53 protein-coding genes, 1 tRNA gene and 3 pseudogenes (1 of these 57 running past the window's edge) are annotated in these 57,671 nt (G+C 51.8%); 15 read left to right on the top strand and 42 right to left on the bottom strand.

Annotation, left to right across the window (positions count from 1 at the left end):
• Both frsA and gpt read right to left on the bottom strand, forming a co-directional pair.
• Positions 1-395: the beginning of an esterase FrsA gene (frsA, locus tag D9736_RS17615; RefSeq protein ID WP_130209677.1), read on the bottom strand. Its footprint begins 850 nt before the window's first position; only the first 395 of its 1,245 coding nucleotides appear in the window; the start codon lies at positions 393-395; its stop codon lies beyond the left edge, outside the window.
• Positions 396-487: 92 nt separating this feature from the next.
• On the bottom strand, positions 488-946 hold the full coding sequence (gene gpt / locus D9736_RS17610) for a xanthine phosphoribosyltransferase (RefSeq protein WP_001291990.1): 459 nt from the start codon (positions 944-946) through the stop codon (positions 488-490).
• Between the two features lie 260 nt (positions 947-1,206).
• On the opposite strand from gpt, the gene pepD reads away from it, so the two are divergent.
• Positions 1,207-2,664 carry a cytosol nonspecific dipeptidase gene (gene pepD, locus D9736_RS17605; protein ID WP_130224106.1) on the top strand — a complete coding sequence of 486 codons (1,458 nt, stop codon included), beginning with the start codon at positions 1,207-1,209 and terminating at the stop codon, positions 2,662-2,664.
• A 56-nt stretch (positions 2,665-2,720) separates the two neighbouring features.
• On the opposite strand, the gene prfH is transcribed toward pepD, so the two are convergent.
• The 5 genes from prfH to lafU form a co-directional block, all read right to left on the bottom strand.
• The gene (gene prfH / locus D9736_RS17600) at positions 2,721-3,335 is read right to left on the bottom strand and encodes a peptide chain release factor H (RefSeq protein ID WP_130258841.1); all 615 of its coding nucleotides are present in this window, start codon (positions 3,333-3,335) and stop codon (positions 2,721-2,723) included.
• Positions 3,332-4,471: an RNA ligase RtcB family protein gene (locus D9736_RS17595; RefSeq protein ID WP_205712930.1), complete on the bottom strand. Its 1,140-nt coding sequence runs from the start codon at positions 4,469-4,471 to the stop codon at positions 3,332-3,334. Before D9736_RS17595 ends, prfH begins: the two co-directional genes overlap by 4 nt.
• A gap of 189 nt (positions 4,472-4,660) precedes the next feature.
• Positions 4,661-5,113, bottom strand: coding sequence for a GNAT family N-acetyltransferase (locus D9736_RS17590; RefSeq protein ID WP_130258839.1), 453 nt, complete (start codon positions 5,111-5,113; stop codon positions 4,661-4,663).
• A complete protein-coding gene (gene dinB / locus D9736_RS17585; RefSeq protein WP_001226161.1) occupies positions 5,110-6,165 on the bottom strand; it encodes a DNA polymerase IV in 1,056 nt (351 codons plus the stop codon). The genes D9736_RS17590 and dinB overlap by 4 nt, the downstream gene beginning before the upstream one ends.
• Before the next feature lie 70 nt (positions 6,166-6,235).
• A complete protein-coding gene (gene lafU, locus D9736_RS17580; protein ID WP_000207556.1) occupies positions 6,236-7,021 on the bottom strand; it encodes a putative lateral flagellar export/assembly protein LafU in 786 nt (261 codons plus the stop codon).
• Here lafU and D9736_RS17575 point away from each other — a divergent pair.
• Positions 6,993-8,705: pseudogene (locus D9736_RS17575) on the top strand (flagellar biosynthesis protein FlhA); the annotation flags it as partial. The gene lafU and the pseudogene D9736_RS17575 overlap by 29 nt on opposite strands.
• A 115-nt stretch (positions 8,706-8,820) precedes the next feature.
• On the opposite strand, the gene rayT reads toward D9736_RS17575, so the two are convergent.
• Both rayT and D9736_RS17565 read right to left on the bottom strand, forming a co-directional pair.
• The gene (gene rayT / locus D9736_RS17570) at positions 8,821-9,318 is read right to left on the bottom strand and encodes an REP-associated tyrosine transposase RayT (protein WP_130258837.1); all 498 of its coding nucleotides are present in this window, start codon (positions 9,316-9,318) and stop codon (positions 8,821-8,823) included.
• 175 nt (positions 9,319-9,493) lie between these two features.
• A complete protein-coding gene (locus D9736_RS17565; protein ID WP_130258836.1) occupies positions 9,494-10,243 on the bottom strand; it encodes a C40 family peptidase in 750 nt (249 codons plus the stop codon).
• A 311-nt stretch (positions 10,244-10,554) separates the two neighbouring features.
• On the opposite strand from D9736_RS17565, the gene dpaA reads away from it, so the two are divergent.
• Positions 10,555-11,295, top strand: coding sequence for a peptidoglycan meso-diaminopimelic acid protein amidase (gene dpaA, locus D9736_RS17560; RefSeq protein ID WP_001225684.1), 741 nt, complete (start codon positions 10,555-10,557; stop codon positions 11,293-11,295).
• Here dpaA and D9736_RS17555 read toward each other — a convergent pair.
• Together D9736_RS17555 and lpcA are read right to left on the bottom strand one after the other, a co-directional pair.
• On the bottom strand, positions 11,266-12,033 hold the full coding sequence (locus tag D9736_RS17555; protein WP_000333380.1) for a class II glutamine amidotransferase: 768 nt from the start codon (positions 12,031-12,033) through the stop codon (positions 11,266-11,268). The genes dpaA and D9736_RS17555 overlap by 30 nt on opposite strands.
• 208 nt (positions 12,034-12,241) lie before the next feature.
• Positions 12,242-12,820, bottom strand: coding sequence for a D-sedoheptulose 7-phosphate isomerase (gene lpcA, locus D9736_RS17550; RefSeq protein WP_016159301.1), 579 nt, complete (start codon positions 12,818-12,820; stop codon positions 12,242-12,244).
• Positions 12,821-13,059: 239 nt separating this feature from the next.
• Here lpcA and fadE point away from each other — a divergent pair, with 239 nt between their 5' ends.
• Positions 13,060-15,504, top strand: coding sequence for an acyl-CoA dehydrogenase FadE (fadE, locus tag D9736_RS17545; protein ID WP_130258835.1), 2,445 nt, complete (start codon positions 13,060-13,062; stop codon positions 15,502-15,504).
• A 166-nt stretch (positions 15,505-15,670) separates the two neighbouring features.
• Here fadE and ivy read toward each other — a convergent pair whose 3' ends face one another.
• Positions 15,671-16,117 (bottom strand): Ivy family C-type lysozyme inhibitor, encoded by a 447-nt coding sequence (ivy, locus tag D9736_RS17540; protein WP_001308392.1) that lies wholly within the window; start codon positions 16,115-16,117, stop codon positions 15,671-15,673.
• A 180-nt stretch (positions 16,118-16,297) separates the two neighbouring features.
• Here ivy and yafV point away from each other — a divergent pair, with 180 nt between their 5' ends.
• Positions 16,298-17,068 carry a 2-oxoglutaramate amidase gene (gene yafV / locus D9736_RS17535; protein ID WP_130258834.1) on the top strand — a complete coding sequence of 257 codons (771 nt, stop codon included), beginning with the start codon at positions 16,298-16,300 and terminating at the stop codon, positions 17,066-17,068.
• A 367-nt stretch (positions 17,069-17,435) separates the two neighbouring features.
• Here yafV and D9736_RS17525 read toward each other — a convergent pair whose 3' ends face one another.
• From D9736_RS17525 to tssH, 24 genes and pseudogenes are all read right to left on the bottom strand, one after another.
• Entirely contained in the window at positions 17,436-17,813 is a 378-nt protein-coding gene (locus tag D9736_RS17525) for a hypothetical protein (protein ID WP_130258833.1), read from the bottom strand.
• Entirely contained in the window at positions 17,813-21,892 is a 4,080-nt protein-coding gene (locus tag D9736_RS17520) for an RHS repeat-associated core domain-containing protein (RefSeq protein ID WP_130258832.1), read from the bottom strand. The genes D9736_RS17525 and D9736_RS17520 overlap by 1 nt, the downstream gene beginning before the upstream one ends.
• Positions 21,893-21,912: 20 nt before the next feature.
• A complete protein-coding gene (locus D9736_RS17515) occupies positions 21,913-22,356 on the bottom strand; it encodes a DcrB-related protein (RefSeq protein WP_130218492.1) in 444 nt (147 codons plus the stop codon).
• A 23-nt stretch (positions 22,357-22,379) separates the two neighbouring features.
• The gene (gene tssI, locus D9736_RS17510; protein ID WP_130258831.1) at positions 22,380-24,593 is read right to left on the bottom strand and encodes a type VI secretion system tip protein TssI/VgrG; all 2,214 of its coding nucleotides are present in this window, start codon (positions 24,591-24,593) and stop codon (positions 22,380-22,382) included.
• A 24-nt stretch (positions 24,594-24,617) separates the two neighbouring features.
• Positions 24,618-24,980, bottom strand: coding sequence for a hypothetical protein (locus D9736_RS17505; protein ID WP_240779352.1), 363 nt, complete (start codon positions 24,978-24,980; stop codon positions 24,618-24,620).
• Positions 24,977-25,783: a hypothetical protein gene (locus D9736_RS17500; RefSeq protein WP_130258830.1), complete on the bottom strand. Its 807-nt coding sequence runs from the start codon at positions 25,781-25,783 to the stop codon at positions 24,977-24,979. The genes D9736_RS17505 and D9736_RS17500 overlap by 4 nt, the downstream gene beginning before the upstream one ends.
• 199 nt (positions 25,784-25,982) lie before the next feature.
• A pseudogene (locus D9736_RS23615) lies at positions 25,983-26,090 on the bottom strand (cytoplasmic protein); the annotation flags it as partial.
• An 18-nt stretch (positions 26,091-26,108) separates the two neighbouring features.
• Complete coding sequence (locus D9736_RS17490; RefSeq protein ID WP_130258828.1) at positions 26,109-26,582, bottom strand: hypothetical protein; 474 nt, start codon at positions 26,580-26,582, stop codon at positions 26,109-26,111.
• Positions 26,567-26,941 carry a glucosaminidase domain-containing protein gene (locus D9736_RS17485; protein ID WP_240725983.1) on the bottom strand — a complete coding sequence of 125 codons (375 nt, stop codon included), beginning with the start codon at positions 26,939-26,941 and terminating at the stop codon, positions 26,567-26,569. The genes D9736_RS17490 and D9736_RS17485 overlap by 16 nt, the downstream gene beginning before the upstream one ends.
• A 120-nt stretch (positions 26,942-27,061) precedes the next feature.
• Positions 27,062-27,832, bottom strand: coding sequence for a TagF domain-containing protein (locus tag D9736_RS17480; RefSeq protein WP_130258826.1), 771 nt, complete (start codon positions 27,830-27,832; stop codon positions 27,062-27,064).
• Positions 27,832-31,697: pseudogene (gene tssM, locus D9736_RS17475) on the bottom strand (type VI secretion system membrane subunit TssM). The gene D9736_RS17480 and the pseudogene tssM overlap by 1 nt, the downstream one beginning before the upstream one ends.
• Entirely contained in the window at positions 31,697-31,984 is a 288-nt protein-coding gene (locus D9736_RS17470) for a hypothetical protein (RefSeq protein ID WP_016233840.1), read from the bottom strand. The pseudogene tssM and the gene D9736_RS17470 overlap by 1 nt, the downstream one beginning before the upstream one ends.
• Positions 31,981-32,667 carry a hypothetical protein gene (locus tag D9736_RS17465; RefSeq protein WP_130258825.1) on the bottom strand — a complete coding sequence of 229 codons (687 nt, stop codon included), beginning with the start codon at positions 32,665-32,667 and terminating at the stop codon, positions 31,981-31,983. The genes D9736_RS17470 and D9736_RS17465 overlap by 4 nt, the downstream gene beginning before the upstream one ends.
• Before the next feature lie 7 nt (positions 32,668-32,674).
• On the bottom strand, positions 32,675-33,976 hold the full coding sequence (tssL, locus tag D9736_RS17460; RefSeq protein ID WP_130258824.1) for a type VI secretion system protein TssL, long form: 1,302 nt from the start codon (positions 33,974-33,976) through the stop codon (positions 32,675-32,677).
• Positions 33,973-35,316: a type VI secretion system baseplate subunit TssK gene (gene tssK / locus D9736_RS17455; RefSeq protein WP_130209727.1), complete on the bottom strand. Its 1,344-nt coding sequence runs from the start codon at positions 35,314-35,316 to the stop codon at positions 33,973-33,975. The genes tssL and tssK overlap by 4 nt, the downstream gene beginning before the upstream one ends.
• A gap of 3 nt (positions 35,317-35,319) precedes the next feature.
• Complete coding sequence (gene tssJ, locus D9736_RS17450; RefSeq protein ID WP_130218544.1) at positions 35,320-35,853, bottom strand: type VI secretion system lipoprotein TssJ; 534 nt, start codon at positions 35,851-35,853, stop codon at positions 35,320-35,322.
• A 67-nt stretch (positions 35,854-35,920) separates the two neighbouring features.
• Positions 35,921-36,406, bottom strand: a complete 486-nt coding sequence (locus D9736_RS17445; protein ID WP_000312804.1) for an Hcp family type VI secretion system effector — start codon at positions 36,404-36,406, stop codon at positions 35,921-35,923.
• 179 nt (positions 36,407-36,585) lie between these two features.
• Complete coding sequence (locus tag D9736_RS23855; protein ID WP_072018659.1) at positions 36,586-37,038, bottom strand: STY0301 family protein; 453 nt, start codon at positions 37,036-37,038, stop codon at positions 36,586-36,588.
• A 12-nt stretch (positions 37,039-37,050) separates the two neighbouring features.
• A complete protein-coding gene (locus D9736_RS17435; protein ID WP_130258823.1) occupies positions 37,051-37,458 on the bottom strand; it encodes a BPSL0067 family protein in 408 nt (135 codons plus the stop codon).
• 50 nt (positions 37,459-37,508) lie between these two features.
• On the bottom strand, positions 37,509-39,023 hold the full coding sequence (tssC, locus tag D9736_RS17430; RefSeq protein WP_165383170.1) for a type VI secretion system contractile sheath large subunit: 1,515 nt from the start codon (positions 39,021-39,023) through the stop codon (positions 37,509-37,511).
• A gap of 24 nt (positions 39,024-39,047) precedes the next feature.
• Positions 39,048-39,593 carry a type VI secretion system contractile sheath small subunit gene (tssB, locus tag D9736_RS17425; protein WP_130209733.1) on the bottom strand — a complete coding sequence of 182 codons (546 nt, stop codon included), beginning with the start codon at positions 39,591-39,593 and terminating at the stop codon, positions 39,048-39,050.
• Between the two features lie 60 nt (positions 39,594-39,653).
• On the bottom strand, positions 39,654-39,944 hold the full coding sequence (locus D9736_RS17420) for a hypothetical protein (protein ID WP_130218512.1): 291 nt from the start codon (positions 39,942-39,944) through the stop codon (positions 39,654-39,656).
• Positions 39,945-39,946: 2 nt separating this feature from the next.
• A complete protein-coding gene (locus D9736_RS17415; RefSeq protein WP_240725548.1) occupies positions 39,947-40,150 on the bottom strand; it encodes a hypothetical protein in 204 nt (67 codons plus the stop codon).
• Positions 40,151-40,162: 12 nt separating this feature from the next.
• The gene (tssH, locus tag D9736_RS17410) at positions 40,163-42,796 is read right to left on the bottom strand and encodes a type VI secretion system ATPase TssH (RefSeq protein ID WP_130258822.1); all 2,634 of its coding nucleotides are present in this window, start codon (positions 42,794-42,796) and stop codon (positions 40,163-40,165) included.
• A 331-nt stretch (positions 42,797-43,127) separates the two neighbouring features.
• Here tssH and tagK point away from each other — a divergent pair, with 331 nt between their 5' ends.
• From tagK to D9736_RS17380, 6 genes are read left to right on the top strand one after another with little or no spacing between them, the layout of a single operon-like run.
• Positions 43,128-44,042, top strand: coding sequence for a type VI secretion system-associated protein TagK (tagK, locus tag D9736_RS17405; RefSeq protein ID WP_130258821.1), 915 nt, complete (start codon positions 43,128-43,130; stop codon positions 44,040-44,042).
• Entirely contained in the window at positions 44,029-44,859 is an 831-nt protein-coding gene (locus D9736_RS17400) for a type VI secretion system accessory protein TagJ (protein ID WP_130218518.1), read from the top strand. The genes tagK and D9736_RS17400 overlap by 14 nt, the downstream gene beginning before the upstream one ends.
• A complete protein-coding gene (tssE, locus tag D9736_RS17395; RefSeq protein ID WP_130209743.1) occupies positions 44,856-45,350 on the top strand; it encodes a type VI secretion system baseplate subunit TssE in 495 nt (164 codons plus the stop codon). Before D9736_RS17400 ends, tssE begins: the two co-directional genes overlap by 4 nt.
• 15 nt (positions 45,351-45,365) lie before the next feature.
• Entirely contained in the window at positions 45,366-47,249 is a 1,884-nt protein-coding gene (tssF, locus tag D9736_RS17390) for a type VI secretion system baseplate subunit TssF (protein WP_130218520.1), read from the top strand.
• Positions 47,246-48,241, top strand: coding sequence for a type VI secretion system baseplate subunit TssG (tssG, locus tag D9736_RS17385; RefSeq protein ID WP_130258820.1), 996 nt, complete (start codon positions 47,246-47,248; stop codon positions 48,239-48,241). The genes tssF and tssG overlap by 4 nt, the downstream gene beginning before the upstream one ends.
• Positions 48,242-48,251: 10 nt before the next feature.
• Positions 48,252-49,301: a type VI secretion system ImpA family N-terminal domain-containing protein gene (locus D9736_RS17380; protein WP_130258819.1), complete on the top strand. Its 1,050-nt coding sequence runs from the start codon at positions 48,252-48,254 to the stop codon at positions 49,299-49,301.
• A gap of 148 nt (positions 49,302-49,449) precedes the next feature.
• Here the strand turns inward: D9736_RS17380 and D9736_RS17375 are convergent.
• Positions 49,450-49,526: transfer RNA gene (locus D9736_RS17375), tRNA-Asp, on the bottom strand.
• 132 nt (positions 49,527-49,658) lie between these two features.
• Entirely contained in the window at positions 49,659-50,390 is a 732-nt protein-coding gene (gene dnaQ, locus D9736_RS17370; protein WP_001366128.1) for a DNA polymerase III subunit epsilon, read from the bottom strand.
• A 64-nt stretch (positions 50,391-50,454) separates the two neighbouring features.
• Between dnaQ and rnhA the strand changes: the two genes are divergently transcribed.
• Positions 50,455-50,922: a ribonuclease HI gene (gene rnhA / locus D9736_RS17365; protein WP_000917883.1), complete on the top strand. Its 468-nt coding sequence runs from the start codon at positions 50,455-50,457 to the stop codon at positions 50,920-50,922.
• On the opposite strand, the gene D9736_RS17360 is transcribed toward rnhA, so the two are convergent.
• A complete protein-coding gene (locus D9736_RS17360; RefSeq protein ID WP_130218526.1) occupies positions 50,919-51,641 on the bottom strand; it encodes a class I SAM-dependent methyltransferase in 723 nt (240 codons plus the stop codon). The two genes, rnhA and D9736_RS17360, sit on opposite strands and share 4 nt — an antisense overlap.
• A 33-nt stretch (positions 51,642-51,674) precedes the next feature.
• Between D9736_RS17360 and gloB the strand changes: the two genes are divergently transcribed.
• Positions 51,675-52,430, top strand: a complete 756-nt coding sequence (gene gloB, locus D9736_RS17355) for a hydroxyacylglutathione hydrolase (protein ID WP_130258818.1) — start codon at positions 51,675-51,677, stop codon at positions 52,428-52,430.
• A gap of 71 nt (positions 52,431-52,501) precedes the next feature.
• Complete coding sequence (gene mltD, locus D9736_RS17350; protein WP_032320646.1) at positions 52,502-53,860, top strand: murein transglycosylase D; 1,359 nt, start codon at positions 52,502-52,504, stop codon at positions 53,858-53,860.
• A 47-nt stretch (positions 53,861-53,907) separates the two neighbouring features.
• On the opposite strand, the gene D9736_RS17345 is transcribed toward mltD, so the two are convergent.
• Complete coding sequence (locus D9736_RS17345; RefSeq protein ID WP_130258817.1) at positions 53,908-54,678, bottom strand: class I SAM-dependent methyltransferase; 771 nt, start codon at positions 54,676-54,678, stop codon at positions 53,908-53,910.
• A gap of 76 nt (positions 54,679-54,754) precedes the next feature.
• Entirely contained in the window at positions 54,755-55,555 is an 801-nt protein-coding gene (locus tag D9736_RS17340) for an endonuclease/exonuclease/phosphatase family protein (protein ID WP_089628352.1), read from the bottom strand.
• 240 nt (positions 55,556-55,795) lie between these two features.
• Here D9736_RS17340 and yafC point away from each other — a divergent pair, with 240 nt between their 5' ends.
• On the top strand, positions 55,796-56,710 hold the full coding sequence (yafC, locus tag D9736_RS17335; RefSeq protein ID WP_130258816.1) for a DNA-binding transcriptional regulator YafC: 915 nt from the start codon (positions 55,796-55,798) through the stop codon (positions 56,708-56,710).
• Here yafC and dkgB read toward each other — a convergent pair.
• Complete coding sequence (gene dkgB / locus D9736_RS17330) at positions 56,707-57,510, bottom strand: 2,5-didehydrogluconate reductase DkgB (protein ID WP_130224078.1); 804 nt, start codon at positions 57,508-57,510, stop codon at positions 56,707-56,709. The two genes, yafC and dkgB, sit on opposite strands and share 4 nt — an antisense overlap.
• Between the last annotated feature and the right edge of the window lie 161 nt (positions 57,511-57,671).

Below are 57,671 nucleotides of genomic sequence, written 5' to 3'. Positions count from 1 at the left end.
TACAACGTAGCTGCGTGCAGCCAGTGACGCCCGCTGAGTTGCGGATCTTCTTCCGCACAGGCTTTCTGTTGCCACACCATCGCCTGGGTGGCCCACTCGTAAATCCAGTTGCCGCCGCGGTAGCCAATCACCGTATCGTATAAATCATTGTCGGTGCGTTCAGCATCGCTCATCACAATGCGCGCCTGGACGTCGAGGATTTCACGCGGATCAACACCGCGCCAGATCCACATCAGGCGGTTAATCATGCGATACCAATGAGGAATATTTTTGCCATCGAGGGCCGACTGCACCGACGGTTGCGCACCGTGGTTAAAACGGCGGACTAGCGTCGAGGTTTCAGGATGTTTAAAGCGGGGTTTGAACAGGGTTTCGCTCAGGTTAGCCTGTGTCATGGATGCAACCTCCAGGAATACTTACTGGAAGCTATTGTAACCTGCCTGACGTTAAAAAGAACAACGCCCGGCAGTGCCAGGCGTTGAAAAGGTTAGCGACCAGAGATAGGAGGGACGAACACAACGCCCATATCCCACGGCTGCTCAATCCAGGTATCTTGTGGGATATCAACCACATAATCATCTACCAGAGGACGACCAGCCGGTTTCGCGAAGATAGTCACAAAGTGTGCTTTAGGATACATTTCACGAATTGCAACCGCAGTACCACCGGTATCTACCAGGTCATCAATGACGATAAAGCCTTCACCGTCACCTTCTGCGCGTTTCAGTACTTTCAGTTCGCGCTGGTTGTCGTGATCGTAGCTGGAAATACATACGGTATCGACATGACGAATACCCAGTTCACGCGCCAGTAACGCACCCGGTACCAGACCGCCACGGCTTACGGCAATAATGCCTTTCCATTGTTCAGAAGGCATCAGTCGGCTTGCGAGTTTACGTGCATGGATCTGCAACATGTCCCAGGTGACGATGTATTTTTCGCTCATGTGAAGTGTCCCAGCCTGTTTATCTACGGCTTAAAAAGTGTTCGAGGGGAAAATAGGTTGCGCGAGATTATAGAGATCTGGCGCACTAAAAACCAGTATTTCACATAAGTCCGCGTCTTTTTACGCACTGCTACTACCTGTCGCTAGATAAAGTGGTATTCTCAAACATATCTCGCAAGCCTGACTTGTGCTGACAACATTTTCTGCTAACCCTGTGACCTGCAATACTGTTTTGCGGGTGATCGACAAGGAGACTTAACGTGTCTGAACTGTCTCAATTATCTCCACAGCCGCTGTGGGATATTTTTGCAAAAATCTGTTCTATTCCTCACCCGTCCTATCATGAAGAGCAACTCGCTGAATACATTGTAGGTTGGGCAAAAGAAAAAGGTTTCCACGTCGAACGCGATCAAGTGGGGAATATCCTGATTCGTAAACCTGCCACCGCAGGTATGGAAAACCGTAAACCGGTTGTCCTGCAGGCTCACCTCGATATGGTGCCGCAAAAAAACAACGACACCGTGCACGACTTCACCAAAGATCCTATCCAGCCTTATATTGATGGCGAATGGGTTAAAGCGCGTGGCACCACGCTGGGTGCAGATAACGGCATTGGTATGGCGTCTGCGCTGGCGGTTCTGGCTGACGAAAACGTGGTTCACGGCCCGCTGGAAGTGCTGCTGACTATGACCGAAGAAGCCGGTATGGACGGCGCATTCGGTTTACAAAGCAACTGGTTGCAGGCTGACATTCTGATTAACACCGACTCCGAAGAAGAAGGTGAAATCTACATGGGTTGCGCGGGGGGTATCGACTTCACCTCCAACCTGCATTTAGATCGTGAAGCGGTTCCAGCTGGCTTTGAAACCTTCAAGTTAACCTTAAAAGGTCTGAAAGGCGGTCACTCTGGTGGCGAAATCCACGTTGGCCTGGGTAACGCGAACAAACTGCTGGTTCGCTTCCTGGCGGGTCATGCAGAAGAGCTGGATCTGCGTCTTATCGACTTCAACGGCGGCACACTGCGTAACGCCATCCCGCGTGAAGCCTTTGCGACCATTGCTGTCGCAGCTGATAAAGTCGACGCACTGAAATCTCTGGTGAATACCTATCAGGACATCCTGAAAAACGAGCTGGCAGAGAAAGAGAAAAATCTGGCCTTGTTGCTGGACTCTGTTGCGAACGATAAAGCTGCCCTGATTGCGCAATCTCGCGATACCTTTATTCGTCTGCTGAACGCCACCCCGAACGGTGTTATCCGCAACTCCGATGTAGCCAAAGGCGTGGTTGAAACCTCCCTGAACGTCGGTGTGGTGACCATGACCGACAACAACGTAGAAATTCACTGCCTGATCCGTTCTCTTATCGACAGCGGTAAAGACTACGTGGTGAGCATGCTGGATTCGCTGGGTAAACTGGCTGGCGCGAAAACCGAAGCGAAAGGCGCATATCCTGGCTGGCAGCCGGACGCTAATTCTCCGGTGATGCATCTGGTACGTGAAACCTATCAGCGTCTGTTCAACAAGACGCCGAACATCCAGATTATCCATGCGGGTCTGGAATGTGGTCTGTTTAAAAAACCGTATCCGGAAATGGACATGGTTTCTATCGGGCCAACAATCACCGGTCCACACTCTCCGGATGAGCAAGTTCACATCGAAAGCGTAGGTCACTACTGGACACTGCTGACTGAACTGCTGAAAGAAATTCCGGCGAAGTAATTATTTGATTTGCTGCCGGATGGCGTTTAATCGCCTTCCGGCAGTTTCATCCTTCATTATCCTTCGATAAATGCCATCCCTGTAAATGTCCGTCGCGGGTTGCCACGTTCAATCTGGTGATGGAACATTCGCCGCTGCGATTTCAGCGCCGCGCTATTTTCCTGTTGCTGCTGCTCCAGCTTCCAGGCAATCAGCAATCGTGCCAGCCGTTTGTTAGCATGCTGGCTGCGCTCTGACTGAACCTTCACGCTAATCCCGGTAGCCAGATGCGTGGCGCGCACCGCCGAGTCGGTTTTATTGACATGTTGATCACCCGGCCCCGACGAACGCAGCGTCTCATACCGGATCGCATCCGATTGTTCCTGCTCATCAGCGGTAAAACGCCCAATGCCCAGAAACCAGTTTTTACGCCCGTGATGTGGGCGATACGGGCTCGGACAAATCCACTGAATAGTGCCGCACCAGCTTTCGCTTAATGCCCATGCGTTGTCGCCATCCAGAGAAATCAGCGCCGCACGCACCGTGTCAGGATAACGCCCGGCTTCGGTTTCCAGCACCGTTACCGCGACGTCTTGTCGGGTAGCTTCTTTAATTAGCCTGTCCAGCGCCTTTTTCACTGCGAGACAACATTCTTCCGGCCCCTGAGCTGAGGAGAGTTGTAGCAAGATCATCCTTTTTTCCCTCCACTGTTTTTGAGCGTTAACACCGGACGCAGCCGCGCGACAGGATTAATCAAACCGGCCTGCACCAGACATTGCACCACGCTTTCAGCCGATTTATAGGCTTGTGGCGCTTCTTCGAAGATGAGTTGCTTATCGCGACAAATTACCCGACTGCCAAGTTCAGTCCGCGAGAGCTGCGTCGCCGTGTATTTCGCTGCCAGACGCCCTTTACACTCGGTGCGCCCCCATTTACGCCCTGCCCCATGCGCCAGCGAGTGGAGCGTTTTTTCGTTCGCAACAGGCTGTACAAGCCAGGAGTAATCACCGCGTGAACCGGGAATAATCACCAGCCCATTGTCATCTGGCGTTGCCCCTTTACGATGCAACCAACCTTGTTGATCGCCGATTTGACACGCGCTAACAAAGTTATGCGCCACATCCAGAACCGAATTTCCGGTGGCCTTAACTTGTTGCATTATGCGCAAAGCGATCAGCTGGCGATTAATACGCGCAAACGCCAGCGCATCGTCATGTTCCGCAATATACCGTAGCGCGTCGTCACAGCCTTCTGGCAAACCATGATGCGAAAACGAGGCAATATGCCGCTGTAAAATAGACTGCCCCAACCCCCGCGAGCCGCTATGAACTAGCAGTTGCAGATGCTGCGCATCCAGACCTGCCAGTGCAAACAGTTCAGCGTCGATGATTTGATCAACTTGTTGCAGTTCTGCGAAGTGGTTACCGCCACCGATAGAGCCAAGCGAGCTGCGCCACACATGCTGTGCAAATGCTAACGGCAGGTTTTCCTCCAGCCAGCTTTCTTCAGCAACGTCATCCAAAGCTGATAATCGCTTTTCAAACTTACCGGCGTTGTATTTGCGAGCGAGAATATCTGTTTGCCATAGCGCCATGCCGCAGCCGATATCATTGCCGACCAGTGCCGGGTAAAAACGGCCTGCGGAGAAGAACGCTGCGCCAATCGGGTAGCCGCGTCCGGGGTGTAAATCTGGCATCCCCACAACGCGCTGCATGTTGGGTAAATTTGCCGTGGTGTGTAATTGTTGGATCGCTAAACTCTCGATCCACAGGTCATCAGATGCGATGGTAAATACCGCATCGGATAAGGGACGAATATATTTGCCCATGTACCATTCCATTTATGAATAAAAATCAGGAAATGGCAGACGAATCCAGGGCAAGAAAAAAGAATTAATCCTGGAAAGGTCTGCAAAGAGTCATTGATAAAGGATTTGTCATGATTTACCTCCTTGCAGTTTGTGGAATAAGAAAACGCGCACATACTAGGCGGGCGTTATTTTCATTGCAAGCTGGATTTAATATTGCTGTTGATATCGCATATAAAAATTAGTAAACCACTCTCCCCGGCATTCAATGCGCTGCTGCTTAACTGTCTGAAAACCATAACGTTCAAAAAAGGGTTTTGCGGTTATGCTGGCGTCCACTGTAAGTTCGAATTCAGACTTAATCAAAGGTTTTAACAAAGCGCTGGCAACCCCACGGCGGGTGTATTCAGGGTCAACAAATAACATATCGATATAATGTTCAATGCGGGAAATAAAACCAACCGGTTGTGCATTAATGACAGCAACCCGCACTTGTGATTTCGCGAGTTTCTCCTTCCAGCGAGATTCGTCAATCTGCGCCCAGGCGGCAATTTGTTGTGGAGAATAGTGCTGACTGGCGGTCATCGTAACCGCTCTAATGAAAATAGCGCATAGTTGCTGAAAATCGCCAGGCTGATAGTTTCTTATTTGTATGTTATTCATAATCCCAACACCAGTTGTCTTTCCATTTGCGGGTCAAGCAACGTCACATGCAGCCCCACCAGTCGCACACCGCGCCCGCCGCGACGTTCATCCCAGGTTTTACGCGCGGTGGCGATTAAGTCAGCTTTATTCAGCCGCGGCCAGACGTGCTCCTGAGTGGTTTGCTGAAAATCATCAAACTTTAATTTCACCCCCTGGCGAGCAATCAGTAAATCAGGTTTCACCTTTGCCAGACGGCGTTCAAGTTCCGGATACAGCCGCTCGATAATCGCTTCACATTCAGACCAGTGATGAATATCTTCCGCCATCGTGCGTTCCACGCCGACGGATTTTCGCAACCGTTCGCTGTTAACGTCGCGCTCGTCAATCCCCTGACTACGCTCCCACAAAATGCGGCCAAATTTGCCAAAGCGTTTAAGCAGAATCACCAGATCACACTTTTGCACATCACCGCAGGTTCGTAGCCCCATCGCTTCCAGTTTTGCCGCCGAGACTTTGCCGACGCCGGGAATTTTTGCCAGCGGTAAGGTTTGCAGAAATGCCGGAACTTCTGCCGGCGTAATCACAAACTGGCCGTTGGGTTTATTCATGTCGGAGGCGATTTTGGCGAGAAACTTTACTGGTGCCACGCCCGCAGATGCCGTCAGTTGCAGCTCGTTGAAAATCGTCTGGCGGATTTCCTGGGCGATGAGGGTCGCAGAACCGTGGCAATGGACGCTATCGGTGACATCGAGATAAGCCTCATCCAGTGACAACGGTTCAATGCGCGAGGTGTAGCGCGAGAAAATTTCGCGAATATGATTTGAGGCTTCTTTGTAGGCGTCAAAGCGCCCCGGAAGCAAGGTGAGATGTGGGCATAATTTGAGCGCCATCCCTGTCGGCATAGCGCTACGTACGCCAAATTTACGCGCGGGATAATTGGCGGTGCTGATCACCCCCCGACGTTCGCGGCTGCCGCCAATAGCAATAGGGATATCGCGCAGGGCGGGATTGTCGCGCATCTCCACCGCGGCGAAAAAGCAGTCCATATCCACATGAATGATTTTACGCATTGCTCACCTCTCAACACTGGTAAAGTATACAGTGATTTCAGGGTTTGAGAAATGCGTAAAGATTCAGCATTTAACGCGTTCGCTGCGAAAGCACCTGCTGCTTATCCAGCTTTTGCACCAGTGGCTGCACCACTTTATCTCCATGCTGACCAAAGTATTGATACAGCGTATCGGACGCACTTTTGGTCAGCACCATAATCTCAATGCGCCGGTTGCCCGCGCTTTGCGGATTTTTGGCATCCAGCAGCATCTGGTCCGCCATTGCGCTCACCTGCATCACTTTATCTTCCGGCATTCCGGCCTCTTCCAGCACCCGACGAGCCGAAAGCGCGCGATCACCCGAAAGGTTCCAGTTGTTGTAGATATTGTTTTTGTAGGCCATCGCATCGGTATGCCCGGTAATAATAATTTTGTTATCGAGCGAGTCGAACACTGGCGCGAGCTCCACCAGCAGCGTTTTAAAGAACGGCATAATCTGCGCGCTGCCGCGCTCAAACATATTGCGGTTCTGGTCGTCTTTAATCAGCACGCGTAATCCCTGCGGGACAATCTCCATCTCCAGATTCGCTTCCATATGCGCATCACGGGCAATAGTGTTGATACTGGTTGCCAGCTCGCCAAGCTCGGTGGCGGATTTCTTCTTCAGCAGCGCCGTTTTCTCATTCACATCACGCGCTTTTTTCTCCGTCTCTTCCGGCACCGCCACGGTGGCAGGTTTTGGCGGATGAGACGGGCTGATTTTATTTAACGGCGACAGCCCGCCACCGTTAAAAATCGACTGCCCGTGCAGCGCGGCGATAATGCTTTCACGCTCGGATTTACTGACGCTGTTGACAATCAACTTTATCGTCGTCACCAAAGGGGCCGAGCGTATTTCCGAGGTTTCTGCCCGCTTTACCCTGGACGCGATGCCCGGCAAACAGATGGCGATTGACGCCGATCTTAACGCCGGATTGATCAACCAGGCGCAGGCGCAAACCCGGCGTAAAGATGTTGCCAGCGAGGCTGATTTCTACGGCGCAATGGACGGGGCATCGAAGTTTGTGCGCGGGGACGCCATCGCCGGGATGATGATTCTGGCGATCAACCTGATCGGCGGTGTCTGCATCGGGATCTTTAAATACAACCTGAGCGCCGATGCCGCCTTCCAGCAGTATGTGCTGATGACCATTGGTGACGGTCTGGTGGCGCAGATCCCTTCCCTGCTGCTCTCCACCGCGGCGGCGATAATCGTCACCCGCGTCAGCGACAACGGCGATATTGCCCATGACGTGCGCCACCAGCTGCTGGCAAGCCCGTCTGTGCTCTTCACCGCTACCGGAATTATGTTTGTGCTGGCGGTGGTGCCGGGGATGCCGCACCTGCCGTTTTTGCTGTTCAGCGCCCTGCTGGGTTTTACCGGCTGGCGAATGAGCAAGCGCCCGCAGGCGGCGGAAGCGGAGGAGAAAAGCCTCGAAACGCTGACCCGCACCATCACCGAAACCAGCGAGCAACAGGTCAGTTGGGAAACCATTCCGCTGATCGAGCCCATCAGTTTAAGCCTCGGTTACAAACTGGTGGCGCTGGTGGACAAAACACAGGGTAACCCGCTCACCCAGCGGATTCGCGGCGTGCGGCAGGTGATTTCTGACGGCAACGGCGTGCTGCTGCCGGAGATCCGCATTCGGGAAAACTTCCGCCTCAAGCCCAGCCAGTACGCCATTTTCATCAACGGTATTAAGGCCGATGAAGCGGATATTCCGGCGGATAAACTGATGGCGCTGCCCTCCAGCGAAACCTACGGCGAGATTGACGGCGTGCTGGGGAACGACCCGGCGTACGGGATGCCGGTGACCTGGATCCAGCCCGCGCAGAAGGCGAAGGCGCTGAATATGGGGTATCAGGTGATCGACAGCGCCAGCGTGATTGCTACCCATGTGAATAAGATTGTGCGCAGCTATATTCCTGATTTGTTTAACTATGACGACATCACGCAGTTGCATAACCGTTTGTCGTCGATGGCACCGCGCCTGGCGGAAGATTTGAGCGCGGCGCTGAATTACAGCCAGTTGCTGAAAGTGTACCGGGCGCTGCTGACCGAAGGCGTTTCCCTGCGCGATATTGTCACCATCGCCACCGTGCTGGTCGCCAGTAGCACCGTCACCAAAGATCATATTCTGCTGGCGGCCGATGTGCGCCTGGCACTGCGGCGCAGTATCACCCATCCGTTCGTTCGCAAGCAGGAGCTGGCGGTGTATACGCTGAATAATGAGCTGGAAAATCTGCTGACCAACGTGGTGAATCAGGCGCAGCAGGCCGGGAAAGTGATGCTCGACAGCGTGCCGGTGGACCCGAATATGCTCAACCAGTTCCAGAGCACGATGCCGCAGGTAAAAGAGCAGATGAAAGCGGCGGGGAAAGATCCGGTGCTGCTGGTGCCGCCGCAGCTGCGCCCTTTGCTGGCGCGCTATGCAAGGTTGTTTGCGCCGGGGCTGCATGTGCTGTCGTATAACGAAGTGCCGGATGAGCTGGAGTTGAAGATTATGGGGGCGTTGATGTAGGCATCCGGCATCGGTGCACAACCGCCGGATGCGGCGTAAACGCCTTATCCGTCCTACTGTTAAGGCACGATTCGTAGGCCGGATAAGCGTAAGCGCATCCGGCACCAGCGCACAATTATAAAATGATACGCTCCCCGGCACTAAAATCCGTTATGTCTCCCGCCCAATCAATGGGATATAACCCTCGCGCCACATCGCGATGGAACGTTGAGAATGGCCAATCACTCACTTGCTTTACCCAGCCATGTTTTACTGGATTTATATAAATATAATCAACATGATGGCGATAGTCTTTGGTATTGCGGATGGCGTGCTCCCAAAAACGTGGTTGCCAGATATTTTTCAATCCACAAGCATGGGTGAATTGCTTTTTAATCTCCCGCCAGCGAGAGGAAAAATCATCATCGCTTTCAGGTAATGTCCAGATACAGTGCATATGCTCCGGCAAAACGACCCAGGCATTAATTTCAAAAGGTCTGGCTCGCTTAACTTTAATAATGGCGTTACGGAGCGTCTGGTACTGGGTAGTCAAAAGTTGGCTTCGACGATTCCGTAAATTCACCGTGAAAAACCAGCTTCCCCCCTTGAGGTAATAACGACGATATTCAGACATAGCGACTCCTTTTTCTCAACGGTAAGAAGAAAAGGAAAGGTCGGCAATGAGGTTGTTTTATATCGGGAAAGCGGCTCGCAAATATTCGCGGACTCGTAGGCATGATAAGACTCGCCAGCGTCGCATCAGGCATCCGCGTACAACCGCCGGAGGCGGCGTGAACGCCTTATCCGTCCTACAAAATCGTCTCTTCCGTCAAAATCCGTCGCGCGCCTAAAAAATGGTCCTGCCAGAAAGGTTCGGCTAACCGGCTTATCCGAATGGTTTCGCCGGTACGTGGCGACTCGATAAATTGCCCATCGCCCAAATACACGCCCATATGATCGGCTATCTCGCGGCTGTGGATATGGAAAAACAGCAAATCTCCCCGGCGCAGGTCGTTGTTCGCCACAATCGTTGCCCGATGGTAGTGATACATCTCATTGGCCGTGCGCGGGAGCTTCGCCTCAAGGATCTTGTTGTAGGCATAAAAAACCAACCCGCTACAGTCGAAGCCTTGATCGGGCCGCGTGCCGCCCCAGACGTAAGGCTTGCCAAGCTGCTGCTCCAGGCGGTGAATCGCCACTTCGGTGATGTTATGCAGGTGATTGCTGCTTAAAAAGTGGTTGTTTTCCGCCAGCGCCTGCCAGCGTCGGTCACTCGCCTTGAGCGGCGCAGGAAACCATTCTGGATGCTGTTTTATCTGCTCCCGGTTGTGCTGGCGTAGCGCCCTTCTGCTTTCGGTATTGCCTTCCACAATATAGCTGGCCTGCTTTTTCAGATGGGTTTGGTAGTGTTTTAATAAACGCGCACGGTTTTGCATCCGCAGGCGGGCGGCGTAGCTGAAAGAGATATGTGATGTGGTGGCGCTGGCAAGTAAAGGAAGCAAAAGGGACAAAGAAAACACGCCCAGGCGCAGCAATCTGTCGTGAGAGAACAAATACATGGAGGATATAAACCGGCTGAATGAAGATGAGAATATTAGAGGAAAGGAAGGAGAGGCGGGATTATTAATTGCTTATTTGCATATTACTATCGAGGTTTCATAACCTTAGGAAATAAGAAATAAACCGCTTTACATGCGCTTTTCGGACTTTTGAAAATCGCCACTTATGCTAAATTTGTAAACCCAGCGCCGACAGGCTTGCGTAAAACTCTTTTGGTGATAATGTGAGCCTTCCAAATCCAGACTATTCCGATTTGGGATCTATTTTGCCGTCCTGGCGTGTATAACCGTTTTATCAAGGAATAAGCAGTATGCGTAAAATCGCATTAATTCTTGCGATGTTGTTGATCCCGTGCGTTTCATTTGCCGGTTTGCTGGGCAGCAGTAGCTCTACCACGCCAGTGAGCAAAGAGTATAAGCAGCAGTTGATGGGATCCCCTGTCTACATCCAGATCTTCAAGGAAGAACGTACGCTCGATCTCTACGTCAAAATGGGCGAGCAATATCAACTGCTCGACAGTTATAAAATCTGTAAATATTCCGGCGGGTTAGGACCAAAACAGCGTCAGGGCGATTTTAAAAGTCCGGAAGGGTTTTATAGCGTTCAGCGTAATCAGTTAAAACCAGACAGCCGTTACTACAAAGCGATTAATATTGGTTTCCCCAATGCCTATGACCGTGCGCATGGTTATGAAGGGAAATACCTGATGATCCACGGCGATTGTGTTTCCATCGGCTGCTACGCAATGACCAATCAGGGTATTGATGAGATCTTCCAGTTCGTTACTGGTGCACTGGTGTTTGGTCAGTCAAGTGTGCAGGTGAGCATTTACCCATTTCGCATGACCGACGCCAACATGCAGCGTCATAAGTATTCCAATTTTAAGGACTTCTGGGAGCAACTGAAGCCGGGCTATGACTACTTTGAACAGACCCGTAAGCCGCCGACCGTTTCAGTGGTCAATGGTCGTTACGTGGTCAGCAAGCCGTTAAGCCACGAAGTTGTGCAGCCACAACTGGCATCAAACTACACGCTCCCCGAGGCAAAATAAGCGCCATTCGCCTGGCATAATCTTTTGCCAGGTTTCATTGCCCGTCAGCGGCTGTGTCGCAATCACCGTGACCACATCATTCGGTGTGGTCTGCGAGCTGAAGTCGATTTCCACATCCTGATCCAGCAGCGTTGCCACGCCAAACGGCGCGCGGCGGGTGATCCAGTGCAGATTGGTCGAGCAATACGCCATTACATAGCGCCCATCCGAAAGCAGCATGTTGAAAACGCCCTTCTGCCGCAGTTCGTCCGCCAGTGAGGCGATATATTTAAACACTGCTGCCATGTTGCCCGGCGTGCGCGGGTAACGCTGCGTTAATTTATGCAGCAGCCAGCAAAAGGCTTTTTCGCTATCGGTTTCACCGACCGGACGGAAGTTGCCGGTTTCCAGTGATTTGTAGCCCGTCAATTGCCCGTTATGGGCGTACGTCCAGTTGCGTCCCCATAACTCGCGGGTAAATGGGTGAGTATTTTCCAGCGCCACCTCGCCCCGATTAGCCTGGCGAATATGAGCCACAACCGAACAGGATTTTATCGGGTAGTCCTGAACAAGTTTGGCGATGGGGGAATTAAAGCTGGGTTGTGGATCTTTAAATGTGCGACAGCCTTTACCTTCGTAAAAGGTGATGCCCCAGCCATCTTTATGTGGCCCGGTTCCACCACCACGCTGCACAAGCCCGGTGAAACTAAAGCAGATATCGGTAGGGACGTTGGCGCTCATCCCGAGCAATTCGCACATCGGTAACCTCCACAACAGCGGGAGCGCATGGCCCCCGGCGAAGATTGATTTAAGAATTTTCAGGTCGGATGCGGCGTAAACGCATTATTCGGCCTACGGTTCGTGTACAGATTTGTAGGCATGATAAGACGCGCCAGCGTCGCATCAGGCATCAGAGCACAAATGCCGGATGCGGCGTAATGAACGCCTTATCCGGCCTGCGCCAGACTTACTTAACCATCTCTTTTTCAATCAACTGGATCAGGATATGGATCACTTTAATGTGGATCTCCTGAATGCGGTCGGCATAACCAAAGTGCGGAACGCGAATTTCGATATCCGCCGTGCCAGCCATTTTACCGCCGTCTTTACCGGTCAGGGTGATCACTTTCATCCCCTTCTCACGCGCCGCCGCAATCGCTTTGATCACGTTTGCAGAGTTACCAGAGGTGGAGATCCCCAGCAGCACATCGCCTTCGCGTCCTACTGCTTCAACGTAGCGGGAGAAAATATCGTTAAAGCCAAAATCGTTGCCAACACAGGTGATGTGGCTGACATCTGAAATGGCAATCGCCGGATAGCCCGGACGGTTTTCACGGTAGCGACCGGTCAACTCTTCGGCAAAGTGCATGGCGTCGCAATGGGAGCCGCCGTTGCCACAGGAAAGCACCTTGCCACCGGCTTTAAAGCTGTCTGCTAACAGGACCGCCGCGCGCTGAATGGCGTGAATATTGGCGTCATCTTTTAAAAAGTTAGCCAGCGTTTCCGCCGCTTCGTTCAGTTCGTTACGAATAAGATCCTGGTACATGAGGATATCCTTCAGCATAAATGAATTAGACAAAATGCAGTGTACCGGATACCACCAAAAGCGAGAAGACCAGCGCGGTGGAATGACCAGGACTTTTTGACCCGAAGTGCGGATAAAAACAGCAACAATGTGAGCTTCGTTGTAATTATATTGTAAACACATTGCTAAATGTTTTTACATCCACTACAACCATATCATCACAAGTGGTCGGACCTCCTACAAGTAAGGGGCTTTTCGTTATGATGATTTTGAGTATTCTCGCTACGGTTGTCCTGCTCGGCGCGTTGTTCTATCACCGCGTGAGCTTATTTATCAGCAGTCTGATTTTGCTCGCCTGGACAGCCGCCCTCGGCGTTGCTGGTCTGTGGTCGGCGTGGGTACTGGTGCCTCTGGCCATTATCCTTGTGCCGTTTAACTTTGCGCCTATGCGTAAGTCGATGATTTCCGCGCCGGTATTTCGCGCTTTCCGTAAAGTGATGCCGCCGATGTCGCGCACTGAGAAAGAAGCGATCGACGCAGGCACCACATGGTGGGAAGGCGATTTGTTCCAGGGCAAGCCGGACTGGAAAAAGCTGCACAACTATCCGCAGCCGCGCCTGACTGCCGAAGAGCAAGCGTTTCTCGACGGCCCGGTAGAAGAAGCCTGCCGGATGGCGAATGATTTCCAGATTACTCATGAGCTGGCGGATCTACCACCGGAGTTGTGGGCGTACCTTAAAGAGCATCGCTTCTTCGCGATGATCATCAAAAAAGAGTACGGCGGACTGGAGTTCTCAGCTTATGCCCAGTCTCGCGTGCTGCAAAAACTCTCCGGCGTGAGCGGGATCCTGGCGATTACCGTCGGCGTGCCGAACTCATTAGGCCCGGGCGAGCTGCTGCAACATTACGGCACTGACGAGCAGAAAAATCACTATCTGCCGCGTCTGGCGCGTGGTCAGGAGATCCCTTGCTTTGCACTGACCAGCCCGGAAGCGGGTTCCGATGCGGGCGCGATTCCGGACACCGGGATTGTCTGCATGGGTGAGTGGCAGGGCCAGCAGGTGCTGGGTATGCGTCTGACCTGGAACAAACGCTACATTACGCTGGCACCGATTGCGACCGTGCTTGGTCTGGCGTTTAAACTCTCCGACCCGGAAAAACTGCTGGGTGGCGCAGAAGATTTAGGTATTACCTGTGCGCTGATCCCGACCACCACGCCGGGCGTGGAAATTGGTCGTCGCCACTTCCCGCTAAACGTACCGTTCCAGAACGGACCGACGCGCGGTAAAGATGTCTTCGTGCCGATCGATTACATCATCGGCGGACCCAAAATGGCCGGGCAAGGCTGGCGGATGCTGGTGGAGTGTCTCTCGGTAGGCCGCGGCATCACCCTGCCTTCCAACTCAACCGGCGGCGTGAAGTCGGTAGCGCTGGCAACGGGCGCGTATGCGCACATTCGCCGTCAGTTCAAAATCTCTATCGGTAAGATGGAAGGGATTGAAGAGCCGCTGGCGCGTATTGCCGGTAATGCGTACGTAATGGATGCTGCGGCATCGCTGATTACCTACGGCATTATGCTCGGTGAGAAACCTGCCGTGCTGTCGGCTATCGTTAAGTATCACTGTACCCACCGCGGGCAGCAGTCGATTATTGATGCGATGGATATTACTGGTGGCAAAGGCATTATGCTCGGACAGAGCAACTTCCTGGCGCGTGCTTACCAGGGCGCACCGATTGCCATCACCGTTGAAGGGGCTAACATTCTGACCCGCAGCATGATGATCTTCGGCCAGGGGGCGATTCGTTGCCATCCGTACGTGCTGGAAGAGATGGAAGCGGCGAAGAATAATGACGTCAACGCGTTCGATAAACTGCTGTTCAAACATATCGGTCACGTCGGTAGCAACAAAGTTCGCAGCTTCTGGCTGGGCCTGACGCGCGGTTTAACCAGCAGCACGCCAACCGGCGATGCCACTAAACGCTACTATCAGCACCTGAACCGCCTGAGCGCCAACCTCGCCCTGCTTTCTGATGTCTCGATGGCGGTGCTGGGCGGCAGCCTGAAACGTCGCGAGCGCATCTCGGCCCGTCTGGGTGATATTTTAAGCCAGCTTTACCTCGCCTCTGCCGTTCTGAAGCGTTATGACGACGAAGGCCGTAATGAAGCCGACCTGCCGCTGGTGCACTGGGGCGTACAGGATGCGCTGTATCAGGCAGAACAGGCGATGGATGATTTACTACAAAACTTCCCGAACCGCGTGGTTGCCGGGCTGCTGAATGTGGTGATCTTCCCGACCGGACGTCATTATCTGGCACCTTCTGACAAGCTGGATCATAAGGTGGCGAAGATTTTACAAGTGCCGAACGCCACCCGTTCCCGCATTGGTCGCGGTCAGTACCTGACGCCGAGCGAGCATAATCCGGTTGGCTTGCTGGAAGAGGCGCTGGTGGATGTGATTGCCGCCGACCCGATTCATCAGCGGATCTGTAAAGAGCTGGGTAAAAACCTGCCATTTACCCGTCTGGATGAACTGGCGCACAACGCGCTGGCGAAGGGGCTGATTGATAAAGATGAAGCCGCTATTCTGGTGAAAGCTGAAGAAAGCCGTCTGCGTAGTATTAACGTTGATGACTTTGATCCGGAAGAGCTGGCGACGAAGCCGGTAAAGTTGCCGGAGAAAGTGCGAAAAGTTGAAGCCGCGTAATTGAATAACGGAGCCGAAAGGCTCCGTTGAGACTGCTGGCAAACGCAATACTGCCTGATGCGCTACGCTTATCAGGCCTACGAAGACCATGTAATCTATTGAAGCCGGATGCGGCGTTAACTATCTCTGCAACGGAGCCTTTCGGCTCCGTTTCTTTATCCGCTAATTATTTAAAATTAAAGCCATCCGGATGGTTTTCCAGGCTGCCAGTCAACGCTGCGAACAGCACCGTTTTACCATCAATCGAAAGCGCATCGTTCACATTCAGCCAGGTGAGTTTCTCTTGCGACGTTTTCTCATCAATAGTCGAGAACAGCCCCGTCATCTGATTAGATTTCTCGGACCACATCACAGCGATACGTTGCGAGCCACAGTCATGCGGTTTGCACGCGCTCATCACCTGATACGTCTCATCTCCCAATGTCACGGTTTGTGCGGGAGTATACGTACCGCCTTTCATCACCCAAGCAGGCAGCTTATGCCCTTGCACCATTTGATTAAACGCAGCTTTGGTGGTTTCGCCCTTTGCAAGGCTGCTAATGGTTAAATCATCCTGCGCCATTGCACTGGTGGCGATGACCAGTGCGGCGACTGTCGTTATTGCCTTAAACATCATTCCTCCCGAGCTTATCCTGCCCATGTTATTAACCTCCTAAAGCCTGGCGATAACACGATAATTTGCAAATCAGATATTTCCAATATCAGCATTTGTTATCAATTTATTCCGCAGTAAGGTAATAGCCTGATAAGGTGTTAAAGTTATAAAACCCTTCGCATAAAGGAGTTGTACACCGTGCCTGGTTTGAAGATTACGCTTTTGCAGCAACCGTTGGTGTGGATGGATGGTCCTGCCAACCTGCGTCATTTTGATCGTCAACTGGAAGGTATTACCGGGCGCGATGTGATCGTTCTACCGGAGATGTTTACCAGCGGCTTTGCCATGGAAGCGGCAGCTTCGTCGCTAGCACAAGATGACGTAGTGAACTGGATGACAGCCAAAGCGCAGCAGTGCAATGCGCTGATTGCAGGCAGTGTTGCATTACAAACGGAGTCTGGTTCGGTTAATCGATTTTTGCTGGTTGAGCCTGACGGCAAGGTGCATTTTTATGACAAGCGTCATCTGTTCCGAATGGCAGATGAGCATCTGCATTATAAAGCGGGCAATGCGCGAGTGATTGTGGAATGGCGCGGCTGGCGTATTTTACCGCTGGTGTGCTACGACTTACGTTTTCCGGTGTGGTCGCGCAATCTCAACGATTACGACCTCGCCCTGTACGTCGCCAACTGGCCTGCTCCGCGCTCTCTGCACTGGCAGGCATTGCTGACGGCCCGCGCGATTGAGAATCAGGCGTATGTGGCGGGATGTAATCGCGTCGGCAGCGATGGCAACGGCTGCCATTATCGCGGTGACAGCCGGGTGATTAATCCACAGGGCGAGATTATCGCTACTGCCGACGCGCATCAGGCAACGCGCATTGATGCGGAGCTGTCGATGGTGGCATTGCAGGAATATAGAGAAAAGTTTCCGGCATGGCAGGATGCGGATGAGTTTAGGTTGTGGTGAAATCAGCGCCAGATAGGTGAGAGAAGCGGGAGTTGAGATCGGCACGGGCCTTACCGTGAAGATCTCGGAGGGATGCCTAAGCCTGATCGCTGAAAGCGACGAAGTGCAGAAACTGAGGAAGGAACTTTATCAGATTAAACAGGTGGTTAAGGGGATGCGGGACGGGATGTTTAGTGTGCTGAACGAGAATTAAATAATAAAAAAGCCGGCAAGATAATGATTAACGACAGCTAATCTGGTTTCGGGAGAATATTTTGGCTTTGCCATAAAAAACTGCACCTTAATCAGTTGGGTGTCCAACTTTTGGGGTGCAGTCCAAATACACGGAGATGTTTCCCGGCTTTTTATTTAACTTTCATGCTATAGATTAATAATTATCCTTCATCAATTTAACCTCCCATGAGGTACTATCTGATATAGTTATTAAAGCCAAGCAATGTGATAAATCACCATTGTCTAGCACGCTATATTTAACTGGCTTCACTAACGCAACTAAAAAGCAATTCTTTATGTCACTTAATGAGTTGGAAAAATTTTTAACCTCATCCCATGATAATTTAAATCCGGTATCCATGGATGAAACTCGTTGCTCAAAATCAGGCATTGACATGTCTCGCGGCGCAATGCCAATCGCTTCTATTTCATATAGATACCAGTCCCATTCATTAGTTGGTACTTTATCTAATAAATGAGATAAGCGGACCTTTTCTCCATTGTTCCACATCGCCCCTTTACTCACATTCATTATGGGATCTCCAGATCTTTTGCAGGACCATGTTGCGGCGTTCCTCCTGTAGGGTTAGGAATATAATCATGCTGATGAGGATTGGGATGTTCCTTAGGCCTTCCATGATCTGTAAAATCAATATCTCTTTTGGGAACTAAATTACCATTTTCATCATATCCCCATTCCCTGGCCTGAGTATAATCTCCTTTTCTTCCTGATTTAGTACCTAATTGAGTATGTGGCGCATTAACATCAGGGATTGGATTCCCATTTTTATCACGAGGTAATTGTCGAGCAGGTCGGTAAGTGCCATAAGAATTTTTATTTTCACCATCCGTTTTGCACAACCCTAGTGGATCTATGTATTTAAGCGGATTAGGCGCGTAAGCATACAGGTTTAACCCGCCTCTTAACCCTATCGGATCCTGGCTGATAAACCGCCCGCACTCCGGCGCATAATATCTGAACAGATTGTAATGCAGTCCTGTTTCTTCGTCAAAGTACTGCCCCGGCAGTCGCAGCGGCTGTTCAAAGTACGCCCCGCTGTTGCTGATGTCGCCCCGGTTTTCACCAAAACCCGCCTGGTAGCCTGCCCACACCAGCGTCCCGTCCGACGCGGTCACCTCCTGTACCGTGCCCGTCAGGTCCGTGTGGTAATACCAGATTTTTTGACTCTCTCCGCGCCCGGTGATGGCCGCCACTGGCGTGTACGGCTGTTCCGCGTCGTACAGGTATGTCCGCTTTCCCTGCCACGTTGTCTCCTGCAACAGCCGGAACCCTTCCCACACAAACGTCGTCCGGCTTCGTTCTCCCCGGTCGGCATGGAGATTGCTGGTCGCCTTGCTGATGCGCCTGCCCAGCGCATCATACTGATACCGCGTCTCGCTGTTGCTGCTGATGACCCGCGTTAACTGGCCCTGCGCGTTCCACTCCAGCTGCTGGTCCCTGCGCTCTGTCAGTTCGCCCCATTCGTTATAGCGGTAACGGTCACGCCCGTAGCCCGGCAGGCGGTTATCCATCACCGCTCCCTGATATTCATCCGTCAGCAGGTTGCCGGCTTTATCGTAATAATAATGGTCATGGTCGTACATCTGCCCCGTGCGGCTGGTCAGCCAGCCGCTGCGGTCATAGCTGAACACCAGGCAACCGCGCAGTTTGTCATTGATGCCGCCGACTTCACCGTCCGCATTCCAGATATAGTCCCGCGCCGTCACGCTGTCTCTGTGTGACGGGTGTGTGGCTGTCTGCTGTGGGTTCTGGCTGCCGCCTGGCAGGCTGCGCTGCCAGCTTAACCGGTTGTCGGCGTTGTAGCCGCTGAACGTCGCCAGTTTCCCCTGTGTGCGCATCACCTGACGGTGCAGGCTGTCACGTTCATATTCACTGACCGTGATACCGTCCAGCGCTGTCTGGAGCAGGTGCCCGCTGCCGTAATAGAGATGGCTGAGGTGCTGCCCGTCCGGCAGGGTAATATCGGTGGGATTGCCCAGCGCGTCACGCCGGTACTTTATGCTGCCGTGCACGCTGTGCTCTGCCGTCAGCCATCCGCTGCGGTCATACGCAAAGCGCACTCTGTCCGCCTGCATGTGGTGCAGCCGTTCCCCTTCTTCCGTGGGGGTGAGCGTCACTTCCGTTATCTGGTCAAGACGGTTGTAGCTGAAGGTCCGTGTACTGTGCTGCGTGTCACTGCGCAACAGGCGGCCCAGCGCGTCACGCTCCTGCCGCTCATTACGCATCCCGCCTTCTGTGCCCTGCGTCTGGATGATGACCGGATACCCGCCCGCATTCAGCACAAACATCCGTATCAGGCCGTCCGGGCGCTGTTCTCCCGTCAGCCGTCCGTCGCCGTCGTAGCTGAACCGGTAAAGCGCCCCGTTGCCGTTGCTCAGGCTGGCAATCCATCCCTCCGCGGTATAATGCCAGCGCGTCTCCCGTTTCTCTTCATCCGTATGGAGCGCCAGCAGCCCGCGCGGCGTATACTGCCAGGACTGTACGCTGCCCGTGATGCGACGGTGGCTGCTCAGTAACCCCAGCGCGTTCCAGGTGTAACGGTCCTGCTGTTTACCGGGGTGGCTGACCGTCTCCGGCAGCCCCAGACGGTTATAGCTGATGCGTACCGTTTTCCCTTCCGCGTCCGTCACCGCCGTCAGATTGCCGTCTTCATCGTATTCATAACCCGTGGCGCGCCCCGAACAGTCGGTGTAACGCCTCAGTTGGCCGCGCGCATCATGCACCAGTGCAACCAGGCCGCCCCGCGCATCCGTGCGGCTGACCGCCAGCCCCTGTTCATCATACCCGTACCGCGTGACGCGCCCTTCCGGGTCCGTCTCCCGTATCACCTGCCCGTGTTCGTTGTAATCCGCCTTCCATATGTGGTCGTCATCCAGCGCCCGGCGCGTGATTTCATCAAAACTGCCGTTCCACTGCGTCTGCGTCACCCGGCCTGCCGCGTCCGTCTCTTTCACCACCCGGCTCAGGGTGTCGTATTCCAGCGTTACCCTGCGTTCGCCGGGGAGTTCCACCGCTACGGGAAAATGGTTTTCGTTGTACGTGAAGCGGTACATTCCGCCGCCCGGCGTCCGGTGAGCAGTCACATACGTATCTTCATCAAACCACCACTGCCACTTCTGCTCCGGCCTGCCGGTTACCACCGTCTGCCCACCAGCAAAATCATAGTGGAACCGGTAATCCTCGCCGTCGCTGGTCGAGTGCTCCACCACTCTGGGAAACCCCTCAATCTCTTCCCAGCGGTAGATACAGGTAAAGCCCGTCGCGTTGCGGTGCTCTGTCATCAGGCCATTTTCATAGGCAAACTGGCGTACCGTCACACCGGCCCCGTTCACCACGCCAGTCAGTTGCCCGTTATCGTCGTAGCGATATTCCACCAGGTTACCGGGACGCCCGCCTTTCACCAGTTCAATATGCGAAAGTCTTTCCCCTGCCGGCGTCACTGTGCGGTGCAGTAACAGATGGTGCCCGCTGCTGGAAGCCACCCGCACCAGCCTGCCGTTCTCACGCCCGAAAGCAATTCGCTGCCGGTACGGTGTCTCCATAAAAAGTAATGGCGCGACGCCGTGGTCATCAAACTCATCAAACACGTAGTAGCTGCGGTCGGTGTAATGCAGCACATAGCGTCCGTCATGCAGGCGGCTAAGGTAAAACTGCTCTTCGGGGTCAAATATCTGGTGACCCGGTGTCAGCATCGCTTTCGGATAACTTAACTCCCGACCTTGTCCGCCAATCAGAGTGATATGTTCCTCATCAGCTCGCAGGGTTATTTCCCAGTTCAGCCGCCATCCTCTGCCCAGCAATCCTTCAGTTTCCAGGTGGCTGGCATAAAAGCGCGAACAGGTAACAGGCAGACGACCCGGCAGGGTGAAATCCGTTTCCGGCAGCAGAATTTTTTGCCCTGTAGTGACATCCACCGGGTTACTGAACAACCCCATAGCGACCTCGGAAACGGCCATCCCGGTAATTTCGCCGCCAATAAATTTGGCCGCGCATTTTGTGCCAAATTTCGACCCCATCTTTGCCGCCTGGCGTGCGGCTCCGGCAAGTCCGCCAAGCATTCCGGCGACCACATACAGCACATCCACCACCTGACGCAGCCAGTCAGGGATTTCCGGGCTGATTTCCAGTACCGTTTGTGTACCACCGCCGAGAAAGACATTGGGGGAGCCGTCCTCAATCACTGCATCACACTCAGTGTGGTCATCCTTGCGGGCAGCTGGCTGGCTGTTGATGTAGATGTTGCCGGAACCCTGGGCAATACGGATTTCCGGGGAATGGTCTTCGCATATCACCGTACTCAGTACGGCGCGGGCGGCCGGGCGACTGTTGGTGCTGACATTATCAGAACCGGTCAGAATTTTTCCCACTGTGGAATGTATCGAGCGCCCGATGGCTTCTCCCAGTTGCAGGACTCCGGAAGCTATCTGATCAGCCAGAAAACTCAAAATCAGCCCAGCCAAAAAGCCGCAGGTAACAAAAGCAAAGCTGGCGACGGCAATAATGGCGATACCTATGATGGCCCCTATCAAAAACCCGGCAAGGGCGCTGGTGTGGTAGATGGGATCATCCACCCGTGCGGCTTCATACATGACAAAACCTCCCTGTTTTTTTAGCTTTTAGCAGGCTGAAAACTGGTCAACCATGCAGTCCATAGCTGGTCGGTGTGCTCATCAAAAGGACGCTGACTGGTCAGCGTCAACACCAGTACCTTTGCTGGCCCGGTGATAAACCCGGCCTGACGCTGGTACACTTCTGTTTTTCCAGAACGATGAGTTGCGAGAATCTGTTCACCTGTCATGGCAGCTTCGCCAGTTCCCGCCAGTGCCGTTCCCCGCGAAAGTACCCGGTGCTGGCCCAGTTTTTTTTTCATCAAAGCTATCTGGCGGTCAATATAGGTGGTCAGGTTTTCATCGGACCTGAGCGTATCGCGGGAAATATTCAGACTGGGAGTTGCCCTCTCATTGCCCGATGGGACGAAGATATTGACGGTGCGATCAAGAAAAGTTTCAGGCAGGGCAAAGCTGCCCTCCTGAATACGGTAAAGGCTGGTCATAGATAAAATCCTTTTATTATTTTTTATTCAGAAGCATCCGGAGTGGATAACGGGGCAATATCATCCGCAGTAATGGCTTTTCCGCCATCCGGGTTCATATCAATGCCACTGCCAATGAGTTGCATAACATCGCTGGTGTGCAGTAAAAGTTGTTTTCCGCAAAACTCAATCGAGCCATCCTTGTGTAATGCAAGCGCTGCATTGCCGCAACGAAGGGTAAATTGATCGCCAACATCCAGACGATATGTCGTTCCGACATTGATGGTTTGAGCCAGTTTGACGGAAAGACCATCATTTTTTGTGATGGTGGCATTACGGTCTTCTCCCACGCTGATGGTTTCATTTTTGACAATGGTTTTTGTGCGATCGACCATGATCGTGTGGGTTTCATTGTTTTTTACCGTAGTATTCAGGTCTTTTTCCGCGTGGAACTTCACTTCTTCCGCACCAGTTTTATCGTCAAAACGCAGCATATTTCCGTTAGTCGGCCCTCCCTGCAATGAGTGGCTGAATATCCCACTCTGCGACGCCATGCCCGGCAGCCCCCACGGCGGCATCGTGTCCTGGTTATAGGTGCGCCCCACGATGATGGGCAAATCCGGATCGCCGTTTTTGAAATCCACCAGTACTTCCTGGCCAATACGCGGGATCTGGATCATGCCAAATCCTTTCCCTGCCCACGGATAGCTGACACGGACCCAGCAGGAGCTGTTTTCGTCATTGTTACCGTAACGATCCCAGCCAAACTGCACCTTCACCCGGCCATATTTATCCGTCCAGATTTCCTGCCCCGCCGGGCCGGTGACGATGGCGCTCTGCGGGCCTTTGGTGTGGGGTTTGCTCAGGGTTCGCTGTGGGCGGTAAACTTCGCTGGTGGGGTGCAGTTCAAACGTGGTGACATAGGTAAAATGCTGATCCTGGCCGCTGTGCTGCGCATTGTCCCGTAAAAACAGCGTGGTCTGTACCAGCAGGTATTCCTGATTAATTTCTGCCGTCGGGTGATTCATCAACGTAAAGGTGTACCCGGTCATGAGGGTGCGGATATGACCTGCCCCATGTGCCCGGCTGCCGGGGCTGCGCTGCGCTTCCATACGAATGCGCGTCAGCATCTCGCCTTCGCCCGTAGTGAAGTAATCACCAGGCCATTCATAATGCTCGTATTCAGCATGACCGGTATCACGCGGACTGGCCACGGTACTTTTAAGTAGCGAACGCGGCTTCATAAAATCAAAATCGTCCATCACCCACTTTCCAGTACGCAGCCTCTCACTGGCCGTAATGGTGTGGATAAATTCCTTATCCAGTTTCAGCCCTTCCTGGTGCCACTCCACCAGCGGCGAGTCAGGGCACGCTTTATGACCATTGATGGCATCCGCCAGCACCAGCGTGTGGCTGTTCTCGCTGTGCTCAAACCACCAGTAAATCCCCCATTCCTGCATCAGGCGCTGGATGAAATCGAAGTCGGTTTCACCATACTGCACCTGCCAGGCGCGGGGTGGATAATTTTCCACCAGCCGCTTTTCCACCGGAAAGGAATATTCATCCAGTACTTCATCGAGAATATCCACCACGGTTTTGTTCTGGAACGCTTTGTAGTCGCTGGTGTGGGTCAGCAGCTTCAGCCACGGCTCAATGCGTAATTCATACGTTACCGAACGGCCCTCATGACCGACCACCCTCGCCGCCGTCACCAGCCCGCTGATATACCGTTTTCCGCCACCGTCCAGTTCGATACTGACGCACAGGTCTTTGCCCACCATGGGCTGAAGCGGCAGGTTAGCAGCGGGGGAAACGTACCCCAGGTTCAGGGCGTCCGGCGTTTTAAGCTGTACTGTGTAGGAAAACAGATTCCCAAGCCCTTCCGAACCATTCATGCCTGCAAACAAAAGCATCTGCGGCGGCACCGCACTACCACTTACTGTGACGTTATGCGCGCCCGGTCCACCGGCAGAAATCGACGCCGCCGCATCCTGAACTGCACCAGCCATATCCGATATCCCTGCTGCTGCAGCGGCAGCCTGCGCAGCAGCTACTGCGGCTTTAACCAGACCTGACGGTTCCGGCAACGCACCAAACAGGTCCGCCACTGCCTGTTCTGCCATCTCCTCGGCGGCACCAGATACATCGGTTGCGGCTGAACCTGTGCTCATACCGCCACTTTCGCCAGCTATTGGTGGTGTGGTGATGACGGGTCCACCGTTTCCAACTGGTTTATTACCCGTAGATACAAAACTCATGATATTTGCTCCTTTAATACCGGATTAAAATTTGGATCCTGGCGGCCAATAAACTCGGGATATAACTATCCATTTACCATTTTTATAATGAAGCCAACATGTTAAATTTAGATCTTTATTAACATTCCAAAACATCTCCTTAATAGGAACATCTTTAAATTCAGGATTATTTGAAGGGTAAGTCCGTTCTATGCCACCATAATAAATACCTACAAAATCATGCCTTGGGTTTATAAAATAATGTTCAGGAGAACCATATTTTCTCACTAGTGATTCTTCATCATCCCCCCACTGAACATCTTTGTTATGCATCTCACTGGCAAAAATATCTAGAGTTACAAGCAATATCAATAACGTAAAAAATAGAGCGATTTTCTTCTGGATCATTTTATTACACTCGCAACAGAAAACGTAGTTAAGGGATATACTAAATTCAAGTCAATACAGACACCTTCCAGGTAGCGTTCCCGAAGTTCCATCCCAACATTCATTAACGCGGAAGTATCTATTTTATATTTAGACACAGGTTTACCAAACTTATCAAGTTCATATTCATCCTCCAGATAACTAATCATATGTCCAATTTCATGAACTATATTTACCTGATAAAAACCACATATTGACTGATTCTCTGGAGCACATTTTTCTGATAACGAAGTATCTTTAAAATAAAAATGAGCAAACCGATTTTTCCAGTTAACATAAGGCCTGCCATCATCATTACCAGGAACGGTTCTTAATACGTCTACATTCCAGTGTTCTTTTTGATGGACTGGAATCATATTTATGCTGAAAGGCAATCTTTTACTCTTGAATTTCTCAGCAAAATCAGAGCCCCCTGAGACAGATAAAAATATCTTATCATTCCATCCATAACAGATTGCAGAAAATGATTCATATATAAAACTAACTTCATCCAGGTATGTCCAGTTATCTCCTACATTGTTCTGATTCACCCAGTTAAATTTCCATCTCATTAATAATGTAATGTCGCCTGTATCACTATTCAGGATATATTCGCCATGTTCTGTATTCATCCTGAGATACTTCCCATCTTCTACGGTGTCAGGGCAAAACTTATGCATGAGTTTAATAAAGAATTCATGCGATAGATTTATTTTACTCTCTCCAACAACACCATCCACATGTGTTGTGAGCGAACCAGACTTATTCCCTGAAGAAGAACTCATGCTATTGACTCCTTTAATACTGGGGTAGAGATTTAGCCCACGACAGTCGTATTCCTGTTTTTTACATCCAACAAAATAGAATATTAATAAATTAGGATAATATTTGTACTTTACTCACTCTACTTTCCATCTGAGTTCTCCGTACAATCGGGTTCTGACATTGAACCATCCTACTGAAATACACCACACCCCCTCTATCCAGTCGCAACGCATCCACATACCGCCCCTCACTGTTCTGCTGCCAGAACCATCCATACCCTTGTTGTGCCAGCGTTAACATTTTTGCTGGCCAGCACGGTCACGGCAGGCAATTCCACAACTGGACCTACTCATCCGTACACCCCAGTCCCCGGCGCTGAACCACTTCACTGGCAAATGTTGCCCCGTTTTTTTTCATTATTCCTTTTTGTATTTTTTGCAGCGCGGGAAATGAGATTCTCCTGCATGAATCCTCTTCCCATATATCACCAGTTACAGGGCAAACTGAAAATAGTCCCCACACATCTGTCGCACCGGCGGAAGGAGAATCATAACCTACCCCAAAACTAAAATACCCAGGATGAAACGGGTTACCTTTTTTATCTTTCAGAGAACCGTCAAGAAAAACTCCAGGCAATTCCACATTATATTTTTCATTTTTTAGTGAAAAAACCAATAATGCCTGCGTCTGTGTTTCAGTAAGACCTGACTGGTTAACATTCGTTAGATCAAACCGCGGCACATTCCTGATAAGAATTTCAGCACAACAATTCACGGACACGACCATGAAAAGCAATACTAATATTAATTTACAGGACATGTTATTCTCCGCTTAACCATATTAATCACCCCCACTAACTCACTAGCATAACCGGTATGGCCGCCATTACTGTTTTTACCTGAATTAAAACCAGAATCAATCAATGCCTGCGCAAATTGCTCCGGAGATTTTTTATTTCTGACCGCATTACCAAATCGGATTGCAAAGGACTTTCCGCTAGTTGAAAAAGAGGTATAAGTGGCAACCCAAACCTTATTACTCCCCAGCGGGTGAACCTGCCCTGACTGTAAAGGTGTCGGACCATGCATGGAAAAATAGTTATTGTATTCTGTCGCGATTCGACCCTGCCCGTAAAAGGACTCCTTTGCGGCAAGCCCCAGGATATTTTCTACGGGCACATCAAGTTGTTTAGCGATTAATTCACATTCTTTCAGATATTGCTGTACAAACCTTACTACACCAGCGTTATTACAGGCTTTATCATAAGAACCAATGATTCACTCCTCATCTGATTATTTTTAATGCTGCCGGATATCCAACCGCAGCGCATCCACATACCGCCCTTCGCTGTTCTGCTGCCAGAACCAGCCCTGTCCTTGCTGTGCCTGCGCAAGCATTTTGTCCGGCCAACCCGGCCACGGCAGATGACGCACACCGGGCAGCTCCACTACCGGCGCGTCCGGCAGGTCGGTCAGTTCCCGGCTGCGCTGCGGTACACGTCGCAAGCCGCGCAACCACTGTGCCCAGCGCGGCCCCGGTCGCCATAGCGCCCACAACTGGTCGGTCTGCTCCATCAGTAGCCCGCAACGTTCTGTCTGTGGTGAGACATGAGCTGCCGTCAACTGCGCCAGCCAGTACAACCAGCCCTGCGTGTCATCCAGGCGCTCTTCCAGCCATTCTCGCCCGGCACGCTGGTAAATCACCAGCGGCCACGGTCTGCCCGTACTGTCTCGCGATGCGGTCAATACTCCGGTCAGCCACTCATCACGCCCGCCAATGGGTAAAAATCCCGGCGACAGAACAAAACTCCACGGCAATGGGTGGTGTTCCGGCAGTGCCGTTTTCTCACGCGGTGACAGGTGCATCCAACCGTCATTTATTCCGGCCTTCGCAGCATCCGTTCCTTCCGGCAGAACAATATGCCGCCCCTGCCCCAGCCACGTCTGCTGGTTCAGCCACGCCTGCCACACCTGCCCTTCGTTCGCACTCACCCGCCAGCGTACGTAGTCCCGCTGGTCCGGCAGCCTGCCGAACATCGCCGGGGCCGATACTGCCGTAGCGCGGCGCATCAGAGAATCCTCGTAGGGCAACTGAAGTTTTGCAGCAGCTCGCGATCCACCGGGTCAAAGTCTCGTCCGGCGGTGATTTCCAGCACCACCCGCCGCCCGTCAAAGCTGTACTCCACCTGCTGTGTTCCTCGTACCGCCGTCTCCTGCGCCTTACCCGCATCCAGCAGGTGAAACAGCGCCCACGGTCCATTAGTCAGTAGCGTCGAGGTGTCCTGGCGAATGCGCGGGCTGGCGGTGATTTCTGCCATTGAACCGTTACGCGGCCCCGGCCAGTTCACTTTTAGCGGCCTGACCGGGCCATGAGCGTAACGCAGCACCTGGCCGTCGATATCAATCACCAGTTCAGTGATTGCAGGGTCCATATCCACGACGCGGACCTGCATCGCCCAGGAAAACTTTTTCCCGCCTTCCCCATTAAAAAAAACGCTGCGGATCTGTTTCGCCTCCTGAAATGGCATCAGGTCCGGTCCCTGTAAGGTCATATTGCCTTCGGTCGGTTTGTAGCGCCACGGGTTGCTGGCGGTATCCGCCAGCGGGGCCAGTTGCTTCGTCCAGAAGGCATCAAGCACACCGCCGCTAGCAAAGATACGGTTAAAATCGTCCGCGCTGACTTCCTGCGGGCTGTCGGTGAAGGGGTAGCGCCCGTCAATGGCATCACGGCACTCATCGCCGATCACCGCTTCCATCTGCGCGTTCAGCACTTCACCGGTGCCGGCGTTGATCTTTCGCGTTCCCTGCTGCGTGAGATCCAGCAGAATATTTTTCAGCGGTGCGGGCAGTTTTGCCGCTTCCAGTTGTAGTTTATCCGCCGCCGAAATGCGGCCCGGTAATGTGCTCGCTGCCAATGCACTGTCGGCGATGGTGAGCTGGGTGTAATACTCATTGAGCATCGTCAGCAGCGAATTTAACTGCGGCGCCCCGCCCCCCTGTCCAGTGTCCGTCCGCCCGGAAACCACTTCCCGCAGAGCGGCGAAACGGTCATCCACCAGCGATTTTTCCAGCCGCTCTTCCGGGTGGATATCCTGCAACAGCTTTGCCGTCTGCACTGCTTTACCCGCATTACCGGAGAGCCGGTCCTGCGCGCGCTGGGCCATTTGTTTTTGTCTGGCCTGCGCATCCAGCGGCGGTACCAGCGTGGTCTGCTCCACCACCGCTTTACTCAGGCGCATCAGAGGTGAGTCAGGCGAGGCCAGTGTGCGAAGCACCTGAAGGTCATACGCCAGTCCGGGACTACCGTCTTCCCCGGCACTGTTGATGCTGTGAATACTAGCCAGAAAATCCTGCCAGCGGCGGGCATATTCAGCCAGGTACAGGCGGCGTACCTCACGGGTAACCGGGAGTTCCTGCCCCGGCAACTGGCTCATCACAATATCAGTCGTTTTTTTTGCGCGTTTTCCCGGCCCATTACCCAGGCGTCGTCCGCTGATGCGGAGGCGACAAACTCCGACAGCCGTTTGTCGAACAGTTCCCGGTAGCCTTCGCGAGTAAAGATGCCGGGCACGCCCCTATCCAGTGGCGGGCCATCCGTGCGGACAAAAACCGTCCCCGCATCCGCGCCCACCGCGCGAACCAGCGAAAACTCCTGCGGTGCTTCGCTCTCCATGGAAGCCAGGGCTCGAGTATAGATACGCTCGGTGCTGGTATGACCGTCAAGGAAAGCCCGCGCCATGTGGATCAGTCCCTCATCTTTGTCATAAGGCGAATGCACCACGCGGCTGCCGTCAAACAGGGCGTCGATATGTTCCAGCACCGCTGCACGGCCGCCGAACTCCGCCACGCTATCGCGGTTTTCCAGATCGTTCAGTACCCAGGTGTGGATCTCCGCTGCGTTGTATTTGTCCTCGTGGTCTTTATCAAGATTCAGCAGCAGATAAACATGCAGAGCGTCATACGCGGCTTTGCTATCCTGACGAGCAATGGCATCTGAAAGCACATATTCCATGCGCTTCACCAGTGGCGGCAATAGGAGCTGGTCCAGCAGGCGGTCATACAGGGATGCGACGCTCTCCATTACTGGCGGAACGCTGTAAAGGCCATAACGCCAGGCCAGCGGCGGTGAGTCCGGGTCCAGCCCCGGCCAGGCAGAGAGCGCCCGCGCCTGGTTCAACAGGACTGGGACAGGCTGCATAGCAGGTTTTCCGGTATAGGCTTTGACGTCACCATCCAGTTGGACCGTCCGGCTGGCGATTTCATTCAGATAGCCGCTGTTACCCTGCTGGCTGCCCTGCATTCCCTGCCACAACCAGAAAGCCAACGCTAGTACCAGCAGATGCCCGCCAGTACGCAGCAGGCGATAACGCCAGGCCCATTGAAGATTCGGCTCCACCAGGTGTGCTTCACGGAAGATAAACTGGGTCAGTAGGTCATGAAGAAAATAGCTGCGGTTGCCGTCCGGTAAGGTATGAGAAGGTGACTCCACTTTCCCTTTGATCGCCCGGACAAAGCGCTGCCAGATGCCCGTCTGATCGGCCACCGCGTCTGCCTGCGCCTGTGCGGCGCTGGTAAAAAATACGCCGCGTAGGGTGTTGTTAAGCTGAGTGGCGTCAAATTTTGAATCGAGGAAAATCTGTTCAATGGCTTCCAGCAGCGGCGCGCCCAGCGCGGAAAATTCGCGCGGAAAGCGGTAGAGCCGTTGACGGCTTTTAAGGTCGTACTCTTCCTGCAACCGGGTATCCAGCCCCTGATCCAGCCGCAGCGTCAGATTTGCCAGTTCCTGGCCACAGAGCGCATGCAACGACTGCGGATCGCTGGCGTGACGCCTGCGGCTGTATGGCAGGGTGAAGCCCCAGACCTGGGCACGCAGGTGACTGGTCAGCCCACGGAAATACTCCGTAAAGCCCGGCAGCAGATCCATCTTAGTGACAACCAGATAAACCGGGAAACGAATACCCAGCGTCTCACGCAGTTCAGCCAGCCGCGCACGCAGAGCCGCACAGGCAGCCAGTCGTTCCGCCGGGGACTGCGCGGTCAGATCCGCCACATTTAGCGTCAGGATAACGCCGTTCAGCGGTGCGCCGGGACGGTGTTTACGCAGCAGCCCCAGAAACCCCTGCCATTCCCCGGCGTTGCGCTGGGTCGCACTGATTTCACCGCCGTCATCGTGGCGGGCATAGCGCCCGGCAGTGTCAATGAGCACCGCTTCGTTGGTGAACCACCAGTCGCAGTGCAGCGTGCCGCCGCCCGGCACGGTAAGGATATGCGCGGTCTGCTCCATCTGCTCCGCCAGCGGAAACTGTAGCCCGGTGTTAAGCAGCGCGGTAGTTTTACCGTCACCGGGGCTGCCGATAACCATGAACCACGGCAGTTCGTACAGAAAACGCTTTCCTTCCAGCACCTTACGCCAGCCCGGCAGGTCTACGCGCAGTTGCTTCAGTTGCCGAATAGCGCGAGTGACAATATGGCTGACGGTGCGTAAGTCGGCTTTAATTTCCCCTGCCACCGGAACATCTTCCCCGCGCGGATGCAGGAAACGGCGCAGCAGTTGTTCATCCAGACGCAGCGCCCGCCACAATCGGTACAGGCCATACAGCGTATAAGACAGAAGGATCAGGCCGATAAGCGTCAGACGCAGCCACAGCGGCGCAAATGGATGAACATCACCGAAGGCCAGCAACGGTGAGACAAAGCCGATAACCAGGCACAGAACCGTAACGCCAATGATGCTCATAGACCAATTAACCAGCCACAGTGCAAGGAACATCAGTAACAGAACGATAGTGACTACCCGGCTACCCACGGACGCAAGCGGATGCAAGGTGTCAAACGCCACCAGCGGCCCGATAAACCAGACCAGCAACGCCAGCACCACCACGCCGACAACGGCCAGTGTGCGGCGGGAAAACAGCAGACTGAGAAATTTTTGCATTATTGTTCAGAGCTCCATGCGGTAATCAGTAATAGCAAAATACCCAGGGCTGAAAATCCCTTTCCTGTACGCGATACTGAAAGAAAATAAAGAACAATCTGAATAGCCACTGAAATAGAATAAATTAATTTTCTGATTACATCTCTATTTCCGTTTCCCTGAGGTAATGCTGTTATTGAAGGGTCCATATCCTGCATCCACTGGTACTCACTCCCGGAAAAAAGCATGATAGTGACCAATCCCATAATAAATAATAACCACCCTGATATCTGAATTATTTTTCTCATGAAGACTTCCAGGTAGTTATTAATAAACTAGAGAAATGTAACCAGTTATTTATAATAAAATTGCCATAGCTGGTATCTTCCTTTATTTTTTCCAGACTAAGGGTAACACCTCGATTATAACGAGCTCCAATAATTCTTATTTGTTCTTTTGTCAGGTGAGGTAAGGATACCTGAAAACCATCTTTTTCAGCCAATTGATAAAGATGTCTTGCAGCTAATTGTATATTAAACACATCATGCTGGAGACAATTTGCCAGCTCACGCAACTGAGAGTTGTCCATTTTAGTCTCATCAAGCCCGAGTGTTCTGGCTGCAGTTCGCAATTGCATACTCACCGCACCAAAAGAAGTTTTTTCTGGTTTCGAAGCGATTGTGATATGTTCATCAACCCATTCAGGCCCACTCCAACTCATAGCACGAAATTCAAATGCCAGCGTGTCTATAATCTGAGGATCTCCCCCTACTTCAATCCAACAAACTCCAGCAAGTAAGGGGGCAGGTAAATGCCAGGCATTTGCAGCTGCATTGATCAAAAGACAGTTATGCTTCACCCAACCATCTTTAAAATAACGCCCAAATGCTACGCCTCCCCCCCATTTTTTAGGCGCCAGTTTCCAGAATATAAATTCTGTTACTCCCCACACTGGCGAATGGTTAGACGCATTACACTCTAGCTTTTCCATTATTAATTCACTCCACCACCAGAATTTCCACCCGGCGATTCTGCGCTCGTCCAGTTTTAGTACTATTATCAGCCACCGGCATAGTATCCCCTTTACCGACGACCCGAATCCGGCTGGCCGGAACGCCACCGGATGTCAGCAACGAAGCTACTTCTGCCGCACGTTTTTCCGACAACACCTGGTTGGACGGGAACTCAGCGGAGTGGATCGGTTGGCTGTCGGTATGGCCGGTCACCGTCACGGCACCGCCCACACGTGCAATCTCCCGCGCGGCCTTATCAATCACCGGGCGCAACGTGTCATTCACGGTTTTCTGCCCCGGTACAAACATCGTGTCGCCACGGAATACAACCCGGCTGTGATGATCATCTTCCTCAACCGTTAGCAGGCCACGCGCGATTTCGTTCGCCAGCAGGATTTTTAGCCGCAGTTTGTGCACCGGAACAGGCGGCGGCGGCAGGTGTTTACCGATGGCGTCGATACGTTGCTGTACGGTTTCTGTGGCGAGATCCATCCGGTGGCTATAAAGGCCAAATACCGTCAGCATCACCAACAGAGCTATTCCTGCACTCAGCCAGACCGGCATCCGGCGCATCCGCCGCATCCGTCCGCTGACGGCACCGGTAAACCCCGGAGAGAGCGTCGGCGTTATCGGATCGCGGCGCTGGACCAATTGGGTCAACAATTGCTGACGGATATCGTCCAGTTGCTTACGCCCGTCGGGCCGAACGCTGTAGCGGCCTTCAAAACCCAGCCCCAGAATGTGGTATATGATTTCCAGCACATCGCTGTGCTCCTGGAAACTTGCGGCCAGACGCCCAATTATCTGAAATAGCTTGATGCCGCCTTCACTTTCGCCATGAAAAGTAACCAGCAGGCTTTTTCCAGCCCAAACACCACGACGCCCCCAGGTGGTGTTGTTGGCAGCTTCGTCAAGCGACGTACACAGGCAATAGCGCACCGCCAGCACATGTTCGCGGCGCAGGTTTGCCTGATCACACAGCGTCTGGTATCTACGAACTTCACGCTCCAGTAAGACACGGTAATGTTCGACAAAACCTGGGGAAAGTTCGCGGGGCATTTGCGCCAGTGCGCATAGCAACGGGCTGGCCGCTGCCAGTAGAGGATTCACGGCAGCAGTAATTTCGGCCAGACGAAGCTTCATATCCGGGCCATCTTCAACCACCACCTTGATATCTTCCCCACGAAGGCTGTCCTGGATGTCATTATCAGGCGGCTTTGTGCCACCCACTGATGGCTGGAATGACAGGGTATTCACCGCAGGTGGCGTCAGAATCTCGTCGGTCATTTATCGCGAACTCCCCACAACTCCAACTCCAGCCCCGGAAATTCTCCGGCGGTGTGCATCGCCATACCGCCATAGCGGGCGATATGTTCCCACAGCACACCGTCGCGGCGGATGTCGTAATAGATGTAGCCAGCCTGGAACGGGATCTGACGCGGCGGCACCGGCAATACCTGTAAAGCAAGACCCGGCAGGTGCGAGCGAATCAATTCCGGCAGGCGTTCGGACGGCCCTATTTTGGTCTGGGCCGAAAAATGTTGCAGTAAGGTATCTGCGGACATATGCGCCTTCACCGCCAACACTAATGAGCTGAAATCTGACAGTTCGGAAGGCTCAACCACCGCATTGAGAATACCGTAAGTTCCCTCCTCCAGAGTGATTCGCTGCGCTCCGCGGATCAGCACAGCATTCAGCAGGTACTGCACCTCATCCACTACCGATTTCAGCCCGGCATAGGGCGTCAGGTGCTTATATTCTTTATATTCTTCCGGACGGCGCGTCTGTGGCCGTACGTAGGTAGAGAGTTCCCCAGCCAGTTCACACAGGTTCCGATAGAGCACTTCTGGCGACAGCGGCGTTTTCGCCATATGAATCAGTAAGGGGCCGAAACGATTGAGAATTTGCAGAAGCAGGTAATCCGATACCTCTGCCGCCTCATGGCCGTGTTTATCGCTGCCCGTCAACCGTTGCGCCAGTGAATCTGCGCGCATTTTTATTAAATCGTTGATCCACGACAGCCACGTACATATCAGTGCGCTTGCCTGGTAATTTGCCACCGGCGGGATCAGATCGTTGTCAAGCTCGATGCGTCCATCAGGATGTATCGTCGTAATGCGCGTCAGGGGCAAACCGATCCACGCATCTGTCACCGCCTTTTCCGGCAACAGTCGCAGACGCAGGTGGCTAAGTTGCAACAGTTGTGCGCCGCGCCCCAGAGAGTTGGCATCGCGGATTTCATTTTCATGCACCGAAAAGCGTGCCAGTGATTCCGGGTTATTGCCGAAGCTGGTTTCTTCACTGTTCGGCGTACGTATTGGCACTGCCAGATAAATCAACTGGTTAAGGTGCTCTGGTAGGATGGTCAGAGGCGGCGGTAGTGGTGTGTGACCCGGCGCATTAAACGGCGTACCGTCGGCAAACACTCCGGAAGCCTTCGTGAGTACCAGTTTTCCGATGTTCAGCGCCTCACTATCAATGCCGTATTCACTGAAGCCCCAGAAAAAAGGCGAAAGCGGCAAACTGCGGTAATGAATGATATGTTCCAGATAGCGTTCCTGCTGCTGAAACATCTGTGGCAGCAAAAATTGTCCTTCACTCCAGACCACACGGTTATTCCAACTCATAATTTACTCATCCCGTTCTTTAATCACTATAGCGCTTTGCTCTATACCGGCATCCAGTTCGACTTTTTTCTTCGGCATAAAGCGGCTGTACCAGCTTTTTTCCGGGGGATCAGGAATTTTATACGTGGCCCGCCAGACTGATTTTCCCAGATTGCGATAGCCGGCGAGGATCCCCAGTGCCGTGGTTTCTTTATTGAGAGCACGACGCAGCTTTTTCTCCTCGCCCGGGCGCAAGATAAAGCTGTCGCGGTGGAGTAAATCATCGGCAAGAACAGCTTTGTCATTGTCCTGAAGGGACCACCAGTCCGCCGCTATGAAAGCTGCATCATTTTTCAGTTCATAAACGCGTATCTCTATGGGCGCGGCTTTTTTCTGATTGTCAGGATTCACCTTATCGGAAGCCTTAACCACCAGATCGAGTCTTTGTGACATCAGCTCCGGCACATCGTCGCTGTCAATGCTGCACCCGGAAAGCAGGCAGACAAAAGACAAAGCTACCGCACATAACCACCCACCGGGGTTACGCCATTTATTCACTGTAATTTCCTTTAAAATCAAATAATAAAAACCGGCCAGGCTATATACCTGGCCGGGAAAATATTGCTTAAATTTCTTTGTTAGCTTTGAAATCGTAACCTGCCGTGATAGTGCCGCCACTGCCACCCTGCTGGTTCTGCACCACGTATTCCTGCTTCACGGTGCTGAAAGATAGTTCGACTCTCTCGCGGGAGGCGATCTCCCCCTCCTTACTACCACTGGGGGAAACAACAGCCACAATCAGGTCAGTGAAGGTATATTTGAGGTATTCCAGCGGATTGCCGCCTGCTTTGCGCATGACAAGGATGGACTTCGGAATATGCTTACCAGAGGCGCAGTATTTGAACAGGTTCGGGCTAGCGCGATCGATGTAATGTTCAAACTCCAGGTTAGTCACGGAGACTTTGCCGGATCCCAGACCGCTACCTGCGTGCATGGTGGACTCCTGGTGGATATTCCAGCGCCAGCTCAGCACCTCAATTTCATTTTTATGTTTGTCATCCATTGACTCGCCGTCAATGCCGTCAATTTTCAGAAAAATGTCATAAGCCATTTTCATTTCCTTATTAAGAATTACTTAAAATAATCCCTGGTTTATCTTCGCATATGAATTCAGGTAAACCATGGCCGTACAGAACCCCCTCTCCTTAATTTCAGAAGAATAGAAGGCTGTATAATTTCCGGTAATGAGATACCGGCACGTCATTAATTCACAAAATGAATGTATTACTTCTATTTACATGTCACAGATACCGATGACTCTCCTGGTACCCGCTGCCCCGGCAAAGAAGATGCCTGGCACTGTGTCGCCAATGCAGGGACCGGTTGTGATAACCAAACCTGTCCATGGTTATAAATACAGGAAACCCAGTAACGTTCACTATTCTGATTACTGGCCATTGTGGTATCCCATATTTGCCTGGTTTCACCCTTTATTGTCTCTGTCTCTGGTTTTAGATCCACCCGATTTTCAGGTTTTCCCTGCGACATCCCTACCCCGTCCAACCACAGACGGGGTTCATAGCGGGAAGATCTCTGCCACGATGCAGATATATCTGGCTCCAGTACTGTTGTTGAGGATTTTATATTGATAAACACGGGGCAACTGACTTCCCACGCAGTAACAAATTGTGAATAAAACAACATAAAACCCAACAACAGAGAAAAAATAAAACGTGTCCCCATTGAATCTATCCTCTACTCAATAATATAAAAAGCTTCCGCATTATTACTGGCATCAGGATATGTTCCATCGCTGCGCATTCCACCTTTTCGGGAAATAGGGCGTGCAGAGACTTTCGTGGTTTTACCTGTCCACTGGTCCATAACATAAATATACTGACTATCCTGTTCCAGATAGAAAGCGGCATGCTTATGCTCATTCTGCCTCGAGGGATACTTTCCGTTAACAAAAGTGGCAATTGCTGTTCCTCTGAGGATCGATTTATCCCCAAAAACCTTTCGCCCCTGCTTCCAGGCTCCAGTATTCCCCACATGTGCATATACCTGAACTAAGAACACACATTCCTTTCTGTCTCCTGCCCCCGCCATTCCCACCATGTCAGTGCCCTGCAATGAATCTACCAGTCCATAAACATATGCCATATATCCCCCAGAGTATTACCCGGCATCATTCATTAAAATATTCATAAAAATCAGGCATTACCCTGTTTTACTGACGGCAGTTTTGTCACCAGACGCAGTGATCCTGTTAACCCTTCAAGCTGAAAATGCGGGCGCAGGAAGAATTTGGCGTCGTAATAGCCCGGATTCCCCTCCACCTCTTCCACCACCACTTCGGCAGCAGCCAGCGGGCGGCGAGCTTTGGTTTCCTGCGAGGAGTTCACCGGATCGGCATCAACGTAGTTCATGATCCATTCATTGAGCCAGCGCTGCATATCTTCACGCTCTTTGAACGAGCCGATCTTGTCGCGCACGATACATTTGAGGAAGTGCGCAAACCGTGAACAGGCGAACAGATATGGCAAACGAGCTGAGAGATTGGCGTTGGCCGTAGCGTCCGGATCGTAATACTCCTGCGGTTTTTGTAGAGACTGCGCGCCAATAAAGGCGGCGTAATCAGAGTTTTTGCGGTGGATAAGTGGGATAAAACCATTTTTCGCCAGTTCAGCTTCACGACGGTCAGAGATGGCAATTTCTGTCGGGCATTTCATATCCACGCCGCCATCATCGGTCGGGAAGGTATGACAGGGCAGATTTTCCACCGCTCCACCAGATTCCACGCCACGGATCAACGTACACCAACCGTAATGTTTGAAAGAACGGTTGATATTTACACCCATTGCATAGGCTGCATTGCTCCAGACATATTTGCTGTGGTCTGCGCCATCTGCATCTTCTTCAAAATCAAACTCATCGACAGGGTTTGTTTTCGCACCATAAGGCAAACGGGAGAGAAAACGTGGCATCGTCAGGCCAATGTAGCGAGAATCCTCACTTTTTCGCAGCGAGTTCCACGGTGCGTATTCGAGGTTTTGGGTCACAATTTTGGTCAGGTCACGCGGGTTAGCCAGTTCCTGCCAGGAGTCCATCTGTAACACTGACGGAGAGGCCCCGGCAATAAACGGCGCATGGGCTGAGGCTGCCACTTTGGCAATGGAGCCGAGCAGATCCACATCCGGTGGCGTGTGATCAAAATAATAATCCGCAATAATACAACCGTAAGGTTCTCCGCCTAACTGCCCATATTCGGCCTCATACAACTTTTTGAACATGGGGCTTTGATCCCACGCGATCCCTTTGTAACGCTTCATATTTTTCCGCAATTCATCCTTCGAAAGGTTCATAAAGCGGATTTTTAATTTTTCATCGGTTTCGGTGTTGTAAACCAAATGTTCCATCCCACGCCAGGAGGACTCCAGTTTCTGAAATTCCGGATGACTCAGGATTAGTTTGATCTGCTCAGTTAATTTGAAATCGATCTGCTCAATAATTGCAGCAATACTTTTATAAGCATCATCACTAACAGTGATCGTATTTGTCAGAGCCTGTTGGGCCAGCGTCTGAACTGCCGCCTCAACAGCCTTTGCAGCCTGAGGAGTCTTGGGACGGAAGGCTTTATCCAGCAGCGAATCAAATTCCGTTTCCTGATAGGCAGTGGTTTGCGCAGCAGAGAGGTCGCCAGTCACCAGAAGAGTATCGTTTACCATGAAAGTTCCTTAATAAAATCGCAGTTAGTCTGCTGTTCCCGTTTCACCTGATAAGACACTTTCCTGTTGAACGACAGGTTTTGGCGCGCTGGCCAGAGCTTTCAGTAACGTCGGGTCTTGTAATAGTTTATTGATCAGATTTTCAGCTCCCGCTTTACCATCCATATATGTTTGCAGGTTGGCAAGCTGTGTACGCGCTTCCAGCAGTTGGTTCAGGGCATCCACCTTACGGGCAATCTGCGCAGGCGAAAAATCGTCCATATTCTCCAGCGTGATATCGACCATTAACTGCCCTTCGCCCGTCAGCGTATTGGGGACAGCAAACGCCACGCGCGGCGCGATGGCTTTCATACGTTCATTAAAGTTATCGATATCAATATCAAGGAATTTACGGTCGGTGACCGATGGCAGCTCTTCACGTGGTTTACCGGCCAGATCGGCCAGCACTGCCATGACAAACGGCAGCTCGATTTTTTTCTCGGAGCCGTAAATCTCAACGTCATACTCAATCTGCACTCGGGGCGCTCGGTTGCGGGCAATAAACTTCTGCGCGCTATTGTTGATAGCCATAATCCTTCATTTCCTTATCAGTCAGCCGACGACACCAGGGGAGTGGTCCGACGGTACAGTTTAAAAATCATACGCAGAGAGTATTTTTATAATCTCTTTGTTTTCTTTGTACTTTTCCCGCAGCACAGGGAGTGATTTCTTCGCCGGAGGACACCAGGTATCAACCCCCTTTTCGATGTCTCTTTTATCCTTCTCTGCTAAAGAACTGTCCCATTCACCAGCAAAATGCTGGCACATTTCCGCATTACTCAGAAAATGTTGCACATCCTGTGGTAAAGGCGGTTCCCCCTGAACACAGAAAGCGAACATCATTAACAGAAATGTCCACAACGCCGAATAACGAAAAGTCATATTTAATGTCCATCAATTGACCAGTGCATGAGATATGCTCTGGCAGGAGGACGATATGTTGCAGAAATACGGCCCCTCGAATGCGCATTACCAGACGCGTGCAAGAAATTATCAACCGATGCACGAAAAGCTCCCTGCAAATCATTGGTGGAAGAACTTCCAGTAAAGCGACTGACCCACAGTGCGCCACTTAATTCTTTTGCCATAAGGATGCTCCATTAATCCGTTTCAAAAATAACCTGTTCATCGTCATCAACACGAATGCGGATTTGCGTGATGGCCGTTTTCTCTGTCATCGCCTGCAACCAGTATCGGGACAGTTGTGGGAGGATATGTTGTTCGATATAGCCGATTAGCAAACGAGCGCCGGTTTCGTGCATCGGGCAGCGCGACACAATATGCGTAATCAGTTCATCGCCATACACCAGTGAAACGCCATGCTGCTCCGCCATCCGATCCATCAATCTGCCAAGATGCAGGCGGGCAATAACACCACGCGCCGTCTCATCCAGCGGTAAATAAGGAATAACCGTCACACGCCCCAAGAAAGCCGCCGGGAAGTGTTTGCGTAACTCTGGCATTAACGCCTCTTTTAACCCTGCCGAATCGGGCATCAGCGCCGGATCCTCACAGAGTTGGCTGATAAGTTCCGCCCCAGCATTAGTAGTCAACAATAACGTGGTATTTTTGAAATCGATGTGAACACCTTCGCCGTCCTCCATCGCTCCTTTATCGAATACCTGGTAGAACAACTCGTGGACGTCGTGATGGGCTTTTTCAATTTCATCCAACAGCACCACACTCCAGGGGTGACGGCGTACGGCTTCCGTTAGCACGCCACCTTCGCCATAGCCCACGTAGCCGGGCGGAGCCCCCTTCAGCGTGGAGACGGTGTGCGACTCCTGAAACTCGCTCATATTGATGGTGATCAGGTTCTGCTCACCACCGTAGATAGATTCCGCCAACGCCAGCGCGGTTTCGGTCTTACCGACACCAGACGGCCCGGCAAGTAAAAATACCCCTACTGGTTTACGCGGATCAGCTAAACCCGCCCGCGCGGTCTGGATACGCTCGCCAATCTGTGCCAGCGCGTCCATCTGTCCGGTAACACGCTGCGCCAGACGTGCGGGTAGTTCCAGAATCTGGCTGGCTTCATCTTTCACCATGCGGCCGGCGGGAATACCGGTCCAGTCGGAGACAATGGCGGCGACTACTGCCGCATTGACTTCCGGGAAAACGACGGGGTTTTCGCCCTGCCAACCTCTTAATGCCACTTCCGACTGTTGCAACGCGGTTTCGTCATGCTCGTCAGGTTCTGCTGAACGTTGTTTTTGTAAGGTATGAACCAACTCCAGTTCCTGCTGCCAGCGCTCTTCGGTGTCAGAAAGGTCTGTATTCAATGATGCGATCCGTGTCGCCAGTGTGTCGCCCCGCTCTGCGCGGATACCCATTTTTTCCTGCTTTAATAACAACTCCCGCTCCAGTTCGGCAGCGTTGAGCTGCTGACGCAAATACTGGACTTTCGCAGGCGGGGTATGGAGCGACAACGCCACACGGGCCGCCGCCGTATCCAGCAGACTAATGGCCTTATCCGGTAGCTGCCGGGCCGGAATGTAACGGTGAGAAAGCTGTACAGCGGCGCGCACGGCCTCATCAAGGATCAGGACGTCATGGTGTTTTTCCAGCGTGTTGACTAACCCGCGGACCATCTCAACAGCTGCAACCTCTTCCGGCTCTGCGACCTGTAACACCTGAAAACGCCGGGTCAATGCTGGATCTTTCTCAATATGCCGTTTGTACTCACTCCAGGTGGTTGCGCCGATGGTGCGCAGGCTGCCGCGCGCCAGCGCCGGTTTCAGCAGGTTGGCGGCGTCACCTGTACCGGATGAACCACCAGCGCCCACCAGGGTGTGAACTTCATCGACAAACAAAATCACCGGCTGCGGTGAGCGCGCAGCTTCTTCCAGCAGCGCCTTCAGACGGGATTCAAATTCGCCCTTCATGGACGCCCCGGCTAGCAACGCCCCGACATCCAGCGACAGCAGCCGTACATTACGCAATGAAGGCGGCACTTCACTCTTAACAATCGCCAGCGCGAATCCCTCCACCACTGCCGTTTTCCCAACGCCGGCCTCACCGGTTAGCAGGGGATTGTTCTGGCGACGACGCAGTAGAATATCCGTCATGGTACGGATCTCGTGCCCGCGACCGGTGACCGGATCGATACCACCTTCACGCGCCAGTGCTGTCATGTCCTGGCAGTATTTCGCCAATGCGGATTTGCTCCCGGCTGATTCGCTCGGAAATACCTGACTTGCTTCCCCCGGAACAGCAGAATTCAAATCCGAACCGTCATATGGCATTTCTGTTATTTCAGGAGATGATGTGATTAAAGATGGAAGAATATCTAACAATTCATCTACCGGCAGCGCAGCTAGTGGCGCACAGATCTTTTTTAACACTCGATATAATTCTGGTGTGGTTAACCAGGCAAGTAGTAACCAACCACTACGAATTTTTTGATCACCAAAGCGGATACTTGCCAACATCCAGGCTTTCTCAACAGAAAGATCGATGTGGTGGGAAAAATCGCTAATTACACTCGCGCCGGAAGGTAATATATTCAATTGCTGAATTAACGCCGTCTCAACATCAGCAGATGTTATTTGGTAATGTCGAAGTACATTGTGAATATCATTCTCTGGTTGTTGTATTAGCTGATGCAACCAATGTATCAGTTCGACATAAGGATTAGCACGCAATTTACAGAACGTTGTCGCAGATTCTAAAGACCGAAATAAAGGTCTTGTTAGCTTTCCATATAGTGCACTGCGTGAAACAGGAGTGTCCATCTGTTACACCTAATGATGTAAAAACATATAAATGATACATAAATATAAATGTACCGATTAAGATTTCTAATTAATAGAATTATCAAAATCTCAGATTGAAACAATGATGCATATCACAGAATGCAATGTAATATAACGGTTAGTATCTTTTTTATGATGATTTTCAATACAAGAAGTTAATTGAATTCATATCATGAATATATATCAACAATAATCACCATTATATATTTACGAGAAAATTAATATTGATAAAGCAAATTAATCAGCGTTACTTATCTAAAAAATAAAAATAAATACTCTATTAAAAAAACACTCTATACAGTGATACGTAATGAAACAAATTATTACCTGGGGACTGCAAAAAATACAGGGGCACGGCGTTACCGATGGCACCATTTACGCCACTGCAGGAACACAGATTATCTTCACAGTCAAAGCGCCATGGAGCCCTGTTTTTGATGTGGGTGAGGATACAAAGATTGCTCTCAGCCTGACTCGCCACGAAGAGGCATGGTGGATAATCAATCTGTCCGATGAATATTGTTGCACGGTAAATGACCTGATTGTGGAGCCACATCACCGTATGCGCCTGAATGAAGGGGACCTGATTGAATGGGGGTTATCTTCCTGGTGTCTAGTCCGGGACAATCCGATGTCTCCTGAGCCATGCGAGAAAAAAACGGCACTGCAACCTGTCATTTCGCCTGAAACAATAACCGAATATCTCGATCTCGACTGGTTTCGACAACAACAACAGCAGCAGCAAAATCCGTTCGATATTATTCCGGTTCATGGCGCAGTTGCTACTGAAGGCACCCCAGATTCAGATACCCCACTAACCTTGCTTTATCAGGAATACCGCCAGGCGTTGTTGTCTCCTGAACAAGATATTCATCGTCATGCCGATCCTTTCCCCCTTAATGGAGAGGGTGGCACGCAGGAGTTGTCTTCATTGCGTGATCTGGTCACTGAAGCCGATACATTACAGGATATGTTCACTGGCGGGTTAAGTATTGACGCTATTCTCGATGTACTGGATGCCACCGGTGAAGGAGAAACTACCTGGCCTACCAAAAAGACTCCTCCTGATATCCTGCATCTGCTTTCTCCTGAATACAAACCGGAGGCAGTGCATAACGCCATTCTGCCCGATCTGACGCAGCGAGAGCACCGTGTCATCGGCATTGACAGCCATTACCGGATAAACCCGGCACAACACGGAGATATCACTCATGACAAACAATAACGTGCTACCGGCTACCTTGTCGGCGCTGCTGCGAGACTATTCCGTGGCGGAGGGCATTCAACTGGCGGAACACCAGGTAAAGATGCACCCGGCACAGGCTTCACGTCGGCACAGCCTGTTTCAGTTATTGTGCGCGATCGGTGACTGGTCGCGGGCGCTGCAACAAATTCAACTGTGCGCCCGAGTGGACGCAAATTATGCTCGCGAGGCACAGGTATTTGGCGAGCTGATCCGCTGTGAAATATACCGTCACTCCTGCTTTCAGGGCGAACAGCGTCCCGGTTTTATTCTCCCACCACTCGCCTGGATGGAGGATTTACTGGCTGCTCTCGCCTGTAACGCCCGCGGCGAAGTGCAGGAAGCCGATGCCAACCGCAGCCACGCGCTTGAAGCTATAACAGACACCACCGGGCAGTGGAATGGCGGCGTATTCGACTGGATAAGCGACAGTGACTCGCGTACCGGCCCGGTGCTGGAACTGGTCGCTGGTGGCGTGTATATCTGGCTGCCATTTTCGCAAATTCGTTCACTGAAATCCCCCCTGCCGGCTAATCTGACAGATCTAATCTGGAAACCCGTCAATATCACACTTCACAACGGCGACACACACAGCGCCTGGCTGTTTCCTCGCTACAGTGGTTCTGAAAGCGCTGCTGACGCCTTGCGTCTGTGCCGGGAAACCACCTGGCAGGATGGGCCAGGAGAAACTCTGGTTACGGCGTTAGGACAAAAAATGTGGCTCACCAGCCACGGCGATATCAGCCTGCTGGATATGACCTCTTGTACCTTTAATACACCCAAAAGCAGTGACGCATGAGCGCCTCTCGCTTGCGCCAAAGCAACCACCTGATGCCTACATTGTTTGATCGACTTTGTGACGATGCCCCGCAGCAGAAGCGAGATCACGATATCAGCGTCAGTTCAGTCCAGTTCAAGGAGATCATCCGCCGGGATTTATCATTTTTACTCAACACCGTCAGTCATGAAGATGATATTGATGCCACTCGCTACCCAGAGGCGGCAGCTTCTGTTCTGAACTACGGCCTGCCTCCACTGGCAGGCAGCTTTCTGTATGAACACAAGTGGGACGATATCCGCAGGGCTATTTTACGCACGATTACTCGATTTGAACCCCGGCTGAAAGCATCCACCCTGCAAATAATTCCACTACAGGATGAACAACGCCAGAGTGGCCATAACACATTACAGTTTGAAATTCGTGGCGAAATCCTTACGCAGCCGTATCCGACGGCATTCCGGGTACGCAGCGCGCTGGATATGGAACAGAGCCGCATTACGTTTTTTTAATATAGAGGGTGACCGATGGATCCACGGCTACTGGAATACTATAACCGCGAACTGAGCTACCTGCGTGAAACGGGAGCCGAATTTGCCGCACGTCATCCCAAAGTCGCCGCCCGGCTGGGAATGCAGGGAACGGATATTGCCGATCCGTATGTGGAGCGGATGGTTGAGGCCTTCAGCTTCCTGACTGCCCGTACGCAGCTTAAAATTGACGCTGAATTTCCGCGTTTCACCCAGCGCCTGCTGGAGGTCGTCAGCCCCAATTATGTTACTCCCACGCCCTCAATGAGCGTGGCACAGTTGCATCCCGATCCGGAAGAAGGCGATTTGGCAAAGGGATTCACCGTCCCACGCGACACCGCTTTTTTTTCCGCCATTCCGGAAGGGGAAAGTACCGCCTGCCAGTTTCGCAGCAGCCAGGATGTGACGCTGTGGCCGCTCACCATCGAAGAGGTGCGCCTGACAGCCGCTCCACCGGATATGCCAGCTCTGCATCGCTACCTACCTACCAACATTCATGTCGCCGGTGCGCTGCGTATTACTCTGCGCACCTTCGGTGAACTGACGTTTAGCCAACTTGCCGGGCTGGACAGGCTGCCGCTATATCTCTGCGGCGAGGAACGCACAGCCTCTCACTTGTTCGAACTTCTGCATACCAGTTCCATTGCCACACTGGCAGGCGTTCCGGGTCATTTTGACGGCGTACTGGATGTAAATCTGAAACAGCCAGTTACCTACGAGGGGCTGGAACCAGGTCAGGGACTGCTGCCACTGGCCTGGAACGTATTTCACGGTCATAACCTGCTGCATGAATATTTTGCATGTCCGGAACGCTTTTATTTTTTCACCCCGGCAGGTCTGTCTGCCGGGTTACAGAAAATTAACGGCGGCGTGGCGGAGATTGTGATCTTACTAAACCACCTGCCGCCGGACTGGCTGATCCACCAGACAAATGCGTCACAGTTCAGCCTGTTCTGCACCCCGGTTGTTAACCTTTTTCCCCGCGTCACCGCCCGAATCGACGTCACCCACAGCTCGACAGAGCAGCACCTTGTGGTGGACAGGACCCATCCACTGGATTATGAGGTGTTCTCGGTCCAGGAAGTGGAAGGGCTGGAAACCGACACTACACGGAAAATGACCTTTCGCCCGCTCTACCACACCCGCAATAACGATGAAGGCAACCACGGGCGCTATTTTTCCCTGCGTCGGGAGCCGCGTCGGTTGTCGGAAAACGCCCGCCGCTACGGCACCCGCACCCCCTATACGGGATCGGAAGTGTTCCTGTCACTGGTTGACCAATATGAAGCGCCGTACCCGGAAAATCTGCGCCATATCACCATCACGGCCATGGTCACCAACCGCGATCTCCCCTGCCTTATTGCACGCAATGGCTGGGACGATCTGACCGTGGATGCGGCCATCCCGGTGGCGGGCGTGGGACTTATTCGTCCGCCTCGTCCGCCGCAGCATCCACTGGCGGAACGTGAAATGGCCTGGCGGTTGATCCGCCAGTTATCCTTTAATTATCTGCCGTTGGCCGATCTGGATCACCGTACCGGCGGTCAAGCACTACGCGATCTGCTTAACCTGTTTATTCCGGCGCATGACAGTCCACAATCACGACAGGTACGCAGCCTGATTGGCTGCAAAACAACGCCGGTCACCCGCCGTCTGCCGGGTTCCGGGCTGCTGGTCTATGGTCGCGGCGTCTGTTGTGAGCTGACGGTGGATGAGGAAGGTTTTTCTGGCATCAGTCCGTATCTGTTCGGCCTGGTGCTGGAACACTATATCGCCCGTCATGTTTCCATTAATACCTTCTCGCAGATGACACTGCACAGTATGCAGCGCGGCAAAATTATGACCTGGCCGGTCAGAGCCGGACAGCGGGGAAGTGTATGAACGACGATTTCACTCAGGCGCAGGGAATGCCCTGGCGTTACGGTTTTCTGAACCTGATGCGCCGCGTGAATGTAAAGTTGTGTACCGTCCCTGCAGGTAGTGCCTGGCAGCCACGAATGGAAAAATTCCGCCTCGGGCAAACACCTGCGCTGACTTTTGCACCACGGGAAATCGCCAGCGTAAGCTGGCAGGAAGGCCGCCTGCACGTCAGTCTGTACAGCCTCGGGCTGTGGGGGCCGAATGGCCCGCTGCCGCTGCACTACACCGAACTGGCGCGTAACCGGACCGAAAGCTACCGCGATCCGACGCTGACCTGTTTTACTGACCTTTTTCATCACCGCTGGCTGACCCAGTTTTATCAGGCCTGGCGCAGCGCCCAGTCAGCTGGAGGTGGTGTGGATAAACCGAAATATGACCGATTTGCCTTTTATATCGCCAGCCTCAGCGGGCAAGATTTGCGAGAAAGTGTAGACAGCCCGCTACCGGATCACGTTCGCCTGGCGGCATCGGCTCATCTGGCGCGCGAATCACGCAATCCAGACGGGCTGGCTGCCACGCTGGCGCACTATTTCGGCGTGCCTTTCCGGATACAGGAATATGTCCTGCACTGGATACCCGTGGCAGATGATGAAATTACCCGGCTGGGGACACCAGCCCTTTCTTCCATCATTGGCAACGGCGCACTCATCGGTCAGGCCGTGCCGGACATGCAGTATAAGTTCCGACTGGTGATTGGCCCACTGACGCTGGCCGATTATCAACGCTTCCTGCCTGGCGGCAATAACCTGCCCGTATTGACGGAACTGGTTCGCGCCTTTACCGGGTTTGAATACTGCTGGGAAATTGAGCTACAGCTAAAACCACACGCCGCTCCTCCTGCCGTTACCGGCGGCCCATATCAGTTGGGCTGGACCGCCTGGGCTGGAAAAGCCATGCACGACGATCCTGTGACAGGCATGATTTTCGAACCTGAGCACTATCTGGCGCACTAAGGATAATTTAATGGATACATCTCTGTCAGACCCTATTTCGGCTGAACGCCCCTGTGGCCCGGATCTGGAATATGATCCGGAATACCTGCTGCTGTTCACCCGCGCTACACCGCGTGAAGAAGCGCAATATGGCGATTTTGTCAGTACGCCGGAAACCATTAACTGGGCAGAACTCGAGCGAGACGCTCGCCGCCTGCTGACACGAAGCAAAGATATCCGAATCCTGGTGATTCTACTGCGCTGCCGTATCCAGCAGGCCGGAGCCAGAGGACTGGCAGAGGCACTCACGCAACTCGAAACGCTGTGCAGCTTGTACCCGGATACCATCCATCCACAACTGCTTGCAACTGAAGATATCACCGCCGAAGATGCGGCAGTGGCGCGCAGCAACGCACTATCGGCGTTGCTGGACCACGAAGGCGTAATGGCGGATATCCGAGGCATTACGCTGTCAAATAATGCCGCTTTGCGCCTCCAGGTACGAGATGTGGAACGCTCGTTGTCTGCATCACGCCCGGCGGATGCCCTGGCGCCGGAATCGGTACGTCAGCAATTGGCCGATCTGGAAGCTCGCGGTGTACTGCCGCTAGACGCTTTTCGCCAGGCCGCTGAAAACACTGAGCGACTGCAACGCCATGCGCGTAAAATGCTGAATGACCATGCTCCGGACTTTTCGCGGCTTACGCAACTGCTGACCCTGTTACCGGGAGCAGTGCAATCAACCACGCCAGAGATCCCATCACAGGAAACATTGGTTGTTCATCAGGAGCATGTCTCCATCAATAATACTGAAACGATACAAGCAGAGTATGTTGCACCACTCGAAGATATACCTGCTGAAAAGACCGGAAAGGTCTGCGCAGAACAAAGGCAAATTAGCGACCGGAACGATGCACTGGAACGTTTGAGAGTTATACGTCGCTGGTTTGAGTATAGTGAGCCGAGCAGTCCGACTATTCCCTTGTTGCGTCAGGCAGAGCGTCTGGTCGGAAAACGCTTCTCGGAAGTAATAAATGAAATTCCAGCAGAATTACTGGAGAAATGGGATGCGTTGGAATAACAGAAATGGCCAGAATTTATAATAGCTGGTCATTATATGATGTGACAGTTTTTTAGATTATATCTATTTGCCTTCAGGGGTGACAAACTCTCCTGAAGGCAAAAACGACGAAAGCCTGAATCATTACTGACTCAGGCTTTCTGAATATTGGCGGAACGGACGGGACTCGAACCCGCGACCCCCTGCGTGACAGGCAGGTATTCTAACCGACTGAACTACCGCTCCGCGTTGTGTTCCGTTGGGAACGAGGCGAATATTACGGATTGCCTCAGCCTTCGTCAACGATTTTTCTCATCTTTTGAATCGTTTGCTGCAAAAATCGCCCAAGTCGCTATTTTTAGCGCCTTTCACAGGTATTTATGCCCGCCAGAGGCAGCTTCCGCCCTTCTTCTGCACCAGATCGAGACGGGCTTCATGTGCTGCAAGCTCTTCATCTGTCGCAAAAACAACGCGTAACTTACTTGCCTGACGTACAATGCGCTGAATTGTTGCTTCACCTTGCTGCTGTTGTGTCTCTCCTTCCATCGCAAAAGCCATCGACGTTTGACCACCGGTCATCGCCAGATAAACTTCCGCAAGGATCTGGGCATCGAGTAATGCCCCGTGCAGCGTTCGTTTACTGTTATCTATTTCGTAGCGAGCACATAATGCATCGAGGCTGTTGCGCTTACCGGGAAACATTTTCCTCGCCACCGCAAGGCTATCGGTGACCTTACAGAAGGTATTGGTCTTCGGAATATCGCGCTTAAGCAACGAAAACTCGTAGTCCATAAAGCCGATATCGAACGCTGCGTTATGGATAACCAGCTCCGCGCCGCGAATATAGTCCATGAACTCATCGGCTACTTCGGCAAACGTGGGCTTATCGAGCAAAAATTCATCGGCAATACCATGTACGCCAAAGGCTTCCGGATCCACCAGCCGATCGGGTTTGAGATAAACATGGAAGTTATTGCCCGTCAGTCGACGGTTCACCACTTCAACGGCACCAATCTCAATGATCTTGTGGCCTTCATAGTGCGCGCCAATCTGGTTCATACCGGTGGTTTCGGTATCGAGAACGATCTGGCGTGTAATTGCAGTGCTCATAGCGGTCATTTATGTCAGACTTGTCGTTTTACAGTTCGATTCAATTACAGGAAGTCTACCAGAGATGCTTAAACAGGTAGAAATTTTCACCGATGGTTCGTGTCTGGGTAATCCTGGACCTGGGGGTTACGGTGCTATTTTACGCTATCGTGGACGCGAAAAAACTTTTAGCGCTGGCTACACCCGCACCACCAACAACCGTATGGAGTTGATGGCCGCTATTGTCGCGCTGGAAGCGTTAAAAGAACACTGTGAAGTCATTCTGAGTACCGACAGCCAGTATGTCCGCCAGGGGATCACCCAGTGGATCCATAACTGGAAAAAACGTGGCTGGAAAACAGCAGACAAAAAACCAGTAAAAAATGTCGATCTCTGGCAACGTCTTGATGCTGCGTTGGGGCAGCATCAAATCAAATGGGAATGGGTAAAAGGCCATGCCGGTCATCCAGAAAACGAACGTTGCGATGAACTGGCTCGTGCCGCGGCAATGAATCCCACACTGGAAGATACGGGCTACCAAGTCGAAGTTTAAGCCTGTGGTTTACGAAATTGCCGGGTGGCGCCGACCGCCTGGCGAATTCGCGGTTTGTTTTTGCTCTGTTTCATCGGGTTGAGCGTTAAAGGAATAGTCCGTTTCCGGGCAACGATAAGTTGTAAGCAACCAAGCGCAGGAATATGCGTGCTCAATAGTTTTCCACCATGTTTATTCCACGGGAGAACGTGGAAACGGCTGGCGTGTAGCACTTCAAAATTCAACAACGAGAGCCAGTCCAGTTGCCGCATCAGGGTAAACATCCGGCTGTTATAAGGCGATGTTTTTCGCAAGACTGGCACAAGTTTACGTAATCCCATTAAACTGATGGGATTGAAGCCACTAATGACCAGCCAGCCATCATCAATCAATACCCGATCGGCTTCACGCAACAAACGATGCGGATCGGTGCACCATGGCAACGTATGCGCCAATAGACAAACATCGACGGATTTATCGGCAAAAGGAAGATGAAGTGGATCCGCCTGCACCTGTACGGGCATTCCTTGTGCAGAAACATTCACTTGATGAGAAACCGCGCACGCTTCGCAATTGATTTCTGCGCTTAAATTGCCAATCTTAAGCAGATGAAAACCATACATTTTCGTGAACCATGGGTTGAGCTGGCGCTCCAGCGCCTTGCGATAAAGCTCTCCCCAGGGCAAATCGCCCCAGCAATCAGGAGCCACGACTGTTTGAGGGTTCCTTGCCGGTTTCATCACAACCTTCCGTTTCACACTGAGAGGTAATATATGAATCTTAACAGTATTCCTGCCTTTGATGACAATTACATCTGGGTTTTGAATGATGAAGCAGGCCGTTGCCTGATTGTCGATCCTGGAGAAGCGGAGCCGGTAGTAAAGGCCATTGCCGCCAATAACTGGCAACCGGAGGCCATATTTCTCACCCACCATCATCACGATCACGTTGGCGGCGTAAAAGAACTGGTGGAAAAGTTTCCGCAAATTGTGGTCTACGGTCCACAAGAGACACAAGATAAGGGAACAACGCAGGTAGTCAAAGATGGTGATACTGCCTTCGTTTTGGGGCATGAATTTAGTGTAATTGCTACACCAGGTCACACTTTAGGACATATCTGTTACTTCAGTAATCCTTATCTATTTTGCGGTGATACTCTTTTCTCTGGTGGCTGCGGGCGATTATTTGAAGGTACATCTTCTCAAATGTATCAATCACTTAAAAAATTAAGTGCTCTACCTGACGATACACTGGTATGTTGTGCTCATGAATACACTTTATCAAATATGAAGTTTGCCTTGAGTATTCTTCCGCACGATTTGTCCATAAATGATTATTATCGTAAAGTTATTGAGTTACGGGCAAAAAATCAAATTACACTCCCCGTTATTCTCAAAAATGAGCGGAAAATTAATGTTTTTTTAAGAACAGAAGATATTGATTTAATTAATGTAATTAATAAAGAAACATTATTGCAACAACCTGATGAGCGTTTTGCCTGGTTAAGGTCAAAGAAAGATAGATTCTGATAAAACTTTCTTGTCATCGGCTTCGTTCGCCGTTATGATCGGTCGTCTTTTAAGCAACTATTGACACACACATGAAGGCAAAAGCGATATTACTCGCCTCTGTCCTGCTCGTGGGTTGCCAGAGTACCGGTAACGTCCAACAGCACGCACAGAGCCTTTCTGCAGCTGGTCAAGGGGAAGCAGCAAAGTTTACAAGTCAGGCACGATGGATGGACGATGGGACGTCTATCGCGCCAGATGGTGACTTGTGGGCTTTCATTGGCGACGAGCTAAAGATGGGAATTCCGGAAAATGACCGGATTCGCGAACAGAAACAGAAATATTTACGCAATAAGAGCTATCTCCACGATGTAACTTTACGGGCAGAGCCGTATATGTACTGGATAGCCGGGCAAGTTAAAAAACGTAACATGCCTATGGAACTGGTACTACTACCCATAGTGGAGAGCGCTTTTGATCCTCACGCGACGTCTGGCGCCAATGCCGCAGGCATCTGGCAGATCATTCCGAGCACGGGGCGCAATTATGGTTTGAAACAGACTCGCAATTATGACGCGCGTCGCGATGTTGTTGCTTCAACGACAGCCGCGCTGAACATGATGCAACGTCTGAACAAGATGTTTGACGGCGACTGGCTTTTGACCGTAGCGGCTTATAATAGCGGCGAAGGTCGGGTCATGAAGGCAATTAAAACGAACAAAGCACGTGGGAAATCCACGGACTTTTGGTCGTTACCGTTGCCGCAGGAAACGAAGCAGTACGTGCCTAAAATGCTGGCATTGAGCGATATTCTCAAAAACAGCAAACGTTATGGTGTACGTCTGCCGACGACCGATGAAAGCCGTGCTCTGGCGCGTGTACACCTGAGTAGCCCGGTTGATATGGCGAAGGTTGCAGATATGGCGGGAATTTCCGTCAGCAAGCTGAAGACATTCAACGCTGGTGTAAAAGGCTCCACGCTGGGCGCAAGTGGCCCGCAGTACGTGATGGTGCCAAAGAAGCATGCAGATCAACTGCGTGAATCTCTGGCTTCTGGCGAAATTGCTGCTGTACAGTCGACGCTGGTTGCCGACAATACGCCGCTTAACAGTCGTGTTTACACCGTTCGTTCTGGCGACACGCTTTCAAGTATCGCTTCACGTCTCGGCGTAAGCACCAAAGATTTGCAGCAGTGGAACAAACTGCGCGGATCTAAGCTGAAACCAGGCCAAAGTCTGACGATTGGCGCAGGTAGTAGCGCACAGCGGTTGGCAAACAACAGCGATAGCATTACGTATCGTGTGCGCAAAGGCGATTCGCTTTCAAGCATTGCTAAACGCCACGGCGTGAACATCAAAGATGTGATGCGCTGGAACAGCGACACTGCGAATCTGCAACCGGGCGATAAGCTGACGTTGTTTGTGAAAAACAACAACATGCCAGATTCCTGACAAACCAGATAATAAAAAGGCACCGATTCCCCCGGTGCCTTTTTTATTTATGCCGCTTTATGTGCTTCTACCATGATGATATCACTGGTGAAAGAGCCATCATTCTGCAAGGCAAAATACGTTTTCACCTCTGTCGATGCGCTCTGTTGGTAAATGCGAATAGCGTCTACTAATGCTTCTGGCGTACGCATTCTGGCGCCCCATGAAGAAAATTCCAGCGGTAACTTATCTGTAATTAAATTATCAACTATCAGATTGGCTTCATTGATTAACGTCAACCACTCACCGCTGGCGTAGTTTCGTACGTGAGAGGTATCGCGTAATGCTTCTACCGTCTGTAACCAGATGTCGCGCACTGGGTGACCCGGAGACATTACGTCCATCACAATCAGCCTACCGCTGGGTTTCAATATCCGATTCACTTCACGCAGTGCTGCACCAACATCATGCCAGTGATGGGCAGAATAACGGCTGATAACAATATCAAATGCGTTATCGGCAAATGGCAGACTTTCGGCATATCCCTGGCGGGTGGCGATATTTTTCAGGTGCCGGGCTTCAGCAGCTTGTGCCACGACATCCAGCATTTGGGCAGATAAGTCATACGCCACCACCGCGCTCACGTTTTGCGCAGCGACAAAGCTGGCATGCCCTGCTCCGCAGCCCATATCAAGTACACTTGCATCAGGATAATCAGCCAGACGCACCGCCAGGCGCTGTAAGTCTCGCCCGGATGCATGTACGGTACTGGTTAAATACTCACTGGCCTGCGAGCTAAACTGCTTTTCTACGTGGTCATGGTGGGATTGTGTTGTCATTGCGCTGTCCTTTTGTTGTTTGAGTATAAAGGGCAGCGCCAAACGTTGGTCTGCCCTGTGGCAGACCTGACATACCTTATTTATCAGGCTTGCCGGGACTGAATTCAACGAGTAGCGGATTGTGATCGGAAGCGCGCGTAACCAGTACAGAAGCTTCGCTGACGTTAAGACCACGGTAGAAAACAAAATCGAGCGGGCGACCAAACGCCCGACGGCGCTGATCATCGGTAAAACGCACCTGGCGCAGCGACATTTCCCGCGCAAAGCGATATAACGCGTTCATCCTTCTACGGCTCCAGGCATTGAAATCTCCCGCCATAATGACCGGGCCGCTGTGATGGGCAATCTGATCGCCAATAGGAAGCAACTGCTTACTGTAAACATCTACGCCCAGACTAAAGTTGACGGCGTGAATATTGACGACCATCAACAGGCGGGTATCAGGTAATGGGTAGACCGTCACCAGCGCTGATTTCGCCAGACGTAAAATAGGTTCACGTTCGCGTAACGGGCAGCAATAAATAGGATGCGCCGCCGAAAGGGTCATGACACCGGAAGGATGCTGCGGCAGCACGAAAGCGGGTACCTGATCGGCAGCAAGATAGTTAGCAGTCGCAAACTGTACTAACTCTGGCGTTGTCTGCGCTTCCTGCAATAACACCAGATGTGCATCTTTGCCGTAGTTCTTTAATACCGACAACCATTCAGCGCGTTGCTGTTTGTATATGTTCCACACCAGGATCCGAATACGCTCTTCGGTACTTAACGGTTCTCCAGGTGGTAATGCCTGGCCGATGCTCGCAAAAGACCCCGGCGGTAAGATCCTTTCCGCAGGTTGTCCGGCAACATAGCGCATGGCATAGGTGTTTTTTCGCACTTTTGACTTTGAAACCTCGATTACGTCACCCCTTCCGCATTCAGGAGGGTTCTACTGTTATAGGGATTTTAGCTCACTCTTTCAACGAGCAATTGTAGATTGTTATGTAAGCAAGTACTTACACCAGGCTGAATTTTACTCTTTATAGATATCATTAAATCGGATGACATATCACGTATCCTGATGGTTTAATGACAAATAAATTCAAAATATCTCTTCTATTTTGCAACAGGAGCAAAAATGAAAGCCACGTCGGAAGAACTCGCCATTTTTGTTTCGGTCGTCGAAAGCGGCAGCTTTAGCCGGGCAGCGGAACAATTAGGGCAAGCAAACTCAGCGGTAAGCCGGGCGGTGAAAAAGCTGGAGATGAAACTTGGCGTTAGCCTGCTTAATCGGACCACGCGACAACTTAGCCTGACGGAAGAAGGCGAGCGTTATTTTCGTCGCGTACAGTCAATTTTGCAGGAGATGGCAGCGGCAGAATCAGAAATTATGGAGACGCGTAATACACCGCGTGGACTGTTACGGATCGATGCCGCGACGCCAGTGGTGCTGCACTTTCTGATGCCGTTGATTAAGCCTTTCCGTGAACGCTATCCGGAAGTCACTTTATCGCTAGTCTCCTCCGAAACGATTATTAATTTGATCGAAAGAAAAGTGGATGTCGCGATACGCGCCGGTACGTTAACGGATTCCAGCTTACGCGCCCGTCCGTTATTTAACAGTTATCGAAAAATTATCGCCTCCCCCGACTATATTGCCCGCTACGGGAAGCCAGAAACGATCGACGATTTAAAGCAACATGTTTGCCTGGGATTCACTGAACCCGCTTCCCTCAATACCTGGCCGATAGCCTGTAGTGATGGACAATTACATGAGGTGAAGTACGGTTTGTCATCCAATAGTGGGGAAACGCTGAAACAGCTTTGCCTGAGTGGCAACGGGATTGCGTGTTTGTCCGACTATATGATCGACAGAGAAATCGCTCGCGGAGAATTGGTGGAGTTAATGGCAGATAAAGTGTTGCCAGTGGAAATGCCATTCAGTGCTGTCTATTACAGCGACCGTGCGGTAAGTACGCGCATCCGGGCTTTTATCGATTTCCTTAGCGAGCATGTAAAAACAGCTCCCGGAGGAGCTGTCAGAGAGGCTTAATCCCATTCAGGAGCCAGACCTTCCGGGCTAACCAGGCGGTCGTTGCAATCCAGTGCGGCGATCGCTTTTTTATCTTCGGCATCAAGCTGTAAATTTTGTGCCTTAAGATTACTCTCCAGGTTTTCACGTTTAGTAGAAGAAGGTATTACTGAGAAACCTTCCCCCATCGCCCACGTCAGAATCACTTGTGCCGGGGTCGCATTGTGTTTAGCTGCAATACGAGCAATAACCTCATCTTTCAGTGCCTTACCATAAGCCAGCGTCATATAGGAAGTGATATGAATGCCGTGCTGTTTGGCCCAATCAACCACTTTACGGTTTTGCAGATAAGGAGAGAGTTCAATCTGGTTGGTGGCGATGTTTTCAGCGCCAACAGCAGCAATCGCTTTTTCCATCAATGGGATCGTGAAGTTGGAAATACCGATCTCACGCGTCAGCCCTTGTTTTTTGGCTTCCAGCAGCGCCTGCATAAACTCTTCAACAGAGACTTCATCGTTTGGTGACGGCCAGTGGATTAGCGTCAGATCAACATAATCAGTACGCAATTTTTGCAGGCTCTCTTTCAGACTCGGGATCAATTTGTCTTTGCTGAGATTTTCAATCCAGATTTTAGTGGTGATGTAGAGTTCATGACGTGGCACGCCACTTTCTGCAATCGCCTGACCTACTGCGGCTTCGTTATCATAGATTTGTGCGGTATCAATTGCGCGATAACCAAGTTCAAGCGCCGTTTTCACAGATGAAATAACAACGTCGTCTTTGAGACGGAAAGTACCTAAACCAAATGCAGGGATAGCCATAATATGCCTCTTTTAATGCTATTTTCGTTAACTAAGGTGATTATGAGCTTTAGACTGTTGCGGAAAAAGGGCGTAAAACGCAGAGGATTTTTGCGATTTTGGCAATAATAGAAATACAGACGAAAAAAAACCTCGAGCGTTAACTCGAGGCTTCTTAATAA

Origin of the sequence: Escherichia sp. E10V10 (assembly GCF_004211985.1) — a bacterium.
GTDB lineage: Bacteria > Pseudomonadota > Gammaproteobacteria > Enterobacterales > Enterobacteriaceae > Escherichia.
The sequence above is the reverse complement of the archived record's forward strand: the minus strand, read 5'-3'. Positions and strand labels throughout refer to the sequence as shown.

Excerpts from the sequence above, each read along its gene's own strand:
- gpt (WP_001291990.1), bottom strand. The coding sequence starts at position 946 with ATGAGCGAAAAATACATCGTCACCTGGGACATGTTGCAGATCCATGCA.
- prfH (WP_130258841.1), bottom strand. The coding sequence starts at position 3,335 with ATGATCTTGCTACAACTCTCCTCAGCTCAGGGGCCGGAAGAATGTTGT.
- D9736_RS17595 (WP_205712930.1), bottom strand. The coding sequence starts at position 4,471 with ATGGGCAAATATATTCGTCCCTTATCCGATGCGGTATTTACCATCGCA.
- D9736_RS17590 (WP_130258839.1), bottom strand. The coding sequence starts at position 5,113 with ATGAATAACATACAAATAAGAAACTATCAGCCTGGCGATTTTCAGCAA.
- dinB (WP_001226161.1), bottom strand. The coding sequence starts at position 6,165 with ATGCGTAAAATCATTCATGTGGATATGGACTGCTTTTTCGCCGCGGTG.
- rayT (WP_130258837.1), bottom strand. The coding sequence starts at position 9,318 with ATGTCTGAATATCGTCGTTATTACCTCAAGGGGGGAAGCTGGTTTTTC.
- D9736_RS17565 (WP_130258836.1), bottom strand. The coding sequence starts at position 10,243 with ATGTATTTGTTCTCTCACGACAGATTGCTGCGCCTGGGCGTGTTTTCT.
- dpaA (WP_001225684.1), top strand. The coding sequence starts at position 10,555 with ATGCGTAAAATCGCATTAATTCTTGCGATGTTGTTGATCCCGTGCGTT.
- D9736_RS17555 (WP_000333380.1), bottom strand. The coding sequence starts at position 12,033 with ATGTGCGAATTGCTCGGGATGAGCGCCAACGTCCCTACCGATATCTGC.
- lpcA (WP_016159301.1), bottom strand. The coding sequence starts at position 12,820 with ATGTACCAGGATCTTATTCGTAACGAACTGAACGAAGCGGCGGAAACG.
- fadE (WP_130258835.1), top strand. The coding sequence starts at position 13,060 with ATGATGATTTTGAGTATTCTCGCTACGGTTGTCCTGCTCGGCGCGTTG.
- ivy (WP_001308392.1), bottom strand. The coding sequence starts at position 16,117 with ATGTTTAAGGCAATAACGACAGTCGCCGCACTGGTCATCGCCACCAGT.
- D9736_RS17525 (WP_130258833.1), bottom strand. The coding sequence starts at position 17,813 with ATGAATGTGAGTAAAGGGGCGATGTGGAACAATGGAGAAAAGGTCCGC.
- D9736_RS17520 (WP_130258832.1), bottom strand. The coding sequence starts at position 21,892 with ATGTATGAAGCCGCACGGGTGGATGATCCCATCTACCACACCAGCGCC.
- D9736_RS17515 (WP_130218492.1), bottom strand. The coding sequence starts at position 22,356 with ATGACCAGCCTTTACCGTATTCAGGAGGGCAGCTTTGCCCTGCCTGAA.
- tssI (WP_130258831.1), bottom strand. The coding sequence starts at position 24,593 with ATGAGTTTTGTATCTACGGGTAATAAACCAGTTGGAAACGGTGGACCC.
- D9736_RS17505 (WP_240779352.1), bottom strand. The coding sequence starts at position 24,980 with ATGATCCAGAAGAAAATCGCTCTATTTTTTACGTTATTGATATTGCTT.
- D9736_RS17500 (WP_130258830.1), bottom strand. The coding sequence starts at position 25,783 with ATGAGTTCTTCTTCAGGGAATAAGTCTGGTTCGCTCACAACACATGTG.
- D9736_RS17490 (WP_130258828.1), bottom strand. The coding sequence starts at position 26,582 with ATGTCCTGTAAATTAATATTAGTATTGCTTTTCATGGTCGTGTCCGTG.
- D9736_RS17480 (WP_130258826.1), bottom strand. The coding sequence starts at position 27,832 with ATGCGCCGCGCTACGGCAGTATCGGCCCCGGCGATGTTCGGCAGGCTG.
- D9736_RS17470 (WP_016233840.1), bottom strand. The coding sequence starts at position 31,984 with ATGAGAAAAATAATTCAGATATCAGGGTGGTTATTATTTATTATGGGA.
- D9736_RS17465 (WP_130258825.1), bottom strand. The coding sequence starts at position 32,667 with ATGGAAAAGCTAGAGTGTAATGCGTCTAACCATTCGCCAGTGTGGGGA.
- tssL (WP_130258824.1), bottom strand. The coding sequence starts at position 33,976 with ATGACCGACGAGATTCTGACGCCACCTGCGGTGAATACCCTGTCATTC.
- tssK (WP_130209727.1), bottom strand. The coding sequence starts at position 35,316 with ATGAGTTGGAATAACCGTGTGGTCTGGAGTGAAGGACAATTTTTGCTG.
- D9736_RS17445 (WP_000312804.1), bottom strand. The coding sequence starts at position 36,406 with ATGGCTTATGACATTTTTCTGAAAATTGACGGCATTGACGGCGAGTCA.
- D9736_RS23855 (WP_072018659.1), bottom strand. The coding sequence starts at position 37,038 with ATGGGGACACGTTTTATTTTTTCTCTGTTGTTGGGTTTTATGTTGTTT.
- D9736_RS17435 (WP_130258823.1), bottom strand. The coding sequence starts at position 37,458 with ATGGCATATGTTTATGGACTGGTAGATTCATTGCAGGGCACTGACATG.
- tssC (WP_165383170.1), bottom strand. The coding sequence starts at position 39,023 with ATGGTAAACGATACTCTTCTGGTGACTGGCGACCTCTCTGCTGCGCAA.
- tssB (WP_130209733.1), bottom strand. The coding sequence starts at position 39,593 with ATGGCTATCAACAATAGCGCGCAGAAGTTTATTGCCCGCAACCGAGCG.
- D9736_RS17420 (WP_130218512.1), bottom strand. The coding sequence starts at position 39,944 with ATGACTTTTCGTTATTCGGCGTTGTGGACATTTCTGTTAATGATGTTC.
- D9736_RS17415 (WP_240725548.1), bottom strand. The coding sequence starts at position 40,150 with ATGGCAAAAGAATTAAGTGGCGCACTGTGGGTCAGTCGCTTTACTGGA.
- tssH (WP_130258822.1), bottom strand. The coding sequence starts at position 42,796 with ATGGACACTCCTGTTTCACGCAGTGCACTATATGGAAAGCTAACAAGA.
- tagK (WP_130258821.1), top strand. The coding sequence starts at position 43,128 with ATGAAACAAATTATTACCTGGGGACTGCAAAAAATACAGGGGCACGGC.
- D9736_RS17400 (WP_130218518.1), top strand. The coding sequence starts at position 44,029 with ATGACAAACAATAACGTGCTACCGGCTACCTTGTCGGCGCTGCTGCGA.
- tssE (WP_130209743.1), top strand. The coding sequence starts at position 44,856 with ATGAGCGCCTCTCGCTTGCGCCAAAGCAACCACCTGATGCCTACATTG.
- tssF (WP_130218520.1), top strand. The coding sequence starts at position 45,366 with ATGGATCCACGGCTACTGGAATACTATAACCGCGAACTGAGCTACCTG.
- tssG (WP_130258820.1), top strand. The coding sequence starts at position 47,246 with ATGAACGACGATTTCACTCAGGCGCAGGGAATGCCCTGGCGTTACGGT.
- D9736_RS17380 (WP_130258819.1), top strand. The coding sequence starts at position 48,252 with ATGGATACATCTCTGTCAGACCCTATTTCGGCTGAACGCCCCTGTGGC.
- dnaQ (WP_001366128.1), bottom strand. The coding sequence starts at position 50,390 with ATGAGCACTGCAATTACACGCCAGATCGTTCTCGATACCGAAACCACC.
- rnhA (WP_000917883.1), top strand. The coding sequence starts at position 50,455 with ATGCTTAAACAGGTAGAAATTTTCACCGATGGTTCGTGTCTGGGTAAT.
- D9736_RS17360 (WP_130218526.1), bottom strand. The coding sequence starts at position 51,641 with ATGAAACCGGCAAGGAACCCTCAAACAGTCGTGGCTCCTGATTGCTGG.
- gloB (WP_130258818.1), top strand. The coding sequence starts at position 51,675 with ATGAATCTTAACAGTATTCCTGCCTTTGATGACAATTACATCTGGGTT.
- mltD (WP_032320646.1), top strand. The coding sequence starts at position 52,502 with ATGAAGGCAAAAGCGATATTACTCGCCTCTGTCCTGCTCGTGGGTTGC.
- D9736_RS17345 (WP_130258817.1), bottom strand. The coding sequence starts at position 54,678 with ATGACAACACAATCCCACCATGACCACGTAGAAAAGCAGTTTAGCTCG.
- yafC (WP_130258816.1), top strand. The coding sequence starts at position 55,796 with ATGAAAGCCACGTCGGAAGAACTCGCCATTTTTGTTTCGGTCGTCGAA.
- dkgB (WP_130224078.1), bottom strand. The coding sequence starts at position 57,510 with ATGGCTATCCCTGCATTTGGTTTAGGTACTTTCCGTCTCAAAGACGAC.